The sequence below is a fragment of the Labrys sp. Lb11 genome (genome assembly GCF_057554225.1).
Genome location: NZ_BAAJOT010000006.1, coordinates 501,781 through 558,075, shown reverse-complemented (window position 1 = coordinate 558,075; position 56,295 = coordinate 501,781). Strand labels below are relative to the sequence as shown.

General features: G+C 68.5%; 53 protein-coding genes and 1 tRNA gene (1 of these 54 only partly in view). 27 read left to right on the top strand and 27 right to left on the bottom strand.

The window, feature by feature from the left end:
* The 4 genes from ssb to AC27L4_RS24680 all read right to left on the bottom strand — a co-directional run.
* Window positions 1-394: the 5' portion of a single-stranded DNA-binding protein gene (ssb, locus tag AC27L4_RS24695; RefSeq protein WP_487145152.1), read on the bottom strand. Its footprint begins 119 nt before the window's first position; the window shows 394 of its 513 coding nt (coding positions 1-394); it begins with the start codon at window positions 392-394; its stop codon lies beyond the left edge, outside the window.
* 219 nt (window positions 395-613) lie between these two features.
* The gene (locus tag AC27L4_RS24690; RefSeq protein WP_487145150.1) at window positions 614-1,675 is read right to left on the bottom strand and encodes a putative molybdenum carrier protein; all 1,062 of its coding nucleotides are present in this window, start codon (window positions 1,673-1,675) and stop codon (window positions 614-616) included.
* A gap of 238 nt (window positions 1,676-1,913) precedes the next feature.
* Window positions 1,914-2,549: a 4'-phosphopantetheinyl transferase family protein gene (locus tag AC27L4_RS24685; RefSeq protein WP_487145149.1), complete on the bottom strand. Its 636-nt coding sequence runs from the start codon at window positions 2,547-2,549 to the stop codon at window positions 1,914-1,916.
* Window positions 2,550-2,560: 11 nt separating this feature from the next.
* Window positions 2,561-6,655, bottom strand: coding sequence for a Pls/PosA family non-ribosomal peptide synthetase (locus AC27L4_RS24680; protein ID WP_487145148.1), 4,095 nt, complete (start codon window positions 6,653-6,655; stop codon window positions 2,561-2,563).
* A gap of 341 nt (window positions 6,656-6,996) precedes the next feature.
* Here AC27L4_RS24680 and AC27L4_RS24675 point away from each other — a divergent pair, with 341 nt between their 5' ends.
* Genes AC27L4_RS24675 through AC27L4_RS24665 form a run of 3 tightly spaced genes read left to right on the top strand, consistent with a single transcriptional unit; the run spans window position 6,997 to window position 9,354 of the window.
* Window positions 6,997-7,278, top strand: a complete 282-nt coding sequence (locus tag AC27L4_RS24675) for a hypothetical protein (RefSeq protein ID WP_487145249.1) — start codon at window positions 6,997-6,999, stop codon at window positions 7,276-7,278.
* Window positions 7,259-7,930, top strand: a complete 672-nt coding sequence (locus AC27L4_RS24670) for a response regulator transcription factor (protein ID WP_487145147.1) — start codon at window positions 7,259-7,261, stop codon at window positions 7,928-7,930. Before AC27L4_RS24675 ends, AC27L4_RS24670 begins: the two co-directional genes overlap by 20 nt.
* On the top strand, window positions 7,927-9,354 hold the full coding sequence (locus AC27L4_RS24665; RefSeq protein ID WP_487145146.1) for a sensor histidine kinase: 1,428 nt from the start codon (window positions 7,927-7,929) through the stop codon (window positions 9,352-9,354). Before AC27L4_RS24670 ends, AC27L4_RS24665 begins: the two co-directional genes overlap by 4 nt.
* Before the next feature lie 19 nt (window positions 9,355-9,373).
* On the opposite strand, the gene AC27L4_RS24660 is transcribed toward AC27L4_RS24665, so the two are convergent.
* On the bottom strand, window positions 9,374-10,273 hold the full coding sequence (locus AC27L4_RS24660) for a carbohydrate kinase family protein (protein WP_487145145.1): 900 nt from the start codon (window positions 10,271-10,273) through the stop codon (window positions 9,374-9,376).
* 174 nt (window positions 10,274-10,447) lie between these two features.
* Here AC27L4_RS24660 and AC27L4_RS24655 point away from each other — a divergent pair, with 174 nt between their 5' ends.
* From AC27L4_RS24655 to AC27L4_RS24630, 6 genes are all read left to right on the top strand, one after another.
* A complete protein-coding gene (locus tag AC27L4_RS24655) occupies window positions 10,448-11,425 on the top strand; it encodes a TerC/Alx family metal homeostasis membrane protein (protein WP_487145144.1) in 978 nt (325 codons plus the stop codon).
* Window positions 11,426-11,748: 323 nt separating this feature from the next.
* A complete protein-coding gene (rpsF, locus tag AC27L4_RS24650; protein WP_487145143.1) occupies window positions 11,749-12,225 on the top strand; it encodes a 30S ribosomal protein S6 in 477 nt (158 codons plus the stop codon).
* A gap of 3 nt (window positions 12,226-12,228) precedes the next feature.
* On the top strand, window positions 12,229-12,468 hold the full coding sequence (gene rpsR / locus AC27L4_RS24645) for a 30S ribosomal protein S18 (protein ID WP_487145141.1): 240 nt from the start codon (window positions 12,229-12,231) through the stop codon (window positions 12,466-12,468).
* Between the two features lie 225 nt (window positions 12,469-12,693).
* Window positions 12,694-13,680, top strand: coding sequence for a DUF2232 domain-containing protein (locus AC27L4_RS24640; protein ID WP_487145140.1), 987 nt, complete (start codon window positions 12,694-12,696; stop codon window positions 13,678-13,680).
* A 17-nt stretch (window positions 13,681-13,697) separates the two neighbouring features.
* Window positions 13,698-14,276, top strand: a complete 579-nt coding sequence (rplI, locus tag AC27L4_RS24635) for a 50S ribosomal protein L9 (RefSeq protein ID WP_487145139.1) — start codon at window positions 13,698-13,700, stop codon at window positions 14,274-14,276.
* 228 nt (window positions 14,277-14,504) lie between these two features.
* Entirely contained in the window at window positions 14,505-15,527 is a 1,023-nt protein-coding gene (locus AC27L4_RS24630; protein ID WP_487145138.1) for a patatin-like phospholipase family protein, read from the top strand.
* A 134-nt stretch (window positions 15,528-15,661) separates the two neighbouring features.
* On the opposite strand, the gene AC27L4_RS24625 is transcribed toward AC27L4_RS24630, so the two are convergent.
* On the bottom strand, window positions 15,662-16,093 hold the full coding sequence (locus tag AC27L4_RS24625; protein ID WP_487145137.1) for a CBS domain-containing protein: 432 nt from the start codon (window positions 16,091-16,093) through the stop codon (window positions 15,662-15,664).
* 463 nt (window positions 16,094-16,556) lie between these two features.
* On the opposite strand from AC27L4_RS24625, the gene AC27L4_RS24620 reads away from it, so the two are divergent.
* Together AC27L4_RS24620 and rpsU are read left to right on the top strand one after the other, a co-directional pair.
* A complete protein-coding gene (locus AC27L4_RS24620; RefSeq protein ID WP_487145136.1) occupies window positions 16,557-16,766 on the top strand; it encodes a cold-shock protein in 210 nt (69 codons plus the stop codon).
* 107 nt (window positions 16,767-16,873) lie between these two features.
* Entirely contained in the window at window positions 16,874-17,137 is a 264-nt protein-coding gene (gene rpsU / locus AC27L4_RS24615; protein WP_487145134.1) for a 30S ribosomal protein S21, read from the top strand.
* 101 nt (window positions 17,138-17,238) lie between these two features.
* Here the strand turns inward: rpsU and AC27L4_RS24610 are convergent, their stop codons facing one another.
* The gene (locus AC27L4_RS24610; protein ID WP_487145248.1) at window positions 17,239-18,036 is read right to left on the bottom strand and encodes a rhomboid family intramembrane serine protease; all 798 of its coding nucleotides are present in this window, start codon (window positions 18,034-18,036) and stop codon (window positions 17,239-17,241) included.
* 330 nt (window positions 18,037-18,366) lie between these two features.
* On the opposite strand from AC27L4_RS24610, the gene AC27L4_RS24605 reads away from it, so the two are divergent.
* The 3 genes from AC27L4_RS24605 to AC27L4_RS24595 all read left to right on the top strand — a co-directional run bounded on the left by AC27L4_RS24605 (window position 18,367) and on the right by AC27L4_RS24595 (window position 20,554).
* Window positions 18,367-19,029 carry a PAS domain-containing protein gene (locus tag AC27L4_RS24605; RefSeq protein WP_487145133.1) on the top strand — a complete coding sequence of 221 codons (663 nt, stop codon included), beginning with the start codon at window positions 18,367-18,369 and terminating at the stop codon, window positions 19,027-19,029.
* Between the two features lie 109 nt (window positions 19,030-19,138).
* Window positions 19,139-19,741, top strand: coding sequence for a PilZ domain-containing protein (locus AC27L4_RS24600; protein WP_487145132.1), 603 nt, complete (start codon window positions 19,139-19,141; stop codon window positions 19,739-19,741).
* A gap of 183 nt (window positions 19,742-19,924) precedes the next feature.
* Window positions 19,925-20,554 (top strand): transglutaminase-like cysteine peptidase, encoded by a 630-nt coding sequence (locus AC27L4_RS24595; RefSeq protein ID WP_487145131.1) that lies wholly within the window; start codon window positions 19,925-19,927, stop codon window positions 20,552-20,554.
* Between the two features lie 146 nt (window positions 20,555-20,700).
* Here AC27L4_RS24595 and AC27L4_RS24590 read toward each other — a convergent pair whose 3' ends face one another.
* From AC27L4_RS24590 to AC27L4_RS24565, 6 genes are all read right to left on the bottom strand, one after another.
* A complete protein-coding gene (locus tag AC27L4_RS24590) occupies window positions 20,701-21,237 on the bottom strand; it encodes a gamma carbonic anhydrase family protein (protein WP_487145130.1) in 537 nt (178 codons plus the stop codon).
* 145 nt (window positions 21,238-21,382) lie between these two features.
* The gene (locus AC27L4_RS24585; RefSeq protein WP_487145129.1) at window positions 21,383-21,703 is read right to left on the bottom strand and encodes a DUF6949 family protein; all 321 of its coding nucleotides are present in this window, start codon (window positions 21,701-21,703) and stop codon (window positions 21,383-21,385) included.
* A 114-nt stretch (window positions 21,704-21,817) separates the two neighbouring features.
* The gene (locus tag AC27L4_RS24580) at window positions 21,818-22,027 is read right to left on the bottom strand and encodes a DUF3126 family protein (RefSeq protein ID WP_487145128.1); all 210 of its coding nucleotides are present in this window, start codon (window positions 22,025-22,027) and stop codon (window positions 21,818-21,820) included.
* A gap of 402 nt (window positions 22,028-22,429) precedes the next feature.
* Window positions 22,430-23,284 (bottom strand): serine O-acetyltransferase, encoded by an 855-nt coding sequence (cysE, locus tag AC27L4_RS24575; RefSeq protein WP_487145127.1) that lies wholly within the window; start codon window positions 23,282-23,284, stop codon window positions 22,430-22,432.
* A 113-nt stretch (window positions 23,285-23,397) separates the two neighbouring features.
* Entirely contained in the window at window positions 23,398-23,541 is a 144-nt protein-coding gene (locus AC27L4_RS24570) for a hypothetical protein (protein WP_487145125.1), read from the bottom strand.
* A gap of 13 nt (window positions 23,542-23,554) precedes the next feature.
* Window positions 23,555-24,211 (bottom strand): GNAT family N-acetyltransferase, encoded by a 657-nt coding sequence (locus tag AC27L4_RS24565; RefSeq protein ID WP_487145124.1) that lies wholly within the window; start codon window positions 24,209-24,211, stop codon window positions 23,555-23,557.
* A 141-nt stretch (window positions 24,212-24,352) separates the two neighbouring features.
* On the opposite strand from AC27L4_RS24565, the gene AC27L4_RS24560 reads away from it, so the two are divergent.
* A complete protein-coding gene (locus tag AC27L4_RS24560) occupies window positions 24,353-25,843 on the top strand; it encodes a winged helix-turn-helix domain-containing tetratricopeptide repeat protein (protein WP_487145123.1) in 1,491 nt (496 codons plus the stop codon).
* 123 nt (window positions 25,844-25,966) lie between these two features.
* Here the strand turns inward: AC27L4_RS24560 and AC27L4_RS24555 are convergent, their stop codons facing one another.
* Window positions 25,967-26,722, bottom strand: coding sequence for an alpha/beta fold hydrolase (locus AC27L4_RS24555; protein WP_487145122.1), 756 nt, complete (start codon window positions 26,720-26,722; stop codon window positions 25,967-25,969).
* A gap of 124 nt (window positions 26,723-26,846) precedes the next feature.
* Between AC27L4_RS24555 and AC27L4_RS24550 the strand changes: the two genes are divergently transcribed.
* The 3 genes from AC27L4_RS24550 to AC27L4_RS24540 all read left to right on the top strand — a co-directional run bounded on the left by AC27L4_RS24550 (window position 26,847) and on the right by AC27L4_RS24540 (window position 29,331).
* Window positions 26,847-27,083 (top strand): zinc-finger domain-containing protein, encoded by a 237-nt coding sequence (locus tag AC27L4_RS24550; RefSeq protein WP_487145120.1) that lies wholly within the window; start codon window positions 26,847-26,849, stop codon window positions 27,081-27,083.
* A gap of 4 nt (window positions 27,084-27,087) precedes the next feature.
* Window positions 27,088-28,272 (top strand): FAD-dependent monooxygenase, encoded by a 1,185-nt coding sequence (locus tag AC27L4_RS24545; RefSeq protein ID WP_487145119.1) that lies wholly within the window; start codon window positions 27,088-27,090, stop codon window positions 28,270-28,272.
* Window positions 28,273-28,554: 282 nt separating this feature from the next.
* The gene (locus AC27L4_RS24540) at window positions 28,555-29,331 is read left to right on the top strand and encodes a helix-turn-helix transcriptional regulator (protein WP_487145118.1); all 777 of its coding nucleotides are present in this window, start codon (window positions 28,555-28,557) and stop codon (window positions 29,329-29,331) included.
* Between the two features lie 171 nt (window positions 29,332-29,502).
* Here AC27L4_RS24540 and AC27L4_RS24535 read toward each other — a convergent pair whose 3' ends face one another.
* Both AC27L4_RS24535 and AC27L4_RS24530 read right to left on the bottom strand, forming a co-directional pair.
* Window positions 29,503-30,849 (bottom strand): protoglobin domain-containing protein, encoded by a 1,347-nt coding sequence (locus AC27L4_RS24535; protein WP_487145117.1) that lies wholly within the window; start codon window positions 30,847-30,849, stop codon window positions 29,503-29,505.
* A 561-nt stretch (window positions 30,850-31,410) separates the two neighbouring features.
* Complete coding sequence (locus AC27L4_RS24530; protein WP_487145116.1) at window positions 31,411-32,484, bottom strand: DUF3616 domain-containing protein; 1,074 nt, start codon at window positions 32,482-32,484, stop codon at window positions 31,411-31,413.
* A gap of 271 nt (window positions 32,485-32,755) precedes the next feature.
* On the opposite strand from AC27L4_RS24530, the gene AC27L4_RS24525 reads away from it, so the two are divergent.
* A tRNA-Leu gene (locus AC27L4_RS24525) sits at window positions 32,756-32,840 on the top strand.
* Window positions 32,841-32,988: 148 nt separating this feature from the next.
* On the opposite strand, the gene AC27L4_RS24520 is transcribed toward AC27L4_RS24525, so the two are convergent.
* Window positions 32,989-34,191: an AraC family transcriptional regulator gene (locus AC27L4_RS24520; RefSeq protein ID WP_487145115.1), complete on the bottom strand. Its 1,203-nt coding sequence runs from the start codon at window positions 34,189-34,191 to the stop codon at window positions 32,989-32,991.
* Between the two features lie 381 nt (window positions 34,192-34,572).
* Here AC27L4_RS24520 and AC27L4_RS24515 point away from each other — a divergent pair, with 381 nt between their 5' ends.
* The 5 genes from AC27L4_RS24515 to AC27L4_RS24495 all read left to right on the top strand — a co-directional run bounded on the left by AC27L4_RS24515 (window position 34,573) and on the right by AC27L4_RS24495 (window position 39,713).
* Entirely contained in the window at window positions 34,573-36,027 is a 1,455-nt protein-coding gene (locus AC27L4_RS24515; RefSeq protein ID WP_487145114.1) for a GMC family oxidoreductase, read from the top strand.
* Window positions 36,028-36,064: 37 nt separating this feature from the next.
* A complete protein-coding gene (locus AC27L4_RS24510) occupies window positions 36,065-36,394 on the top strand; it encodes a Rieske (2Fe-2S) protein (protein WP_487145113.1) in 330 nt (109 codons plus the stop codon).
* Window positions 36,395-36,442: 48 nt separating this feature from the next.
* Window positions 36,443-38,053, top strand: a complete 1,611-nt coding sequence (locus tag AC27L4_RS24505) for a DUF1254 domain-containing protein (protein WP_487145112.1) — start codon at window positions 36,443-36,445, stop codon at window positions 38,051-38,053.
* A 61-nt stretch (window positions 38,054-38,114) separates the two neighbouring features.
* Window positions 38,115-38,753, top strand: coding sequence for a cytochrome d ubiquinol oxidase subunit II (locus AC27L4_RS24500; RefSeq protein WP_487145111.1), 639 nt, complete (start codon window positions 38,115-38,117; stop codon window positions 38,751-38,753).
* A gap of 399 nt (window positions 38,754-39,152) precedes the next feature.
* Window positions 39,153-39,713, top strand: coding sequence for a M10 family metallopeptidase C-terminal domain-containing protein (locus tag AC27L4_RS24495; protein WP_487145110.1), 561 nt, complete (start codon window positions 39,153-39,155; stop codon window positions 39,711-39,713).
* On the opposite strand, the gene AC27L4_RS24490 is transcribed toward AC27L4_RS24495, so the two are convergent.
* The 9 genes from AC27L4_RS24490 to AC27L4_RS24450 form a co-directional block, all read right to left on the bottom strand.
* Entirely contained in the window at window positions 39,605-40,540 is a 936-nt protein-coding gene (locus tag AC27L4_RS24490) for an ABC transporter permease (protein ID WP_487145108.1), read from the bottom strand. The genes AC27L4_RS24495 and AC27L4_RS24490 overlap by 109 nt on opposite strands.
* An 8-nt stretch (window positions 40,541-40,548) precedes the next feature.
* Entirely contained in the window at window positions 40,549-41,652 is a 1,104-nt protein-coding gene (locus AC27L4_RS24485; RefSeq protein ID WP_487145107.1) for an ABC transporter permease, read from the bottom strand.
* A gap of 16 nt (window positions 41,653-41,668) precedes the next feature.
* Window positions 41,669-43,171 (bottom strand): ABC transporter ATP-binding protein, encoded by a 1,503-nt coding sequence (locus AC27L4_RS24480; RefSeq protein WP_487145106.1) that lies wholly within the window; start codon window positions 43,169-43,171, stop codon window positions 41,669-41,671.
* A gap of 232 nt (window positions 43,172-43,403) precedes the next feature.
* Window positions 43,404-44,492, bottom strand: a complete 1,089-nt coding sequence (locus AC27L4_RS24475) for a BMP family ABC transporter substrate-binding protein (protein WP_487145105.1) — start codon at window positions 44,490-44,492, stop codon at window positions 43,404-43,406.
* A gap of 121 nt (window positions 44,493-44,613) precedes the next feature.
* On the bottom strand, window positions 44,614-47,001 hold the full coding sequence (gene cutA, locus AC27L4_RS24470; protein WP_487145104.1) for an aerobic carbon-monoxide dehydrogenase large subunit: 2,388 nt from the start codon (window positions 46,999-47,001) through the stop codon (window positions 44,614-44,616).
* Window positions 47,002-47,012: 11 nt separating this feature from the next.
* Complete coding sequence (locus AC27L4_RS24465; protein WP_487145103.1) at window positions 47,013-47,543, bottom strand: (2Fe-2S)-binding protein; 531 nt, start codon at window positions 47,541-47,543, stop codon at window positions 47,013-47,015.
* Window positions 47,544-47,557: 14 nt separating this feature from the next.
* Window positions 47,558-48,415 (bottom strand): FAD binding domain-containing protein, encoded by an 858-nt coding sequence (locus tag AC27L4_RS24460; RefSeq protein WP_487145102.1) that lies wholly within the window; start codon window positions 48,413-48,415, stop codon window positions 47,558-47,560.
* A gap of 257 nt (window positions 48,416-48,672) precedes the next feature.
* On the bottom strand, window positions 48,673-49,584 hold the full coding sequence (locus AC27L4_RS24455; protein ID WP_487145101.1) for a DMT family transporter: 912 nt from the start codon (window positions 49,582-49,584) through the stop codon (window positions 48,673-48,675).
* The gene (locus AC27L4_RS24450; protein WP_487145100.1) at window positions 49,581-51,020 is read right to left on the bottom strand and encodes an amidase; all 1,440 of its coding nucleotides are present in this window, start codon (window positions 51,018-51,020) and stop codon (window positions 49,581-49,583) included. The genes AC27L4_RS24455 and AC27L4_RS24450 overlap by 4 nt, the downstream gene beginning before the upstream one ends.
* Window positions 51,021-51,102: 82 nt before the next feature.
* On the opposite strand from AC27L4_RS24450, the gene AC27L4_RS24445 reads away from it, so the two are divergent.
* Complete coding sequence (locus AC27L4_RS24445; protein WP_487145099.1) at window positions 51,103-51,999, top strand: IclR family transcriptional regulator; 897 nt, start codon at window positions 51,103-51,105, stop codon at window positions 51,997-51,999.
* 25 nt (window positions 52,000-52,024) lie between these two features.
* Here AC27L4_RS24445 and AC27L4_RS24440 read toward each other — a convergent pair whose 3' ends face one another.
* Window positions 52,025-52,792, bottom strand: a complete 768-nt coding sequence (locus tag AC27L4_RS24440; protein ID WP_487145097.1) for a creatininase family protein — start codon at window positions 52,790-52,792, stop codon at window positions 52,025-52,027.
* 176 nt (window positions 52,793-52,968) lie between these two features.
* On the opposite strand from AC27L4_RS24440, the gene AC27L4_RS24435 reads away from it, so the two are divergent.
* Both AC27L4_RS24435 and AC27L4_RS24430 read left to right on the top strand, forming a co-directional pair.
* Window positions 52,969-54,408, top strand: a complete 1,440-nt coding sequence (locus tag AC27L4_RS24435; protein ID WP_487145096.1) for a malonyl-CoA decarboxylase — start codon at window positions 52,969-52,971, stop codon at window positions 54,406-54,408.
* A gap of 46 nt (window positions 54,409-54,454) precedes the next feature.
* Entirely contained in the window at window positions 54,455-55,996 is a 1,542-nt protein-coding gene (locus AC27L4_RS24430) for a malonate--CoA ligase (protein WP_487145095.1), read from the top strand.
* Window positions 55,997-56,295 lie beyond the last annotated feature (299 nt).

Genomic DNA, 56,295 nt, shown 5'->3' with positions numbered 1-56,295 from the left:
AGTCGCGGTCGCGGTCGCCGTCACCGGAGCCCTGGCCCTGGCTGCGGCCGCCGAGCAGCGTCATCTCGCCGCGATAGCGCTGCAGCACCACTTCGGTGGAGTATTTCTCCTGGCCGCTCTGGTCGGTGTATTTGCGGGTCTGCAGCTGGCCTTCGATGTAAACCGTCGAGCCCTTCTTCAGATACTGCTCGGCGATCTTGGCCAGCGCCTCGTTGAAGATCACGACATTGTGCCATTCGGTGCGCTCCTTGCGCTCGCCCGTGGCCTTGTCGCGCCAGCTTTCCGTGGTGGCCAGCCGAAGGTTGACCACCGGCTCGCCGGAGTTCAGCCGCCGCACCTCGGGATCCCGGCCGAGATTGCCCACCAGAATGACCTTGTTCACGGAACCCGACATCCCAAATCCTTTCCTTCGCCAAGGCGGAAACGCCCGGCCTCACGCCGCGACGCCCTCCCCGCCACTCCTCGCCTGTCCTATCACGCCGCGCTGCGGGCGGCCGGGCTTATCCCCAGCAATGTTTGTTCCATATTTGTTCCGGAAACGCAACCCCGGACGCCGAGGCCCGCCGCGTCGATCGGCGAAGGATACGGCCGAGTTTCTCCGAAAGGCGCGCCGTCACGGCCTTGGGCCGTGGGACGCTCCCAGAAACTTCCGCCACCCGCGCCCGGCATGAGCGGCTTGTCGCTGCCCATGCCCATGGGAAGCCCTCTGTAACTTCCGCCCCTCGCGCAGGCTCAGGACATTCACGGAACCGAGCAGCTTGCGGGTCAGGTGATAAATGCCCGGCCGCTTGCTTTCGCGTGGGCCGGCCACGTTGAGGATATGGATGGGATACCTGCGGAGCCACGCCATGACCGCGGTGCAAATTCCAGCAGAGATGCCGGAGTCGAGCTGCACGACAAGGTGGGGCTTGCCGATCTTGCGGGCAAAGGCCTCGGTGGCGAGGGTACCACCGTCGATGTCCCCCAGGTTGACGATCAGCGTGCCGTCGCTGTCCTGGACGTTCAGTCTCGTCCGATGCCGATAGCCACCCGTGTCGGCTTCACGGAGCGGATAGCGCGCATCGATCACGCCATCTTCCGCGATCCTGCCCTTCGGACACCATCCGCCCACGCCGAATTTCTGCTGCATCGCCCAGTCGAGCGCGGCTCGATCGGCACCGGTCTGGCCACCTGAAACGACGCGGGTGATGAGGCAGCGCAGTGGATCACGGCACAGCTCGGCGCGGGACGGAAGAAGGACGACGGAGCCGTCATCGATCACTTCGCGGCGCTCTGCGCGACCATGTGTGGGGTCTTCCATGGGACTGTCGTAAACAACACGGAACCCGGAACCCACCTCAGCCTTCAGCCGCTTGGCGAGCTCGAAACCGCGCGCGTTGAAATCGTCCCAGTCCAAGATCAATTGCGGCTGCTCGACATAACCGCTTTCCGGATCGGCGGGGTCGACCAGTGTCCCCTTGCTCCAAGGCGCAGTTTCGTAATCGTCAACCCAGGCTCGGAATGCCTCCAGCAATTCCTCAGACATGGGATGCCTGCCGCAGCACCAGACGGAGTCACAGCAGTTTCCGCCGACTCCGGCCCGGTCGTCGCCGCTGCGATTGTGCCACAAGAAGGGTCCCAGGCCGAACTCGGCCATGACGGTGAGGATGGGACGGGCTTTCCCCTTGTTGGTCATGACAGGGATGGGAGTCAGGATGCTTTCGTCAGGGGCGTTCCCACCCGTCGTATCGAAAGCCGTGGGCCAATTCCAGATACGGCGCCTCGATCACCCTATCTCGTATTGCCGACAGCACCGTCATCTGGCGTCGCTGTACGGCAACGCTCCATTCGCCATCGTCGGCTCGGTTCAGGATGCCCTTGCCCCGCCCGCCCCCGGAACCCGACAGGGGCTTCTCCCCGCCGCCCTCGCCGGTTCATTCCGCCAGGGGAGCGCAGGCCAAGGCGCAATAGACCCGTCCGGCCAGCGGGCGCTCCAGCAGACGGACGCCGATGCGCAGCGGGGGCAGGCGCCGGCACGCCGGCAAGGCCGCCACGCCGCCCTGCCGCAGCGTGTCGAGACAGGTCGTAAAGTCCGGTTCGGCCAGGCCGTCATAAATGCCGCGGCCGGAGACCTTCAGCGCCGCCTCCTTGGCCACCCAGAGCCGGTGGCAGAGGTCGCGAGCCTCCGTCCGGTCGAGACGCCGCATCGCCGCGGCTTCGCCTGCGGCGTAGTGATCCCGGGCAAAACGCAGGGGATCGGCAAGGCTGCCGGTGCCTTCGATCTCCAGGTCGACGCCCACCGGACCATCCGGCGCGAAGGCGACGATCAGCATGCTGCCGCGATGCGACAGCGATACCCCGAGCTCGGGATAAGGCGGCTCCAGGCGCGGACGCCCGCTGGCCCGCCTGCCGATGACGATGTCGCCGCGTCCCGTCGCCTGGCGCAACGCCGCCGCTGCCGCCGCGATGCGCTCCGCCGCCGTGGCCGGGCCTGTCCCGCCCGCCCGATACGCCAGGACGGCGACGGCCCCGCCGATCCGCAGGATCTCCTCGACATTTGGCCGGCACATGGCATGCCGCCTCACTCGGCCGCGTGGGAGAGATCCAGGGCCTGCGGCCGGACGTCGGCGGGGGCCGGGGCCAGCGCGCGCGCCGTCTCGCCGGCGACCAGCTGCGCCGGGATGCCGACCCAGGCCGTGCTCGCCGGGATGGCCTCGCCCTTCATGATCAGGGTCAGGGGCTTCACCTCGGCGAAGGCGCCGACCTCGGTGTCGTAGAGCACGGTGGCGGCGGTGCCGACCGTGGCGCCGCGGCCGATGCGGATGCGGCCGACCTTCATGATCCGGTCCTCGTAGAGGTGGGTCTGGGGGCAGGCGCCCATGTTGATCACGGCATGGTCGCCGATCTCGGTGCAGTCGAACTCGCAGATGTCGGTGCTGTTGATCCAGGTTCCCTTGCCGATCCTGGTGCCGAAGGGGCGCAGCAGCCAGGGCAGGAACGGCGTGCCGCGCAGATAGTCGAGCAGCATCTTGCTGGCGAGGCCGCCATAGATCACCGCCACCGCCTCGGTGCGCATCGCCCACCAGGACCACATCGGCCGCATGGTCGGGCGGCAGGTGCCGATCAGCAGCCATTTGCACGCCACCGCCATCAGGTACATCGCCAGCGACGTCACCAGGCCGGCCGCCATGAACAGGCCGAGCACCGTCCAGGCACCCTGGTCGAGCCTCGCCGCCAGAATGTCGGCGGTGAAATAGGCCGTCATGATCAGCACGGCCGTCGGCAGGGAGGTGTGCAGCGTCTCGAACGCGACGCGCAGCAGCCACATCCGGAACGGCGGCTCGTAGGTCGCCGCCGCGGCGGCCTCCACCCGCTGGCGGGTCGGCAGGCTGATCGGCGGGCTGCCGCAATAGGACTGGCCGGCCTCGACCCGGAGCGACGCGGGCAGCCGCGTCTTGATGCCGATCAGCGCGCCGTCCTCGATCACGGAGCCCTGGGCGATCACGGCCGAGTTGCCGAAGAAGCAGCGGTCGCCGGTCTTCATGCGCTTGAGGACCATCCGGCCGTTGACGATCTCCTCGTCGCCGAACACCGCCTCGTCGCCGATGAAATTGTTGGCGCCCATCTCGATCAGGTCGTAGCGACCGGCGAAGCTGGCCGAGATCTCGGTGCCGCGGCCGATCCTCGCGCCCATCAGACGATACCAGTTGCGCATGAACACGGTGGCATAGAGCGAGTTCAGCGTCTCCAGGATCGATTCGGTGGAGAGGCCGATGACCCATTTGCGGAAGTAGAAGCCGCTGAAGATCGAGTAGGCGCCCGGCTGGACGCGCCGCGGCTGCAAGAGCCAGCGCAGCATCACCGCCGCGGCCATCGACACCACGATCAGCACCAGGGCGGCCGGCCAGGATAAGGCGGCCACCAGCCCCCAGGACATCGACGCGTCGGGATCGCCGGAGGTGAGGCGATGCACAGCGTCCAGCACGAAGAAGGCCGGGAAGATCGGCAGCAGGCCGACGATGAGGCTGAGATTGTAGGCGACGAAATAGCCCACGCCCTGCGCCAGCCGGCCGGCGGTGCCGAGCGTGGGATGATCGGCCGGATCCGCCGCCGCGACCAGGCCCGTCCGGCGTGCCGGCGAGCCCTCCCAATGCGTGCCGGCGGGAATGGCCGCGCCGGCCGGAATGGCCGTGAGGTCGCCGATGACCGCGCCGGCACCGATTACGGCGTCGCCGCCGATGACGCAGCCATTGCCGACCTGGACGCCGGCGCCGATTTCGATGCGCCCGACATGCACCTGGTTGCCGATCACCTCGACATTGGCCAGCTTCAGCTTGGTGCCCAGGCTCGCCCGCTCGCCGATCGAGACCAGGTCGACGGCGCCCTCCTCGAACTCGTCGATCATCGCGTCGCGGCCGACGCCGGCGCCGAGGGCGCGCAGATAGACCCGCATCAGCGGCGAGCCCTTGAGGAACTTGTGCGAGGTGAGCTGGACGATGCGCTGCATCAGCCAGATGCGGAAGTAATAGGCGCCCCACAGCGGATAGACACCGGGCCGGGTGCGCCCGATCACCAGCCATTTCAGGGCGACGACCAGCAGCTTCACGCCGAGGTTGAGGCTGAGATAGATCCCGGAAAGGACGAGCACGTCCTGCCAGAGCGGGGCGTCCTCGCCGATCAGCAGCATCGACGACAGGAGCAGGCCGATCCACTCGGCCGTGACGATGCCGATGATGAAGGGCAGCGCCGCTGCCTGGGCGAGGCCGCACAGCACGCGGCGGCGCAGCGGCACCGGCTCGAAGGACAGGTCCGCCGGCCCCATGGCGCCGGCGGCGCCCGCGTCGAGCGCTGCAGCCATCGCCCGCAGGCTGCGGTGGGCATAGACGTCGCGGATCGCCATCCCGGCCAGGGCCGGCACGCGCCGCACCTCGGAGACGAACTGGGCGGCGAGCATGGAATGGCCGCCGAGTTCGGTGAAGAAGTCGGCCTCGAGATCGACGACCGGGGTACGGAACACCTCCTGAGCCGCCTTGAGCAGCCGGGCCTCGGTCCAGGAGCCCGGCGGCGGCTGCGTCTCGGCCGTGCGCTCGGCCTGCAGCGGCAGCGCGGCCAGCGCCTTGCGGTCGACCTTGCCGGAGGACAGGCGCGGCAGCGCCGCATGGGTCTGCCAGGCGGCCGGCACCATGTAGGGCGGCACCTTGGCCGCGACGGCCCGCTTCGCGGCCTGGGGGTCGAAGCCCTCGCCGACGGGCACGACATGGGCGGCCAGCATGTCTCCGCCGCCCCCCTGCTGCACCACCACGGCGGCGGCCTGCACGCCCGGCAGGGCCGCGATCAGCGTCTCGATCTCGCCGAGCTCGATGCGGTAGCCGCGGATCTTCACCTGGTCGTCGATGCGGCCGTGAAAGGCGAGCGTCCCGTCGACGCCGAGGCTGACGGCATCGCCGGTGCGGTAGAGCACCGGATCGCCTCCCTGCCGGAACGGGTTGGCGATGAACTTGCGTGCGGTCAGGTCGGGCAGGTTGAGATAGCCCGGCGCCACGCCCGGGCCGCCGACCAGCAGTTCGCCCACCGTGCCCGGTGCCACCAGGTCGAGGTTTTCATCGACGACATAGGCGGTGGCGTTGGCGATCGGCCGGCCGATCGTCACGGCCTCGCCCGGCGAGAGCTCGGCGAAGGTCGCCACCACGGTGGTCTCGGTCGGCCCGTAGGTGTTGAGGATGCGCCGGCCCGGCCGCGCGAAGCGCTGCAGCAGCGCCGGCGGGCAGGCTTCGCCGCCGAGGATGATGGTGGAGAGCCCCGCGACATCGCGGCCGAACATAGCCAGCAGGGTCGGCACGGTGTCGATGACGGTGATGCCCTCGGCCTCGAGCATGTCCGGCAGGCGGTCCATGTCCTGGAGGACGGCCGAGGTCGCGACCTTCAGAGTCGCCCCGGCGAGGTAGGGCACGAAGATCTCTTCGAGCGAGAGATCGAAGGCGATCGAAGCCTGCTGCAGCACGACGTCGGCGGGGCCGATGCCCAGAAACGCGTTGCCGGCCCGCAGATAATGACAGATGTTGCGATGCGTGACGACAATGCCCTTGGGCGTGCCGGTCGAGCCCGAGGTGTAGATGGCGTAGGCCGCTCCCGCGCCGCCCGGCGAGGCGGCGATGGGTTCGGGGGCGCCCGAGAGGAGGTCGCGGAGATGGGCGATGTCGGCCGGCAGGCCGGCGGCCTTGTCGGCAAGGCCGTCATGGGTGAGCAGCAGCCGCGCCCCGGCATCGCGCAGGCTGGCGGCCACCCGTTCCGCCGGCGCATCGGCGTCGAACGGCACGAAGGCCGCGCCCGCCTTGAGGATGCCGAGCAGGGCGACGTGCAGGTCGAGCGAGCGGCGGAACCACAGGCCGACGAAATCGCCGATGCGCACGCCGCGCTCGGCCAGGGCGGAGGCGACCCGGTCCGACCGGCGGTCGAGCTCGGCATAGGTCAAGGCCTCGTCCGTGCCGATCAGGCCGAGCGCGACCTTGCCGGGCCAGGCGGCGGCCGTGGCGCGGAAGATGTCCGCCAGCGTCTCCTCGCGCAGGAACTCGGGCCGGCTCTCGCCCTCGAGGCAGGCCCCCGCGGGTGCGGCGGCCGCAGCCGCGAGCCCGGCCGGTTCCGCGAAGCCGCCGTGCCGGCCCGGTTCGGACGTCATGCCGGGAGCCGCGCAAGCGCGCGCGCCCTGCACGGAGGAAAGATGGAGTGTCACGCCGCTACCCTTCTGCCGCGGTGCGGCAAGTCGGAATCAATCGGCGAAACACTACTGCGGAGGGCGTTTCACCCCTCTGACAACGATTGCAAGCCAATTGTAAGCCCGCATCGGTAAGATGTGCGGCGAACATGCCGCGACGCCCTGGGGAGCCCTGCGAAGCCATGATGCATCGTCCGAGCAGACAGTCGCGAACGGGGGCCGTGTTCCGATCCGGCACGGTCCGGTGGGGCCCGTCCGCCGGCCTGCGACATCTTGCCGGGGCGCTGCTGGCCGCCTTGCTGGTGATGCTGCCGGTCGGGCCGGCCGCGCCGGGGGTCGCCGGCCGCGTGGATGCGGACGACCGCTCCTCCTCCCGGAACGGACCGCGCTCCTACCAGGAGATCGCGGCGGCCGTGGCGCACGAGACCCCCGGCCGCATCCTGCGCATCCGCCTCATCCGCCGCGGCGGGCGGGCCTTCTACCTCGTCCGGGTGTTGCGACCGGACGGCAAGCGGCGCGATATCGTGTTCGACAGCGTGACGCTCGCGGTATCGAGAAGCAAGCCCAATGAGAATCCTGATCGCTGAGGACGAGCGCGCCATCGTCGCGGATATTCGCCGCAGCCTGGAGGCCCAGCAATACGTCGTCTCTACCGTCTCCGACGGCGAAGAGGCGCTGTTCGCCGGCGAGACCGAGAATTTCGACCTCGTCATCCTCGATCTCGGCCTGCCCAAGCTCGACGGGCTGACCGTGCTGCGGCGCTGGCGCTCGGCCGGCCGGGGCATGCCGGTGATCATCCTCACCGCGCGGGACGACTGGCGCGACAAGGTCGACGGCATGGATTCGGGCGCCGACGATTATCTGACCAAGCCCTTCCGCATGGAGGAACTGCTCGCCCGGGTGCGGGCCCTGGTCCGCCGGGCCGCCGGCCAGTCCTCGCCGGTTCTGTCCAACGGCGTGCTGGAGATCGACACGCGCCAGCGCAGCGTCTCGTTCCGCGGCTCCCCCGCCCAGGTGACGCCGCTGGAGTACCGGCTGCTGGCCTATCTCATGCACAATGCCGGGCGCGTCGTCTCGCAGGCCCAGATCACCGAGAGCATCTATGACGAGGAGACCGAGCACGGCTCCAACGCGCTGGAAGTGGTGGTGGCGCGCCTGCGCCGCAAGCTCGACGGCTCGGTGATCGAGACCCGCCGCGGCCAGGGCTACATCATCCCGAACGAGCCGACGTCGCCGTGACTCTGTTCTCGCTCAGGCAGCGGCTGCTGCTGGGGTCGTTCGTCGCCATCGTCATCGCGACGATCCTCGCCGGCATCGGCATCGACGCCATCTCCGGCCTGGCGATCCGCGCCCTGGCGCTCTCGGAGATCGACGACGAGATGCGCCTGCTGCTCGCCAGCATCGAGATCAGCCCGTCCAACGAGATCTCGATCGACGATGGCCCGCAGGATCCGCGCTTCGACCTGCCCAATGGCGGCTTCTACTGGCAGGTCGGGCGCAACGGCACGGTCGAGCTGCAGTCCCAGTCGCTGTGGGACCAGAAGCTCCCCTGGCTGAACCCGGAACCGCGCGACCTCGGCCGCGCCACCGACATGGTGGGGCCGAACGGCGTCCAGCTCCTGGCGGTGGAGCGTTCGATCGTCATCTCCACCGCCAGCGGCGACCAGTCCGTCACCGCGCTGATCGCCCTGGACAACACCGAGCTCGCCCCGGCGCGCTGGCGCTTCTTCTATGCCATGGTGCCTTCGCTGGCGGTGCTGATGACCGCCCTGCTCGGCGCCGTCGTCCTGTTCCTGCGCTACGGCCTCAGGCCGCTCGACGACCTGCGCGTGGCGCTCGGCGCCGTGCGCGAGCGATCGGCGCGGCGGATCGACGGGCGCTTCCCCGTCGAGATCCAGCCGCTGGTCGACGATCTCAACGAACTCATCGCCTCGCGCGAGGCGCAGCTCACCCAGGCGCGGGCTCGGGCCGGCGATCTCGCCCATGGGCTGAAGACGCCGCTGGCGGTGCTGGAGGCGACGGCCCGGACCCTGGCCGAAGCCGGGCAAGGCGCGGCGGCGGCGGCGATCCGCGACGAAGTCCGGCGCGTCGACACCCAGGTCAGGCGCACGCTGGCCCAGGCCCGGGCCAGCCTGGCGGCGGCGCAGATGTCCGGCCGTGTCGATGCCGTGCCCGGCCTGGCGCGGATCGTCTCGGTGATGCAGCGGCTGTCGCGCGACCGGGCCCTCGACTTCACCCTCGACGCGCCGGAGGAGGTGAAGATCGGCATGGACGAGAGCGACTTCACCAACATCGTCGGCAACCTGCTCGACAACGCCCGCAAATGGGCGGCGTCCCGGGTGGTGGCCCGACTGTCGGCCGACGCCGCGGCCGGCGCCGCCGTGCTGACGATCGAGGATGACGGCCCCGGCCTGCCGCAGGACACCGAGCACCCCTTCATCGAGCGCGGCAAGCGCCTGGACGAGTCGGTCAGCGGGACAGGATTCGGCCTCGCCATCGCCAAGGACATCGTCGAGGCCTATGGCGGCACGCTCGCGCTCGGCCGCTCCGACCTCGGCGGTCTGGCGGTGGTCGCCCGCCTGCCCGGCCGCCTCATCGCTCCAGGGGCGGGACCGGTTGGGGAAAAAGCCGCCGGCCGCGCGCCGCCGGCGGCCGGATCATAGACGCGCATGCCGGTGCGGCTCAGCCGGGCCGCCCGCCCGGCGAGGCGACGGCCCGGGCGCCGGCGGCGTTGCCGCGGGCGAGGCAGGCTTCGATGCCGGCGCCGCCGAGATGGCCGGCCAGGAAGGCGGCGAGGAACGCGTCCCCGGCGCCGGTGGTGTCGACGGCCGTGACCGCCGGGGCGCCGGCCCGCCAGCGGTCCTCGCCACGGGCGGCGACCGCGCCGCGGGCGCCGCGCTTCAGGACGACGAGGTCGAACAACGCCGCCAGCCGCCGCAGTTGCGCCGCCTCCTCGGCCACCCCGGTCAGCGCCTCGGCCTCGTCCGCATTCGGGAACAGCATGGCGGCGCCGGCGATCCAGGACAGGAACGCCGCCGCGCCGATCTCGGCGATGAAGGCGGCCGAGCCGGGGTCGACGGAGACCGGAACACCGCGGCCGCGCGCCGCCAGGACGAAATCGAGCACGGCGGCGCGCGGACCGGGCGAGACCAGCGCATAGCCCGACAGGTGCAGCAGCGCGGCGCCGTCGAGCAGCGCGTCCGGCAGGTCGGCGCGGCAGAGCGCGTCGTTGGCGCCCCTGTCGGTCAGGAAGCTGCGCTCGCCGTCCGGCGCGACGATCGTCACCAGCCGCCCGGACTCCCGGCTGTCGTCGACCGCGAGCCGGGGCTCGACGCCGTGGCGGCGGAGCGCGGCGACATGGGCCTGCGCATCGCCGCGCCCGACCCGGCCGGCCAGCAGCACGGGCACGCCGAGATGCGCCAGCCACGCCGCCTGGTTCGATCCCGAGCCGCCGGGCAGCACGGCGATCGCCGCGCGCCGGTCCGAGCCGCGCACGATCGGTCCCTCGGGGCGGACGATGATGTCGGTCATGATGTCGCCGACGACGATGACATGTCCGGCCGGCGGCCTGATGGACGGCATCCCGTGCTCCTGTCTGTCCCGCCTCTCTACATCGCGCCGACGGCGGATGCAGCGGTCCGGCGCCGCCTTTTTTTCCCGCTCGCCGCCGGTTCCCGCTGCGACCGCGTTGCCGGTTGACATCCCCTGCCCGGCCCGGCCATCACAGCGCGACAGGGCAATGCGAGACTGAGCGGGATGTATCCGTCCGCCGGCGACATATTCGGCGCCCCGCTCTGGTTCTGGGCGGCGTTCGCGGCGGTCATCCTCGCGGTCCTGGTGTTCGACCTCGGCTACCTCAACCAGCGCGTGCGGGTGCTGTCGCTCGGCCAATCCCTGCTGCTCACCTCCGGCTATTCGCTGCTGGCGGTGCTGTTCGGGGCCTGCGTCTGGGGCTGGTTCGGGGCCGAGAAGGGCTCGCTGTTCTTCACCGCCTACGTGCTGGAGCAGTCGCTGTCGATCGACAACGTCTTCGTGATGTCGGTGATCTTCGGCTTCTTCGCCGTGCCGCGCGAGCACCAGCACCGGGTGCTGTTCTGGGGCATCCTCGTCGCGATGGTGCTGCGCGCGCTCTTCGTCGGCCTCGGCGCGGCGATGATCGCCCATTTCGACTGGCTGCTCTACCTCTTCGGCGCCTTCCTGATCGTCAGCGGCATCCGCATGCTGTTCGCCCAGGACGCCGCGCCGGATCTGGGCAACAACCGCGCCGTGCAATGGCTGATGCGCCATCTGCGCATCACCACCGACATCGAGGGCGAGCATTTCTTCCTGACGCGCATCGCCCGCGACAGCGGCCGGCCGGCGGCACATGCCACGCCGCTGTTCCTGGCCTTCATGGTGATCAACGTCGCCGACATCGTCTTCGCCGTCGACAGCGTGCCGGCGGTGCTGTCGATGACCCAGGACCCGTTCATCGTCTACACGTCCAACATCTTCGCGATCCTGGGCCTGCGGGCACTCTATTTCGTCATCGACGCACTGATCGTCAAATTCTTCTACCTCAAGACGGCGCTGTCCGTGCTGCTGACCTTCATCGGCGCGACCATCTTCTACGAGCGCCTGGTCGGCGAATTCGACAACGTCCTGACCATGGTGATCACCTTCGTCGTGCTGCTGACGGCGATCATCGCCTCCCTCCTCAGGCCGTCCCAGGCCAGGCCGCATGTGGACGGCTAGCCATGTCCCGCGATATCGTCGTCCACGGCCTGCCGGTCATGGTTCATGGCGAGGATGCCGCCGATACCGGCGGCCGCACCGGTTCGCCCCTCTGCCTGCGGTGACGAACCGTTTCGGGCCTTGCATCCGGCAACCAAAGCCTGTATGGGACCGCCTTCGCTTCGGCCGGAGGCTGAACGGACGGCTGTGCCCGCACAGCAGGGATCACTCCGATCCCGGCGTCCCGTGTCTCCGCTCTCTGGGACAATCCTCCAAGGCCTGCAGGGCCCGCGAGGGGCTTCGCGCCGGGGCGATGGACGCAACGTTTAGGGACAGGCCTATCTATGCCGAATTACGAGCATGTTTTCATGGCTCGCCAGGACGTCACCTCGCAGCAGGTCGAGGCGCTGACGGCCCAGTACAAGGGCGTCATCGAGGCGCATGGCGGCTCGGTCACCAAGGCCGAATATTGGGGCGTGAAGTCGCTCCAGTATCGCATCCGCAAGAACCGCAAGGCGCATTTCTCGCTGTTCAACATCGTGGCTCCGCCGGCGGCGATCGCCGAGATGGAGCGGCAGATGTCGATCTCCGAGGACGTCATCCGTTTCGCCACCTTCAAGATGGACGAACTGGAGGAAGGCCCCTCGGCCATGCTGCGCAAGAGCGATCGCGACGAGCGTCGCGACGATGACCGCGGCTTCGGCTTCGGCGGTGGACGCGGCGGCTTCGGCGGCGGACGCGGCGGCTTCGGCGGCGATCGCGACCGCGGGCCGCGCCGCGATCGGTCCGAAGGCGACGCTTCTCAGGCTGCGGGAGAGTAAATCATGGCCATGGCACCCGGACGCCGTCCGTTCTTCCGTCGTCGCAAGTCCTGCCCGTTCTCCGGCGCGAACGCCCCGAAGATCGACTACAAGGACGTCAAGCTGCTGCAGCGCTACATTTCCGAGCGTGGCAAGATCGTCCCCTCGCGCATCACGGCGGTCTCCGCCAAGAAGCAGCGCGAGCTGGCCCAGGCCATCAAGCGTGCCCGCTTCCTCGGGCTGCTGCCCTACGTGATCGGCTGAGTCCCGATCCGGGACGCCGCTTTCCGGTTCCCGCATGGCCGGCCTCGTCCGGCCATGGCATTTTCAGGCTTCGGCCCTCTCGCGGGCCGGAGCAAGACCGTCACAAGCCGGTTCTCGAATCGGTGGATGTTATGGGTCAGCCGGCTGACATGCCGGCCATGGTTGGGGTGATGGCGCCGATCGGCGGCGCCTGCCTCTAACCGCGCAAGCGGGACAGCTCGACGGATGATGCAGAACGCCCTCACAGGACTGGTCGCCGGCATCGCTTCGGCGTTGCTGTTCGCGTCGACGCTGTCGGGCTCGCCGCTGTCGCTGCTGCTGTGCCTGATGGCGCCGCTGCCGATCATGATCGTCGCCCTGGGCTGGACCCACCGGGCCGGGCTGATCGCCGCCGTGGTGACCTCGGTGCTGCTCGGCATCGGCTTCAGCGGCGAGGCCGGGATCGATCTGAGCCTCACCCTGGCCTTCCTCGCCTCCACCGCGCTGCCGGCCTGGCTCCTCTCCTACCTCGCCCTGCTCGGCCGCTCCGACAGCTCCGGCAAGGTCGCCGAATGGTATCCGCTCGGCGCGATCGTCGCCGCGACGGCGCTGCTGAGCGCCGGCATCACCATGCTGGTCGCCCTGTCCTTCGGCTTCACCTACGAGACCTACAGCGCCGCGCTCGGCGAGTACATCGAGCTGGTGCTGCGCGCCGTCACCGGCACGCCGGAGGGCGCGCCGATCGCCCTTCCGGATGCCGACGCCTTCATCCGCTTGCTCAAGGCGGTCTTGCTGCCGGTCTCGGCGCTGCTCTGGGTGTTCGCCATCCTGTTCAATCTCTGGCTGGCGGCGCGGGTCGTGCGGGCCTCCAACCGCCTGCCGCGCCCCTGGCCCGACGTCGCGGCGCTGCAGCTGCCGCGCTGGTCGCTGTCGGCCTGCGGCCTGGGCGTTCTCCTCACCTTCGCACCCGGCATGATCGGGCTCGCCGGCACGTTTCTCGTCGCCGGCCTGATCGGCGCCTTCGCCATGGCCGGCTACGCGACGCTGCATTTCGTCACCCGCGGCGTCGCCGCCCGGCCGCTGGTCCTCGGCGCCTGCTACGCCTTCACCCTGGTGCTGAACTGGATCGCCGTCCTGGTCGTGGCGATCGTCGGCTTCGCCGACCACATCCTCCATCTTCGCGCCCGCGCGGAAATACGGCGCAAGTCCCGCCCTGCCAACGACAATTCCTGACACGAAGGAGAACGACAATGGAAGTCATCCTGCTTGAACGCGTGCCGAAGCTCGGCCAGATGGGCCAGACGGTGAAGGTGAAGGACGGCTATGCCCGCAACTTCCTGCTGCCGCTCGGCAAGGCGCTGCGCGCCACCAAGGGCAACCTGGAGCGTTTCGAGAAGGAGCGCACCCAGCTCGAAGCCCGCAATCTGGAGCTGAAGAGCGAGGCCGAGGCCGTCGCCGAGAAGCTGGCCGGCCAGAGCTTCATCCTCATCCGCCAGGCCGGCGAGACCGGCCAGCTCTACGGCTCCGTCTCGGCACGCGACCTGTCGGACGCCGCGACCGCGGGCGGCTTCACGGTGGAACGCTCGCAGTTCGTGCTCAACACGCCGATCAAGACGCTCGGCCTGCACTCGGTGGTGGTCCAGCTCCACCCCGAGGTCGAGGTCAAGGTCACGGCCAACATCGCCCGCTCGCCCGACGAGGCGCAGCGCCAGGCCCGCGGCGAGGACGTCACCGCCCGCCACGACGATGACGAGGACACCTACGAGAACCCCGAGGACGTGGCGATCCCCGGCGTCGACGACGCCCAGGACGAGCAGCCGACGGCCTGACGCAGGCCCCCGATCCCGTTCCGTCTTCCGCCGCCCGGGCAGCCGCCGCTGCCCGGGCGGTTTTGGTTTGGCCGACCGATCCCCCCATATCTCCCAAAGGTTCGAGGAATGGAGGAGCCCGCCTTTCACCACCACGGCGCGGGCAAGCCGCACCGGCCCTCTGGCCTCGCGACGCAATTTCGCCAAGACTGCAGGGTTGAGAAGACCCTCGATCATTGAGGTGACAGCGTGAAGTTCCAGTCGATTGCGTGGATCGGATTTGGCGGCGACCCCGAGCTCCTGCCGCCGGCGGAGACCCCGGCGCCGGCAAGGCCGCCCAGGCCCTCGATCGGCCTGGCCCTCGGCGGCGGCGCGGCACGCGGCTTTGCCCATATCGGCGTGATCCGGACCCTGCTGCAGGCCGGCTACCAGGTCGACGTCATCGCCGGCGCCTCGATCGGCGCTGTGGTCGGCGGCTGCTTCCTGGCGGGCAAGCTCGACGAGCTGGAAAGCTGGGCCCGCGGGCTGACCAAGCGCCGCGTGCTCGGCCTGCTCGACATCAGCCTCGGCGGCGGCGGCCTGATCGCCGGCTCGCGCCTCGCGCACCTCCTGGCGCGCGACCTCGGATCGACGCAGATCGAGGCGCTGCCCCTTCCCTTCGCCGCGGTCGCCACCGAGATCGGCCCGGGCCACGAGGTCTGGCTGACCCGCGGCAGCCTGGTGAAGGCGATCCGCGCCTCCTATGCCCTGCCCGGCATCTTCGAGCCGGTAAAGATCGGCGGCCGCTGGCTGATGGACGGCGCGCTGGTCAATCCCGTCCCGGTGTCGACGGCGCGGGCTCTCGGCGCCCGCATGGTGATCGCCGTCAACCTCAACGGTGAGCTGACCGGCCGCGGCGCCGTGGTGCCGGCCTACGGCTCCAGCGACGAGGACGAGCCGACGCCGCTCGAGCAGCAGCTGCGCACCACGGCGATCGGCGCCGCCACCGCCCTGATCAAGCGCCAGCTCGGCTTCGCCCCGAAGCGGGTGGCGCCGCGCGGACCGCGCACGCCCGGGATCTCGACGGTGATCGTCGACGCCTTCAACATCACCCAGGATCGCATTTCGCGCTCGCGCCTCGCCGGCGACCCGCCCGACGTGATGATCGGCCCGCGGCTCGGGCGAATCGGCCTGTTCGACTTCCACCGTGCCGACGAGATCATCGAGCTTGGCGCGGAGGCGACGGTGAAGGCGCTCGATGCCATCGGCGAGATGGCCGACGCTCTGGCGTGAAGGCGGCCCGTGCGTCTCTTTGCGACGGGCTGCCGCGAAACGCGACGCACGCCGGGACGCATCACCGCCGGCCACGGACCCGACGCGACGCCTGCCGGCCTCTCCTGTTGGGACGGCAGGCCCCGCGCAGCGGGTCAGGCGGAAATATAGTCCCGCATCGCCTGCGTCTCCGCTTCGATCTCGGCCAGGCGATACTTCACCACGTCGCCGATCGAGACGATTCCGACCAGCCGGCCCTGCTCGACGATCGGCAGGTGGCGGAACTTGCCGGTGGTCATGCGCGCCATGATATCGCCGAGCGTATCGCTCTCGCGGCCGGTGGCGACCTTGGCCGTCATGTGCCGGGACAGGGGATGATCGAGGGCGGAGGCTCCCGACTGCGCCAGGGCGCGAACCACGTCGCGCTCCGACAGGATGCCGGCGATCGCTCCGTCCGAGCCGGTGATGATCACCGCGCCGATACGCTTCTCGGCAAGCAGGCTGGCGGCTTCAGCCATGCTTCGATGTGGCGGCAGCGTGACGATGTCCCGCCCCTTGCTCTTCAGAATCTGTGCAACAACGGTCATGGCCCATCCTCCTCGACAAGCAACCGCGCCTTCGGCGTCTTGTTCCCGGAATCAGTCAGGCCCTGGGGCCAGCCAACCCCGCACGATCAAGATGAGGCGTCGGCCGCAGGAGTGCAAGAGCTTCAGTGCCTTGGCGGGGCTTTCGGACAAGGCAGATTGAAGAAACCGGTTTTATCAGGAAGTCCCTCGAGCTGTCCGTACAGGATGCAGCAAGCCCTGGACCATCCGGCGGAGAGCAGCGAATAGAGCCCAAGCTATTGCGGTCCGCCGCAAGGAAACATCACGATTCCGGGGCCCGAACTCGGAGCCGGCGACTTGATACTTGACGAACGCCCAGAGTTGCCGCATTGATCCCGCCATCGATCTCGGCCGGACGACTTGGCCCCGCGCATTTGGCAGTGCGCAAGCTAATGACCTTCCCTCGAATATCGACACTGTCTTTCACTTCCAAATAGGGTTCGTCATGAGCACGGGCACCGTCAAGTGGTTCAACTCCCAGAAGGGTTACGGGTTCATCCAGCCGGATGACGGCAGCAAGGATGTCTTCGTCCATATCAGCGCCGTCGAGCGGGCAGGCCTGTACGACCTTCGCGAAGGCCAGAAGGTCAGCTATGAGCTGGTCCAGGACCGTCGGTCCGGCAAGCTGGCTGCCGACAAGCTTCAGGCCGCCTGAGAGCTTTTCCTGTCGCGCCGCGTGGCGCATGCGACTATAAAGGCTGAAAGGGGTCGGGCCTCGGTCTGGCCCTTTTCGCATTCGCAACAATTGAAGGAGGACGTGCATTGCAGGTCTTGGTCCGCGACAACAACGTCGAACAGGCAATGAAGGCGCTGAAGCGCAAGCTGCAGCGGGAAGGCGTGTTCCGGGAGATGAAGCTCCGGAACGCTTATGAGAAGCCGTCGGAGCGCAAGGTGCGCGAGAAGGCGGAAGCGATCCGCCGCGCCCGCAAGCTTGCCCGCAAGCAGGCGCAGAAGGAAGGCCTGCTGCCGGCCCCGAAGCCGAAGGTGCCGCGCGGCGCCGCCGGGGCTCGTCCGGCCCCGCGTTGAACCGTCGGTAAAGTCCGCAGAGAACGGGCGCCCCTGGGCGCCCTTTCCTTTTGCGGAGGCCAGCGGCTCGCCACCAGCGCCTTCCGGAAGCCCTCCGAGAGTCAGGGCTCCTGCGGGGCGCCGGTCCGGTCGTCCGCCGATGGCCGCACGCTGTCGCCGGGTCGCACTGGGTCGAACAGCGGGAACAGCAGCACGCCGGCGACGAAGCCGCCGATATGCGCCTGCCAGGCGATGCTCTGATCCTCTCCCGCCAGGGACAGGGTGCCGACGCCGGCGATCAGGTTCGCGACGAACCACAGAGCGACGAACATGAGCACCCGCCGGTCGCGCAGAACGTCGCCGAGCGGCAGGGCCGGCACGCGGAACGCGGTGGCGCCGCGGACGCGGAACAGGCCGAGCGGCGCTCCGGGCTGGAACATGAAGCGGGTGGCGGCGGCCATGTGGCCGGATATGGCGGCGGACGCGCCGATGACCGGCATCGTATCGCCCCAGTGGAAGGCGAGATGCAGCGCCACGCCGGCGATGGCCGTGATCGCCGAGAAGGCCAGGAACCGCACGACGCCGAAGCGCCAGGCCACCGCCGAGCCGAAGGCCAGCATCCAGATGCCGTTGAAGATCAGGTGCGCCCAGTCGCCGTGCAGAAAGGCATAGGTCAGGAAGGTCCACAGGTCCGCCCCGGTTCCGCCCGGCAACACGAAACCCTGCAGCACCGACGCGTCGTAGCGCACCGGCAGGAAGGCGAACAGCAGCAGGATCCGCTCGTCGGTGGCGTCGGAGACGAAGGAGCGGACGAGGTGGATCAGCGTGAAGATCGCCAGGAGCGCAACGATCACGCCCGGCGCATTGATCGCCGGCTCGCGCGCGGCAGGCTCGACCGGAGGGCGCACCATTTCATTCATGATGCTCACTTAGGACCTGCCCGGCAGCTCCGCAACGCGAAAAAGAAGGGAGGGCCTGAGCCCTCCCCCACTGGCGATCCAGCGGCGCTTCGCGCCTGTCACGTCCCGCCTCCCCGGAGATCCGGAAAGTCTGCCGTGCCCGCGGACGCATCACCTGCCGAGGCCACGAAAGCTTGGAGCCCCGCCTTTGTGGCGCATTTGGCCGCCCGGCGCCACGTCAACCTTTCATTAACCTTAAGGATCTGCAAAGCTGTGGACGCTACCGGGCTCCGGCCTGTGGTGGCACGCCCGATGCTACGGTTACCGGACAGCAATGCGCTGGATCGAACAGTGTCCCGTTTTCGTACTGTTCATGACGGGAGCGTTGATCCTGGCAGACCTGGAAGCATGGTGACCATGACAATGAAGCACGCGGCAACGCGCGATCTCTACTGCTACTGGGACAATCTGCGCGGAGCGCGGATGGCCCCTGAGCGGGTAGACATCGACCCTGGCGCCATTCGCCGTGTCTTGGGCGATACCTTCATCATCGAAGTCGATGACCAGCGCAACTATCCCTATCGGCTTGCCGGAACACGGCTCTGCGCCTTGATGGGCCATGAGCTGCGCGGCCTGTCCATGCTCGGCATGTGGCGGGATGCGGACGCGGTGGAAATGACGCGCCTGCTCGCCGCGGTGTCCGACGATTCGGCCGCGGTCGTCGCCGGCATCGAGGCCGTCTCGAATCAGGGCCATACGCTGGAGCTGGAGCTGCTGCTGCTGCCGCTGCGCCATCATGGCAAGACCCATTCGCGCATTCTCGGCAGCCTGACGCCGGGCGATGTCCCATATTGGATCGGTGTGTGCCCGATCGAGCGCCTGGCCATCCACTCGATCCGCATCCTCTGGCCGTCGGCGCGCGGGCCGATCGCGGCCGCGCCGATCCCTCCGCCCCTGCCGCCGGGCATGCGCCGCTTCGGCCACCTGACCGTCGTCGACGGCGGACGGAGCTGAAAGCCGCGGCCCCGGCGTCCGGCTCGTCGATCAAGAGGTCATTAACCCTACCTTGCTAATGTCCCTGCGCTCTTCGGCCGCGAGGGGCCTTGGCCCAGGGCTTTGACTGATGATCGTGCAGCCGTTGTCCCTCGCCGAGGACCGTCGCAGATTCCAGCGGGTGAAGATCTCGCTGCTCGGCCGGTACATGCTCGAGAGCCGCCGCGAATATCCCTGCCAAGCCATCAACATGTCGCCCGGCGGCGTGGCGCTGGTGGCGCCGGTGGTCGGCAACCCCGGCGAGCGGGTGGTGTGCTACCTCGACCATGTCGGCCGGCTCGAGGGGCAGATCGTCCGCCACCTGACCAACGGCTTCGCCATGACCATCGCGGCCACGGCGCGCAAGCGTGAAAAATTCGCGGCGCAGCTCACCTGGCTCGCCAACCGCCATGTGCTCAATCTGCCGGAAGACCGCCGGCACGACCGCATCGTGCCGAAAAATCCGCGCACGACCCTGACCTTGTCCAGCGGCGTCGTGCATCCCTGCCGCGTCATCGACATGTCCCTCTCCGGCGCCGCTGTCGCCACCGAGCTCAAGCTCGAGATCGGCAGCGCCGTGATGCTCGGCCGGATGCAGTCCAATGTCGTGCGCCACTTCGAGGGCGGCATCGGCATCGAGTTCCGCACCCAGCAATTGCCGAGCGTCCTCGAAGCCGAATTCGGCGGGCTCTGAGTCGACGGGCCGGCCCTCGCCGGCTATCGTGCGCGAGCCTGCCGCCCGACTCGTGGTTAACGCGCCATCTCTATTGTCTTACCAGACACTTGCGTTCATCGCTCAAAACTCCGCATCGACCTTTCTGCGGCATCAAAACATTCGTGTCATAACTGTGGCCATCGAGAACAGGGGACGTTTCCGATGGTTGAGTTGCGTACCAGCGTCGTGGTGGGGATCGCGATGCTGCTCATGGGTCTGTGCGGCGCGGTTGCGCCGGCGGCCGCCGCCGGCAAGGCGACGCCGGTCTATGCGCCGGTCGGCGAGGTGACGTCGACGCCCTCTGGATATGCGCAGTTCTGCCAGATCAACCCGCAGGATTGCCGGCCGGAGGAGCAGGAGGCCCGCGACGTGGTGCTGTCGAAGGCGGCGTGGCGCGACCTCAATGCGGTGAACGACCAGGTCAACCGGGCCGTCGAGCCGGTGACCGATCAGGACAATTACGGCCGCGAGGAATGGTGGGCCTATCCCACCAACGGCAAGGGCGACTGCGAGGACTATGTCCTGCTCAAGCGCAAGCTGCTGGTCGACGCCGGCTGGCCGCGCTCGGCCCTGCTGATCGCGGTGGTGCGCGACAAGAAGGGCGCCGGCCATGCCGTGCTCATGGTCAAGACCGACAAGGGCGAGTTCGTGCTCGACAACCAGGAAAACCGCATCCTGGCCTGGCAGGATACCGGCTACCGCTATGTGAAGCGCCAGTCGCAGACGAACCAGAACGTCTGGGTCTCGCTCGGCGACACGCAGACGACCGCGATGGTGGCGGCCGGCCAGTAGGACCATCCTCCGGCGGCGGGCTTCGCTCCCCCGCCGCGCCCGAGACATGGCGGATCCGGTCACGTCCCCATCCCCGTCCCCAAGGACCGGATTTTGCCAGGCCGGCGTCTCCCCAGACGCCGGCTTCTTCGTTTCGCCGCCGCGCTTCAGCCGGCCGCGACCTCGACCAGCCCCTTCGCGTAGCGCTTCCAGTTCTCGGCATAACCTGCTGCCGAACGCAGAAGTTTGGCCACCGCCTCCTCGTCCAGCGGCCGGATCAGCCGGGCCGGCGCGCCGACGATGAGCGAGTGGTCGGGGAAGGTCTTGCCCTCGGTCACCAGCGCATTGGCGCCGACGAGGCAGCCCTTGCCGATGACGGCGCCGTTCAGCACGGTCGCGCCCATGCCGATCAGCGTGCCGTCGCCGATGGTGCAGCCGTGCAGGATGGCCTTGTGGCCGACCGTACAATCCTGGCCGATGGTCAGGGGGAAGCCCCAGTCGGAATGCAGCACCGCGCAATCCTGGATGTTGGTGCGGTCGCCGATGCGGATGACCTCGTTGTCGCCACGCGCCACGGCATTGAACCAGAAGCTGACGTCGCGCCCGACGGCAACGTCGCCGATCAACTGCGCGCCCGGCGCCAGCCAGAACTCGCCCGGCGCCGGCAGGACCGGCGCCCGCCCGTCAAGTGCATAAACCGGCATGATCTCTCCCCTCGCCGCTTCGCGGGCCCGGCGCTATGGCCGCTCCCGGACGTCATGACCGATGTCGCGGCGCCGCCAGCCGGCGGGCGCGTACACCATCCGTCATCCATAGGCTCAAATTTCCGCGAGGCAACCGTGCCGGCGGCTACCAGGGCAGGTTGCGCATGACCGACACGACCACCGTGCCGGACATCAGGCTCCAGAAGCAGGCCAGGACGGTGGCGACCATTGCATATTCGAAGCGACGACGCTCGATCATCCGGCCGCGGATGGTGTTGCGCATGATCACGAACGGCGCGCCGAACGTGAGGAGCGGCACCGAGACCAGGGCCGAGCCCGTCTGCTCGCTCAGGAGGCGGAAGCTGAGCGGCTTGCTCGCCCAGGCCTGGTAGGCGCTCGCCAGCAAGCCGGCGACCGCGAACCCGAGCAGAACGGCGTAGATGTTGGCGGCGGCTTCGGGCGGCATTGGGCGCGATCCCCGGTCGGACGGTTCGGTGAACGAACCGTTACCCGGCGAGGCGCCGCCCGCGCAATGAAAGCGTTAAGAAAGGGTTAACAGCGAATGCCGCCTTTGAATCGATTATTCCAGATCGATGTCGAGGATGGCCATGTGGAAATCATAGGAGGTTTCGCCATCCTCCTTGTCCTCGGAGATGATGCCGATGGCCTCCTCGCCGATATAGACCTCGGCGCTGTCGGTCTTGCGGGCGCGCGGCACCACGCGGATCGTCGCATTGCCGAAGGTGCGCCGCAGGTAGCCCTCGACGCGCTGCATGTCTTTCTTGTCCATGGCCCGGCCCTTGTCCGCTTGAAGGCCGGAGAACCCCTCCGGCGGGGGCCGAGCGTTTGCCATGCCCAGCGCCGCGCCGCAAGGCTGCGGGGGCACGCAGCGGCGCTTTTGCACGCCGGCATGACGGCGGCCGGCGCGCCGCGACGGCGGCGTCAGCCCGCGGGCCCGTCGAGCAGCCGGCGGAAAGCCCGCCGCATCTCGGCGGTCCCGTCCCTGTCGTACCAGCGGCCATGCGGGTCGGAAACGGCATCTTCGGCCACGGCATGCCGAAGCGGACCAGCGGCCCGTCGACACCCCGGACATCGCCGGCGACGGGCTTCGGCGTGTCGAGCGGACAGCAGCTGCCGCCCGGCTCGTGTGCCCATGGCCCGGCTCCGACGGGAGAGCCCGCCGGACGCGCCGTCAGAGCCCCACGTCGTGCCAGAACGGGTCGTTCAGCAGCGGCTCGTGCAGGATCTGGTCCATGGAGCGCGACGGCTCGGCACACCCCGCCTCGCCCACCACCCGGGCCGGCACGCCGGCGACCGTGGTGTTGCGCGGCACGGGCTTGAGCACCACCGAGCCCGCCGCGACGCGCGCGCACCGGCCGACCTCGATATTGCCGAGCACCTTGGCGCCGGCGCCTATCAGCACGCCGCGCCGGATCTTGGGATGCCGGTCGCCGCTCTCCTTGCCGGTGCCGCCGAGCGTCACGCCCTGCAGGATCGAGACATCGTCCTCGATCACCGCGGTCTGGCCGATGACGATGCCGGTGGCGTGGTCGAAGAAGACGCCGCGGCCCATCGGCACGGCCGGGTGGATGTCGACCTGGAACACCGCGGAGCCGCGGCTCTGCAGGTAGAGGGCGAAGTCCCGTCGCCCGGCGTTCCACAGCCAATGGGCCAGGCGATGCGTCTGGATGGCGTGGAAGCCCTTGAAATAGAGGATGGGCTCGATGAAGCGCGTCGCCGCCGGGTCGCGATCGACCACCGCGCCGATATCGATACGGAAGGCGGCGCCGATGTCCGGATCGGCCTCGAGCGCCTGGGCGTAGGCCTGGGCGATCAGCGTCGCCGGCACGTCGGCATGGTCGAGGCGGGAGGCGACGCGCTGCACCACCGCCGCCTCCAGCGAGCCCAGTTGCAGGATGTTGGCGAACATGAAGCTGGAGATCTGGGGCTCGGCATGGGTGGCCGCATCGGCCTCATCGCGCACCCGGCTCCAGACAGGGTCGACCACGTCCAGGCGATGGTTGGTGATGCGCTTGGCTTGGTTCATGAAACACCTCCCGCAGGCTGTGCGGATCGCAAGGGGCGTTGTCTAGCATAGGTCGAAGGCGGCTGGAACAGCGTTGACGCATCGCACAATCCAGCCGCATGCCGGCCTTGCGCTCAACGCCGGCGAGCGCCGAGGGCAGCGATCGCCGCCTGGACCGTCGCCACCACGTGGTCGCGCTCCTCGCCGACCAGGGGCAGGCGCGGCACCCGGGTCCATTCCGGCGCTCCGCAGCCGACGCGCTTGAACGGCGACCGCATGGGCGACGCCGGGCTAGCGGGGCTCGCGCAGCATCGGGAACAAAGGCGGTGAATCGCCTGATCGAATTTCTCCCAACACCCGAAAGCCGTGGCGCTCATAGAGGGACCGATTGGCCGGGCTGGTTGCTTCCAGATAGGCGGGGTGATGATCGCGGTCGCAGGCAGTCAGCGCGTGCCGCAGCAACCGCGATCCCAATCCCCTGCCCTGAAAGATTGGATCAACCCCGATCAAAGGAAGGTACCAATGGGGTTCGCGAGGATGGAAACCGGCCATCTGCTCGAACAGAGACAGCACTTCGCCGAGCCTGGGCTCGACCATGTTTTGCTTGAAGAGTTCGCCGATCTGCTCATCGTCGGGTTGAACTCCGGGAGGCAGCCACTGCGCGACACCGAGGAAGTCGCCGATGACATAGGCCGTGCCGTGGTCATGGGACTTGCCGCCAAGCAGCGTCACCAATGGCATGAACGTATTGACGTACTGAAGCGCGTCGGGCCAGGCCCATCGTGCCGCCGGATCGGTGCTGAAGGCCATCGTCATGACAGCTTCACACCGATCCTCGCCCGACCTGGCAACAGCGCGAACGTCCGGAGCGCCTGTCGCTGGCGGGTCACGCCGATCGGGATGCGGGATCGACGGTGATCGGGTCGTGGCAATGGAAACATGGGTCATGGCGTCCTCCTTCAGGGAGAGAATGACACCGCCGCCCGCTCAGGTCCTTCGCGCAACCTGAAGTGTCCTGAAGTCTGCCTGAAGTTCGCCTTCACGACCGTTTGCGGTTATCCTGCCCCGGTCTCCCCGGAGGCGGACCGGATGGACTTGGAGTTCGGGAACTATCGGCTGAAGCGTGCCGGCCGGTCGCTGATCGGGCCTGATGGCCCGGTGGAGCTTTCGGCGCGATCCTTCGACATTCTCGACACGCTGCTGGGCAAGCCGGACGAGGTGGTCGACAAGGCGCATCTGTTCAACGCCGTCTGGCCCGGCATGGTGGTGGAGGAAAACACCCTGCAGGTCCACGTCTCGGCGCTGCGCAGGGCGCTTCCCCCCGGCATGATCACGACGGTGCACGGCCGCGGCTACAAATATGCCGGCCCCAGGCCCTCGCCGGCTGCCGCACAACCCCAGGAGAAGCGCAGGCCGTCGATCGCCGTTCTGCCCTTCGACAATATGAGCGGCGACCCGGAGCAGGACTATTTCAGCGATGGCATCACCGAAGACATCATTGCGGAGCTCAGCAAGTTCAAGGATTTCCTGGTTATTGCCCGAAACTCCTCCTTCCGGTTCCGCGGCAAGGCGAATGACCTGGCCGAGGTGGCGAAGAAGCTCGGCGTCGAGTATGTCGTCGAAGGCAGCGTACGGAAGGCCGCCAACCGGATCCGGGTGAGCGTACGGCTCATCGACGCGTCTTCGACGGCGCACGTCTGGGCGGAGCACTACGATCGCGAGCTCGACGATATCTTCGCCATCCAGGACGAAATCACCCAGATGATTTCGGCGCGCCTGGCCCGGCAGGCCAGGGCCGCGATCGCCTCGCGCACCAGGGTTCGCCCGACCGGCAACCTGTCTGCCTATGAAAGTTACCTCCGGGCCCTGCAGCTTGCCGGCCAATATGACACGGTGATCCAGGCGGAACCCTTTTTGCAGAGAGCCGTCGAACTGGACCCTGAATTTGCCGGCGCGCGCGCCGTGCTGAGCTTCGTCGAGTCGATCAAATTCTGGTGGTCGTACGACCCCCGGCATCTGGAATCCGGATTGCGGATCGCAAAAGCCGCGCTGCAGCTTGATCCCGAGGAGGCCTACGGGCACCTCGCCACCGGCTTTGCTCTGACGTTCATGCGCCGGTTCCGGGAAGCCGAAACAGGCCTTGACCGCGCCGTCGCCTTGAACCCGAATGACCCGTTCATCCTCAGCTTCCGCGCGCTCCTGCTCAACTATGTCGGCAGGTACGACGCCGCGCTCGATGAACTGGAACAGGCGCGGCGACGCGACCCGTTCGCCGTGGGATGGTTCGAGGATTTCCTCGGCATCATCCTGACGAACGCCGGACGCTATCGTGAGGCGCTCGCCAGCTTCGCCAAACTGTCGACGGCGACATCCTGGTCGCTTGTCTATTTCACGATCTGCAATGCCGAGTTGGGCGAAACGAGACTGGCCGAAGCCACCCTTGAAAAAATCAAGTCATCCTACCCCCAATTTCCCGGCATTACGCTCGACGATATCCTGAAGGAGGAAGTCGTTCACGAAGATCCCGCCGTCCTCGCTCGCTATCGCGCGATCCTGAGGCGCATCGACAAGGAAGAATGAACCTCGCCTCGGCTGCGGCCCTGCCGCCATGTCCGCCTCCCCTCGACCGCCCTTCTGCGAATATGCCGGCCCGGCCGATCCGGCGGGGCGACGCCGCGGCGTCCGGTCCGGAGGGTCGTTTCGTCAGAGGCCGCGCTCGGCCAGGAATGCCAGCACGCCTTGCTTGTAGACCTTGTCGCCGACCGCCGGATTGTGGTCGCGCCCGGGGATGTCGAGCACAGAGGCGTCCGGCATCAGCGCCGCCAGCGGCCGGGCCTCGCCGGCGATGCGGTCGCGGGTGCCGATGGCGACCAGCACGGGCTGGTCGATGCGCCCGACCTCCTCGGCCGTCAGCGTCTGGCGCGAGCCGCGGATGCAGGCGGCCAGGGCCCGCCGGTCGGCCCTGGTCTGGTCGGCGAAGGCGCGGAACATCCGCCCCATCTCGTCGCCGACATCGGCGAGCGACGGCGCCTCCATGGCATCGGCGATCGTCGTCGGCAGGCCGACGCCCTCGACGAGGTGGATGCCGAGGCCGCCGAGGATCACCGCATCGACCAGTTCCGGCCGCGCCAGCGCCAGGAAGGCCGAGATGCGCGCGCCCATCGAATAGCCCATCACCGGCGTGCGGGCGACGCCGAGATGGTCGAGCAGGGCGGCCGCGTCGCCGGCCATGCGGGCGGTGTGGTAGTCGGCGGGATCATAGAGCTTGGTCGAAGCGCCGTGGCCGCGATTGTCGAGGGCGATCACCCGCCGGCCGGCCCGCTTCAGCGTCTCGACCCAGCCGGTGCCGACCCAGTTGACCGACAGGCTGGAGCCGAAGCCGTGCACCAGCAGGATCGGCGCGCCCTCGCCCTCGTCGATATAGGCCAGTTCCACGGCCCCGTTGGCGAACACCGGCATCGCACCATCCCCGCGACTGTCTGCGGCGGGGCTGCGGCCCCGTCGACGAAATCCCGACTAGGCCCTACCCTATCCGCCTCCGCCCCGCTATGGTCGCCGCGCAAACCAGACTGCGGAACCACACATGGCCGATCACGCGATCCCCCATTTCCAGAACGACCCCGGCGTGCCGAGCATCCGGGTCGGCGCGCGCGAATTCATGTGCATGGGCGCCAGCCCCCCGTTCGACCATCCGCACATCTTCCTCGACATGGGCTCGGACGACGAGATCATCTGCTCCTACTGCTCGACGCTGTACAAGCACGACCCGAAGCTCGGCGGCCACGAGGCCGACCCGCCGTCCTGCGCCGTCGCCGCCTGATCCGGTGACGCGTCCGCGCATCGTCCTGGCCGGTGCCGGGATCGGCGGACTGACGGCGGCGCTGGCGCTGGCACGTCGTGGCTTTCCCGTCGCGGTCTACGAGCAGGCGCAGGCCCTCGAGGAGGCCGGCGCCGGCATCCAGCTTTCTCCGAACGCCACGCGCGTCCTGATCGGGCTCGGCCTCGGCCCGGCCCTCGCCGACCATATGGTCGAGCCCGAGGCGGTGGTGGTGCGGCGCGGCACCGACGCCGAGCCGATCGTGCACATACCGCTCGGCGACATGCGCCGCCGCTGGGGCGCCCCCTATGGCGTGATCCACCGCGCCGACCTGCAGGCCACGCTGCTGGCCGCCGTCCGCCGAGAACCGGGCATCGCCCTCACCCTGGGCGCCAGGGCCGCGTCGGTGACACAGACAGCCGGCAGCGTGCGGGTGGGCATCGAACGCGGCGAGGACCGCTCCAGCGTGGAGGCCGCGGTTCTGGTCGGCGCCGATGGCCTGTGGTCGAGGGTTCGGGCCGGACTCGGCTGGGGAACGCCCCCCGTCTTCTCCGGCAAGCGGGCCTGGCGTGCCGTGCTGCCGCGGCACGACCTGCCGGACTGGCTGGCCGCCCCGGTCACCACGCTCTGCCTGGGCGCCGAAGCCCATCTCGTCTTCTATCCCGTGCGCGGCGGCGCTGCGCTCAACGTCGTGGCGGTGCTGCATGACGGCGACGCCAGCCCCGGCTGGTCGGAGCCGCGGACCGGCGCCGTGCTGGCCGACCGGCTCGCCGGCTGGTCGGCCGGGATCCGCAAGGTGCTGGAGGGATGCGAAGCCTGGCGCAGCTGGCCGCTGTTCGAGCGCCCACCCGATCCGGCCATGGCGCAGGGGCGCATCGCCCTGCTCGGCGACGCGTCGCACCCGATGCTGCCCTTCATCGCCCAGGGCGGCGGCATGGCGATCGAGGATGCCGCCGAGCTCGCCGTCCGGCTCGACGGGAGCGAGGGCGACATGCCGGCCCGCCTCGCCGCCTATTCCCGGAGCCGTGCCCCGCGCGTCGCCCGCGTCCAGCGCGAGGCCCGGACCAACGGGATGCGCTACCATTGGCGCGGGCCGCTTGCCCGGGCCCGCGACCTCGGCCTGCGCCTGGCCGGCGGACGGGCGCTGCTGCGCCGCTACGACTGGCTCTACGGCTGGACACCGCCGGCCTGAGGGCGGAAGCCGGCTGCCCCGCCGGGCGATACACCGGCGCCAGGCTTCGTTCCCCGAAGACGAGCCCGAGACGAGAGGCCTCGCCCCCGTCTCACGCAGGGATGGAATCGGCGGCTTGCGGGATCGACGGCCCCGCCCCCGGAGGACCCTCCCCCTTCCCTCTGGGAGCGTATGCGGTGACTGCCCTGCCTTGTTAGACAGTTATCAATCATTTAAAAATATTATACATTGGAAGCATAATCGACTCTGCGCAGAAGCATCTCCGCATTGAGAGGTCCGACCTTGGATGCAAGAATTCTGGAGATCGTCTCTGACACCACGGTGTCGATCTGCAGGACGCAGACGAAGGATGAGCTTGTACGGGCAGTCGGCTCCGGATTTTGTGCCCTTGGCTTCGGCAGCTTCAGCCTCAGTTGTCACAAGGCGAACAAGCACGAACTTGCCCTGGACCCGACGCTCAGCACCTGGCCTGCGTCATTCGTAGCCGAATATGAACGTCGGAACTGGGCCGACTGGAATCCCAACCTCGCACGCGCAGCCGCCGTCGACGAGACCTTCAGCTGGAATATCGAAGAACGGCACGGCAATCCGAAAGAGCAAAGCTATATCGACTTCCTCATGAGCACGCCGTTGCAAGGCGGCCTTTCCATCCCGCTTGCCCACAGGCCGGGCAGGCTCAGCTCGGTCTCGGTGGAGTCGCACAAGGCGCGGCATTTCAGCCCGGCCATCGTCAGTGCCGCCACCGTCCTTGCCAATGCGACACAGATGAAGGCGGAAGCGCTGGGTCTTTGCCCGGAGATCTCCACCGACGAGAGCCTGCATTTGCGTGCCCTCTCCCCGGCACAGGCGGAAATCCTGAAATGGGTATCCGAGGGCAAGTCGAACACCGACATCGCGACGATCACCGGTCTTTCGGAACGAGCCGTGAAGTATCATCTCGGCGAGATTCTCCGCAAACTCGGCGTCGCCACGCGCGCGCAAGCCGCCGCCCTCCACGTCAACCGCCGTTGGAGCGAGAAAGGCGAAGGACCATTCATGCCTTCGGCCGCAGCTTCATAGGTCGGCCAGCCGCGGCCCCGCGCCGACGAACCACTCCCTTGCCCGCCCCCGCATGCGATCTCGACGCCTGCCCTGCGTCCGAACGCTCATGCGCGCGACGCGGGCGTCTCGAAGGGGCACCGCGGAAATGACGTGGAGAGGCGCCCCCCCGTCCGTTCAGGGCACGGACCGCTAGGCGACGCGGATCTGCGTGAAGAAGCCGCTGACCTGCTGCTGCAGGCGCAGCGCCTGGTCCGACAGCTCGTTGGCGGCGCTGAGGACGGTCGACGAGGTCTTGCCGGTCTCGGCCGCCGACGCGCTGACGCCACCGATGTTGGAGGACACATCGAGGGCCCCGCGAGCCGCCTCCTGAACGCTGCGAGCGATTTCCGCGATGGCCGTCTGCTGTTGCTGCACCGAAGCCGCGACGGTTCCGGAGATGGCGCTGATCTCCTCGATGGTCGCGCCGATCTCGCTGATCGCCGTGACCGACTGCCTGGTCGCCGTCTGAACCGCCCCGATCTGCTGGCCGATCTCCTCCGTGGCCCGGGCAGTCTGGCTGGCGAGCGTCTTGACTTCCGAGGCCACCACGGCAAAGCCGCGTCCGGCCTCCCCGGCCCGGGCCGCCTCGATCGTGGCGTTGAGCGCCAGCAGGTTGGTCTGTGATGCGATGTTGGCAATCAGGCCCACGACCTCGCCGATCTTCTGCGCGGTTTCCGCCAGGCTGTGCATCGTGGCACTCGACTGGGCGGCCTGGGCCACCGCCCTCGCCGCGACATGCGCCGACTGTGTGACCTGCCGGCCGATCTCCTCCACGGACGAGGCCAGCTCCTCGGTCGCCGCGGCGATGGTCTGGACGTTCGCCGAGGATTCCTCGGACGCGGCCGTGACGGCCGTCGCCCGGCTCATCGTCTGCTGCGCGTTGGCCTCCAGTCCGTTCGCCGTCCCCTGCAGATCGGCGGCGGATGTCTTGACGGTCTGGAGGACCGCGTCGATCGCCGCGTCGAAATCGGCGATCGCCGTCGCCACCTTGTCCTGCCGGTCCTGGCGTTCGGCCAGCATCTCGTCCTGGTAGACCGAAATGGCGAGCTCCATGTCGAGCATCACCGCCGTGTTCGTCGCGGCGAGGACGGCGGTCAGCTTGCCGGCATTCCAGCGATATGTCCGGACGGCGAGGGCCGTGAGCTGGGCAAGGGCGAAATTGTAGCCGGCAATGTACCATCGCGGCTGGAGCCCGATCCTGTTGTGGACGCGCCCTATCGCGTGGACCCCGGCAAAATAAGCCTCGTCGAAGCGCCCGCCGAAGAGCTTGGCCCAGTGCCCGCTCTGCGCCGCCTTGAGCCGCGGGATGTTCGGCCCGATCAGCTTCGCAAGCTGGGGCTCCGAGGTGACGTGAACGTAGAATCCGTCGAGTATCGTCGCGAGGTTGGGCTCCACGACCTTCCAGAACTCTCGCAGCCTCTCGGCCGTCCGGTCGTCCACGCCCATGAACTTCAAGCGTTCGGCGCGTGCGATTTGAACGTCTCTCGGCGAGGTCATCGCGTTCATCCGTATTGCAGGTCGAAGACGCGCCGGCGCTTTTCACAGCGCCGACATTGCCTTCGTGCATACCGATTCACGGTGAAGGAATGGTGAGCGCCCCACCCCCGGGGCGGCCTGTCCGGCCAGGCTGTTATCAACCATTCCGAATGAGAGTACCGTTACCGCCCCTGCGTCACCTTGCATGATGCGGTTGCGTTCCGGCCAGGGTGCGAAGCCGGGCAAGAGGGGCAAAACCCCGGGCACACACTCAAGGCATCGGGTCACACCGAAAATTGTGCCGTTGAAAGCACAGAGTTTTTTGGCCGTACTGCCTTCTCAATACCCGTTTCGCCGACACCAGCCCGGGGTTTTACCCCTCTTACGAAGCCGAGGCCGCGACGGCCGATGCATGATGCGGCGCCTGGGCCATCGCCCCATGAAGGGCATTGCGGTCGCGGGAAGCATCGAACCTGGCCGGCCATCGCCTCTCTCGACGAACGTCCGCCTTGCGTCCTGCCGAATGCGGCCAGGCCCCTTCGCCCGGCTCCGGCGCTCGGCGGGCGCTGTCCCTCCTCCCCCTTAGCGCAACCGCACCTCCACCGGCCGCGGCGCGCCGTCCTTCGGTCCATCGAAGGCGATGAGCGCACGCAGCTTGCCGTCGGCACCGTCGAGCGGCAGCAGCACTTCGGGCTTGGTCTTCTGGCCGTAGACGTCGAGGTCGAGCAGCCTGGTCGCAGTCGAGCCGTCATAGCGGAACACCGCGTAGTCGCCCGGCTCGACGCCACCCGGCATCGCCGGATCGTGTTCCGGGCCGGCGAGGACGAGGAAGCCGCCGTCGAAGGCGGCGAGATCGCGGATGCCGCGCGGCTTGCCGAGGCTGTCCTTGCCGAGGTCGACCCGGTGCAGCGTCGCCGCGCCGGCCTTGCCGTCGAACACCGCGCCGAGCGGCACCGACAGGATGACCGCGCTGCCGTCGGCGAGCACCGGGCCGCGCATCCCGACATGCAGGGCCTGCCCGTCGGCGGCCAGCCCTTCCACGGTGACGCCGTTGTCCTCGAGCGGCTTGTCGTACCACGGCGCGAGATCGGGCTGCGCCTCGATGATGCCGGCCAGAGCCGAGGAGTCCTTGACGTCCGGCCGTCCCGCCAGCCTGCCGGTCTTCAGATCGACGGCGCCGAGGTCGAAACGGATGCGGAAGGCATGACGGCTTGCCGCGGCCTTGGCGTCGTTATGGGCCTCGTCGCCGCTCTCGTGGCGCGGGCGGCCATGCGAGCCGACGACGTAGAAGGCGCCGTCGGCGAAGGCCGCCCCCTCGGCGTCGAGCTCCAGCGGCTTGCCGCCGTCGGCATCCGTGATCAGGCGGATGTAGTCGCCGGCGATCAGCCGGCCCTCGTCGAGGACGACGATCTGCGCCCCTTGCGACTCGTCGTCGACGAGGAGGCACACGCGCGGAAAGCCGCTCGCGGTCGCGCAGGCAAGGCCGCTGACGTCCTCGGACGTCTTGAACTCCGTGGCGGCATCGTTCTTCGGCTTGCCGACAAGCTTGCCCTCGACCGGCCATGGCGCGGCCTGTTGCGCAGAGGCCGCGGCGGCTATGGCCAGGGGCGAAGCCGCGAGCACGCCAAGGATCAAACGCCGGATCGACTTGCGCATGGAGCCCGCTCCCGTCTCGACCGTTCGGCTTCGCCGGACCGGCACGAGATCGTGCGCGCAGACGTCGAACTCGACAAGAGCCTTGTCGCCGATAGCTTGACCGGATGCCGCTCTATTTCCCGCGCGGCGGCGAGGACCAGCCCGTGGCCGGGATCGAAGGCATGCTTATGGAAGACCGGCAATGCGGCGCCGGATCCCGCCATGTCCTTCCGAGGCTACGCAGCCCCACCGGCTTGATCGCATCCTCCGCAGCGTCTATCCACGAAGCGGCGCGGGCGTGGCGGAACTGGTAGACGCAAGGGACTTAAAATCCCTCGGCCTCGGCCGTGCGGGTTCGATCCCCGCCGCCCGCACCACTTTGAAATACCCTGGTTTTTCGTGTGCTGAAAAGAGACAGGCGCGTTTGTCCGGCCAAAGGTCGAGCTGGCCATAGTCGGCGAGTGTCGAGACGTCGGCCTCTGCGAGCGGTACGCAGGAGCGTAGAGGAAACGCCGTCGACGGCCGCTACGCTGCGTCCTGCTCGATATCTTCCGGAGCAGAGCCACGCAGACTACCCCACTCCCGCTTGCGGTACTCACGCGGTCCAAGGCCGGTGGCCTTCCGAAAGGCGCGCGAGAAGCCGGCCGGAGAGGCATATCCGAGATCTTCGGAAATGCTGGTGATTGACACGCTCGTATCGTGCAAAAGCTCGGTCGCACGTTCGATTCTCACGGTGCTTGTCAAAGTGCGAAAGTCCGTGCCGGCCCGATTGAGCTCGCGCTGCAGCGACCGCACGCTGGTTTCCATCGAACGCGCGACTTCCTCGATTGACACATCACCCGTGTGGAGCTGAGCGCGGATCTGCGCAAACGCGACCTCCATCAAGCCTTGCGGCGCTCCTCCGGAATGGTCGCGGGCGACGTCCTCGATTGTGAAAATGGATCGCGACATGCGTTTCGACGCAGCCATCATGCGGTGCCGTTCGGTGACAATCGTCACGGCTGGTGCGCCGAAGATGACAGGGCATTGAAATACATCTTCAAAGTCAGACGTTCGCGTCGGCCTGGGAATGTCCAGTTCGATGCGGATGGGCCGCCAATTCTCGGGCAAATAGGCCCTGAAAATGCTGATCAGCTCGCCTGCGGCAGCGCTTGCGACAGGACCATATCCTTGAGAACCGGCCAACGCGAACGCATAACTGTATCTGAGTTCGTCGCCATACGTCGTCAGCGACAGCGTGTCGAAGGTGCTGTGGTAGCGCAACGCCGCGATGCTGCGCTTGATCGCCTGGCCCAGTGTTTCCGCGGCGAAAATGTAGCGCCCGAACGTCCCATAGTCGGCGACATTCATCGACGGAGCGAGGAGCAGCCCAAGATCATGAACGCCGGCTGACCGCGCTACCACACCGACGAAATCCAGCACGGAGCGTTGGGAAATATAGCAGTTCCGATTTTCTATCAGCTCGGCATCAAAGCCTGCCGCGGAGTTGGCGCGCTGCAGCGCCCGTTCGCCGATTTCATCACGTATGAATGCTGGCAAACCCTGCAGAACATGGCTGGAAATGACGGGAACTGCGGCTATTGGAAGGCGCTCCAGGATCGCGCTTGTCGCAAAATGGATGGTTTTGATTAGCCCCTGCCGCCGGGCGTGACAAGCGGGGATTCTGGGAACCTCCGGCGCAGCTGCGTCATACCACGCGCCGATTGTCAGATACGTGTCGTCCGACAAGATTATTCGGTAGGCGTCGCGTTGTGGGGCCGCGGTATGGCTGCCCCTTCGCCAGGCGGCGATCCTGTCGAAAAGCCGTGGTCGTGCTGAAATGGCCCGTCGATGGCCTGGCGTGAAATGATAAGACCGCCGGGAGCCCCGCCGCTATAGGTCTGGCTTGAGTGAGTGAGCGGGTGTCGCGGCGGCTTCGGCAACGATCGGCGGATGCGGGCGGGGAGGTCAACAAGGTCCTCGCCGACTATCCCTGCGATGAGGGGCGGGCGTAACGGGTCGCGATTTCGCTCTGAGGTCCGTGACTATGTGCCGTCTCGATCAGCCATGCCGACGCGATCGAGACGCCATTCAAGCCAATGCGCGATGTTGCGCTTCGCCGGGGGAAAAATGGCGCGCTTCGACTACGACGTGGTCATTGTCGGCTTCGGCGGAAGCGTTGCGGCGCTCAGAGCCGTCGAGAAGGGCTACTCCGTCGCGGTGCTCGAGGCCGGCCGGCGCTGGAGCGACGCCGATCTTCCCAAGACCAGCTGGAATGTGCCGAAATTCGCCTGGCAGCCGGAGCTTGAGCTCTTCGGCATCCAGCGCATCCGCTACCTCGACGACGTCATCGTCCTTTCCGGGGCCGGCGGCGGCGGCGGATCGCTGGTCTACGCCAACACCCTCTACGTGCCGGCGAAGACGTTCTTCGACTATCCGACATGGTCGCACATCACCGACTGGGGGCAGGAACTCGCGCCCTATTACGACCAGTGCAACCGAATGTTCGGCGTCCAGGTCTCGCCTTACATGGAGACGGACTCCGATCGCATCCTGCGCGAGGTGGCGGCCGACATGAAGCGGCCGTACCTCAGGGCGCCGCTCGGCATCTATTTCGGCACGCCCGGCGTCGAGGCTGAGGACCCCTATTTCGGCGGCGCGGGCCCCGCGCGCGCTGGCTGCATCAGTTGCAACGACTGCATGATCGGCTGCCCGCACGGCGCCAAGAACAAGACGACGACGAACTATCTCTACCTCGCCGAGAAGGGCGGCGCGGTCGTGCACGACATGCATGAGGTGCACACCCTGCGGCCGCTCGACGGCGGCGGCTTCGAGGTGATCGCGCGGCATCCCGGTCCGCTCGGCTTCACGCGCCAGCACCATCGCTACAAGGCAGCGCAGGTGATCCTCTCGGCGCATGCCTTCGGCACGGCGCAGCTTCTGTTGTCGATGAAGCACGACGGCATCCTCGACAAGCTTTCGGACGAGGCCGGCAAGCGGGCGCGCACCAATTCCGAGGCGCTGGTCTCGGTGCAGCGCAGCGAGACGGACTACAGGAAGGATCCCGACAAGGTCGTCATCACGCCTGGCCGCCGCCTCGGTCACCGCCGCGTTGCAGATCGACGCCGAGGCGACGATCGGTCCGGTGCGCTACGGCGTCGGCAGCAACGCCATGTCGCTGCTCTACACCGCCCAGCCCGACGGCAGCGAGGACCATCACTTCCGAAAATGGCTCATGCAGTTGCTCGAGCACCCGATCGACACGATCAGCGTCGACTATCCCAGGGAATGGTCGCAGCGCGGTTTCAACCTTCTGTGCATGCGCGATCACGACGACTGGCTCGACCTCTCGTGGAAGCACGGCATGCTGCGCAGCAAGCCGGGGTCGGACACGGCGCCGCCGGCCATCGTCGAGGCGGCGGTCAATGTCGTTCTGGCCGCACAAGGGCGATGCGGATCCGCGCCCGCCGCTGGGATCGGGTTACGAACAGCTACGGCCGGTCATGCCACGGAACCCCGTGGTGCCGGCCGGCGCGCCGGGCGAATACCGGCTCGGCCACGACCTTTCGATCACCGACGTGGTGATCGGCGATCAGCCGCAGGACCGCTGAGGGAGAGCGCGATGAGCGAGGCCGGATTCCGCACCCTGGGCAAGTCCGCGGATGTATCCGAGGGCTACGTGATGCCCTACTACCTTGAAGACCGGAAGCGGCGCGTCTCGGTCGCCCGGACGGGCGGCCGGCTCTACGCCTTCGATGATCTCTCCACCAGCGACGGCGCGCCGCTCTCTTCGGGATTGCTGATCGGGACCGTCATCATGTCCCAGCGCGACGCGGCGCGCTTCGACATAACCACCGGCAAGCCCGCCGGCGGTCCGGCGATCAAGCCCCTCGCCACCTACGCCGTGCGCGAGCGCGATGGGCTGATCGAAGCCGCTGTCGGCGGCGGGTAAAGCTTGCCGAGAACGCCCTCAAACTTGAACTCAGGAAAGGACTGAACGATGATCCGCCGAACTTTGATCAGCAGCTTTGTCTTTGCTCTCGCGGCAAGTCCCGCGTTTGCCGACGTATCCGCCAAGACGGTGCAATCCCTGTCGGCGCCCGACTCCATCGAGACGCGGGCCGGCAAGCTCGATTTCCGCGACGGCGCGCCGACCGAGGAAACCGCTCGGAAAGTCTACGACACCCTCGACTTCACAAACGCGCTCAACGTCTACAACAACAGCTTCCGGGGGGCCTCGGCCCTGGCTCTTCTCAAGGGCTTCGCAAGCATCGGCGCCAATCCCGGCGATGTCGTCATCTTCTCCGATTTGATGGATGCGAATTCACTGTTCCTGACCGCCAATGCGGACACTATCTACTACGTGGCCGGGCTCGACCTGAGCAAAGGCCCGGTGGTCATCGAGCAGCCGTCGGACGCGGTCGGCACGATCAACGACATGTGGTTCTCGTGGATTATCGACATCGGCGGGCCGGGGCCGGATCGCGGGCTCGGCGGAAAGTATCTGATCGTCGGCCCCGACTATGACGGCCCGCTGCCCGAGGGGGGCTATTTCGTCGCCCGCGCGAAGACCAATTTCGCACTTTATGCCGCACGCGCCTATCTCGTCGACAACGATCCGAAGCCGGCCGTCGAGAACATCAAGCGCACCATGAAGATCTATCCTTACGAGCCCGGCTCGTTCGGCTCCAGCATCGCGCAGGCGCTCGACGGAACCGTGCGGATTGCCGGAGAGCCGAAGATTCCCGAGACGAAGTTCATCGAAGCGTCCGGACTTTCGTTCAACACGATCCCGCCCAGCGATTTCGGCTTCTTCGAGATGATCAACGAGAACGTCCAGAACGAGCCCGCCACCAGCTACGACATAGAACTCGCCGGCCAACTCGCCGCGATCGGCATCGTGCACGGCAAGGAGTTCAAGCCGGACGCTCGGATGAAGAAAATCCTCTCCGATGCGGCGGCGGTCGGACAGGCGACGGGCCGGGCGCTCAATTGGCGCCCCCTGATCAAGCATCCGGACTGGGCCTACTACGAAGGATCGCAGTGGGCCAACATGCTGTGGGAAGGCGGCGCCTTCTTCGAGACGCCGCCGCCGCTGTTCGAGAAGGGCGTGTTCAAGCCCCTGCCGCCGACCGGCGCCCGCACCCTCGATTCGCGCACGGCCTTCTACTACGGCTACACGCTCGATTCACCGGGCATGATCATGCGCGTCCCCGGCGTCGGCTCGCAATATCTGATGGGTTTCCTCGATGCCGACGGCAAATCGTTCGACGGCGCGAAGACCTACAAGGTGACCCTGCCCAAGGATATTCCGGCGGAGGCGTTCTGGTCCTTCACGCTCTACGACAACCAGACGCGCTCGATGCTGCAAACGCCGCAGAAGTACCCGCGTGCCGGCAGCCAGAGCTACCCGTCTCCCGCAGCGGAAGCGGCCAAGGACGGTTCCACCACGGTCTATTTCGGCCCCACCCAGCCCGAGGGCGTGGCGCGCGGCAACTGGATCCAGACCGACCCGAAGAAGGGCTGGTTCACGCTCCTGCGCCTCTACAGCCCGCTTCCGTCCTTCTTCGACAAGAGCTGGCGTCCGAGCGAGATCGAGCTGGTCAAGTAAGCCGGACAGCGGACAGCGCCTCGCAGCCGCGGGGCGCTGTTCGCGACAGAAGCGTCCGCATGTGCAAGGCGCGGCGGTCGGGGCGATGATGCGCGGCATCCTGGTCGAGAACGGACAGTTCGCCGGGAGCAGCCTCGATTGGCTGCATCCGTTCCCGATCCTGACCGGCATCGGTCTTGTTTTCGGCTATGCCCTGCTCGGTGCAGGGTGGCTGGTCCTCAAGACGGAGGGTGGACTGCGCGACTGGGCGTACGCCCGCATCCGCGGGCTTGTCGCCTGCGTCGTCGTGGTGCTCGGCCTGGCCTTCGCGGTCGCGGTGACCGTCGATCTCACCGGCACTTTGCGGCGCGGCGCCCAGGACCTGTCCGCCTGGCCTCTCGCAGCCCCGACCGGCGCCGCGGCCGCGCTGGCAAGCGTCTGGCTCGCTGCCAAAGCCCGATGGGACTGCCTCCCTTTCACGTTGACCGCGGTGTTCTTCGTTGCCGCCTTCGCCACACTGGTCCTGACGATGTGGCCCTATATGATCCCCTACGCGCTCACCGTCGCCGACGCGGCCGCGCCGGAGGCCTCGCTGCGCTTCTTCTTCTACGCCGGTATCGCCGTGCTCCCGGTCATCGCCATCTATACGATCTGCGTCTATTGGGTTTTCCGCGGCAAAACAGCCCGTGCAGGCACCTACGGTGGCACGTCAAGGCGCTAATCGCGCGGGCACGCTAGGCCGTTCGAGGCCCCACGGCACCGCTCGGGATCGAAGCCCGCAGCGATCGGAAGCATTCTGGCTCTTGGCGCAAAATGGCAAGTTTTAAACTCCGAAAGCTGCTTTGTGCAGTACGGAATGAGCGTCATGCATGCGAGAGGCACGGGACGGCTTTCGAGGGGCGGATTAAACTTGCGTCTATCTCGACAGTTGCAACCGACCTCGAAACAATCAACACCATGACCGGCTCCTGCTGAGACAGATCCGCAACGAAGACGGAGTATCGCGAATGTTGACGAAGCGGGACCTACTTCGCTCGGCCGCAGCGATCGCCGCCGGCGCCGCCGTTGCGCGGCCCAGCCTGCTGATGGCGCAGGGCTACCTGGCTGGGGTGGGAATGACATGCTGGACGGCGGCGCCGGCGGCGACGACAAGCTGACGGGCGGGGCCGGAGCCGACAAGCTGAAAGGCGGTACGGGAGCCGACACCTTCATCTTCAACAAGATCGCCGAGAGCAACGAGTCGGGCTCAGGCCGCGACACGATCCTCGACTTCAGTTCCGCCGAGCACGACCAGATCGATCTTCGGCCCACCGACGCACAGGCCAATGTGTCGGGCAGACGCGATCGTGGCGGCCCTCGCCCTGGACGAAGCCCTGAGCCGGATCGGCGCTCCCATCCGCGTCGGCAGCTCGGCGCGCCCGGCCTGCCGGGCCGATCCTGGACCGCCCCGCCGAAACAGACCCGCCCGGCCGTCCGAGCCCGGCTGTCCTCGGAGACCGCGCCGGCCGAGACGAGCTCGGTCGGCATGTGCCGTCGGGAATTCCCGCCCGGGCGACCACCGGCCCCGTCCCCTCAATGCCGCTCCTCGCGCAGATGCGGCTGGCCGAGCGCCCGCGGCTCCTGGAAGCGGCCCTGCTGGTGCAGGCTGGTCCAGACCATCACCGCCAGCGTGGCGAGATAGGGCACCATCAGCACGAAATATTGCGGCACCTCGATCCCGACCGCGGCGATGCGCGGGATCAACGCCTCCAGGCCGCCGAACAGCAGGGCGCCGGCCAGGGCCCGCCAGGGCTGCCAGCGCGAGAAGATCACCAGGGCGACGGCGATCCAGCCGCGGCCGCCGGCCATGCCGTCGACCCAGATCTTGGCGACGCCGACCGACAGATAGCCGCCGGCGAGGCCGACCAGGGCCGCGCCCGCCGCGATCGCGCCGTAGCGATAGAGCGCCACGCCGACGCCGGCGGCATCGGCCGCATCCGGACCGTCGCCGACGGCGCGCAGCCTGAGCCCGACCATGCTGCGGGTCAGGATCCAGCCGACCAGCGCGAAGATCGGCACGGTGAGATAGACCATCGCATCCTGGCCGAACAGGATGCGCCCGAGGCCGGGGATGTCGGCCAGCGGCCCGAAGGGCACCGGCTGCAGGCCGGCGAGCGGCCGGTTGGTCCAGCCCTGCTGGGCGGCGATCAGGCCGGTCAGGCCCTGGGCCAGGAAGACGATGGCGAGACCCGCGATCACCTGGTTGACCCGCAGGGTGACGACCATGACCGCGAAGACGAGCGACAGCGCCGCCGCGGCCAGCCCCGCCGCCAGCAGCGCCGCGAGCGGATGGCTGCCGAAGGAGAGGATCATGCCGGCGCCGGCCATGGCGCCCATCAGCATGAAGCCCTCGGCGCCCAGCGACAGCACGCCGGACTTCTCGGTGACGATCAGCCCCAGCGCCGCCAGGGCGAAGGGCACGGCGAAGGCCGGCGTGTTGGCGATCCAGTTGATCAGGAAATCGACCATGGCGGCCCCTATCGAACCCAGCGCAGGCGGTGCCGGATGAAGAATTCTGACGCGGCGACGCAGATGACGATGATCGCCTGGATCAGCTGCACCATCGAGCCGGGGATCTGGTAGAACACCTGCAGGCTCTGGCCGACCACGAACAGCACGGCGACGAACAGCGCGACGACCACCGCGCCGAGCGGATTGCTGCGGGCGAGGAAGGCGATCAGGATGCCGGAAAAGCCGTAGCCGACGAAGAAGGACTGGGTCAGGCGATATTCGACCCCGGCGCTGATGGCGAAGCCGGCAATGCCCGACAGCGCCCCCGATGCCAGCGCCGAACCGAGCAGCACCGCCGTCACCGGCACGCCGACCGCGCCGGCCATGCGGGGATTGGCCTGGGCGAAGCGGGTGAAGAAGCCGAAGCGGCTGACATTGAGCAGCCACCAGCACCCCAGCGCCAGCACCAGCGCCAGGGGCAGCGCATAGGTGAGGTTCTCCCAGCCGATCAGGCCGAGCCGTTCCGCCGGATCATACTGCTGCGAGTTCGGAAAGCTGCTCTGCGGGTCGCGCCAGGAACCGTAGAGCAGGTGCAGCAGGAAATTGAACGCGACGTAGTTCAGGAGAAGCGTCGAGATGATCTCGTTGATGCCGAGGCGCAGGCGCAGCAGCGCCGGCACCAGGATCCAGGCCATGCCGGCGACGGCGGCCGCCAGCATCATCAGCGCCAGGCGCAGCGGCGCCGGCCCGACATCGCCGATCGCCACCGCCGTGGCGGCGATGGAGCCGAAGATCATCTGGCCCTCGATGCCGATGTTCCAGAAGCGCACCCGGAAGGCCACCGCGGCGCTGAGGCCGACGATCAGGAGAGGCGCGGCCTGCATCAGCACGGCCGAGAGGTTCTGCGGGCTGCCGAACAGCGCCCCGGCGAACTCGGCGGCGAGGTCGGCGAGGCCGACCCCGGCCGCAGCCAGGATGACGATCGCCACGATGCATCCGGCGGCGAGCCCGCCGGCCAGCACCAGCGCCTGCTGCCAGGAAGGCATGGACTGGCGCACCTCGAGGGCGAGGCGTCCGAGCCCGCGCCGGGGCGCCGGGCGCTCGGCCGGCAGCGGCGCGATCGGGGACATTGCGGGGCGCTGGACGTCAAGCATGGTGCACCATGGCGGCGCCGATGGCCTGGCGGTCGGCGGGGGCTGAAAACTCACGGACGATGCGGCCGCGGCTCATCACACCGATCCGATCGGCGAGGAGCAGGATCTCGTCGAGATCCTCGCTGATCAGCAGCACGCCGGCGCCGGCGTCGCGGGCCTCGCGCAGCCGACGATGGACGTCGCCCGAGGCGCGGACGTCGAGGCCGCGGCTGGGACTGTGGGCCAGGACGATGCGCGGCGGCTCGGCGAACTCGCGGGCGACCACCAGCTTCTGCGCGTTGCCGCCGGAGAGCAGCGCCGCCTTTTGCCACGGGCCGCGCACGCCCTGGACGTCGAAGGCGCGCACGGCCGCCTCGGTCCGCTCGCGCAAGCGGCGGGTGTCGACGCGCAGCCAGCCGCCGAAGCGCCCGGCGCGGACGCCGCCGATCGCATAATTCTCGGCCACGGAGAGGTCGCCGGCCAAGCCATAGGCGTGGCGGTCGGCCGGGATCGACACCAGCCCGAGCTCGCGCCGGCGCGCGGCGCCGGCGGCGGTGATGTCGCCGGCCTCCGCCAGGGTGATGCGGCCGGCCAGCGGCTTGCGCACCCCCATGAGGATCTCCGCCAGCTCGGTCTGGCCGTTGCCGCCGACCCCGGCGATGCCGAAGATCTCGCCTCTGCGCAATTCGAAGCCGGCATCGGCGAGGCTGCGATGGCCATCGGCCCGGCAGCCGGCGACGCCGGTCACGGTCAGGATGGGGCCGCCCACCGCGGTCGCCCGACGCGCGGTCTCGCCGACGCCGGCGCCGACCACCATGGTCGTCAGGTCGGCAATCGACAGGCCGGCCGGATCGGCGGTGGCGACGGTGCGGCCGCCGCGCATCACGGTGACGCGGTCGGCGTGGTTCTTCACCTCGCCGAGCTTGTGGGTGACCAGGACCACGGCCGCCCCCTGGCGCGCCAGTTGCCGCATGGTGGCGAGCAGCCCCTCGGCCTCCCGGTCGGTGAGCACGGCCGTCGGCTCGTCGAGCACCAGGATCCCAGCCCCCTCCACCAGCACCTTCAGGATCTCGATGCGCTGCTGCTCGGCCACCGACAGGCTACCGACCGGCCGCTTGAGGTCGACCTCGAAGCCGAGCGCCTCGCATTGGCGGCGGATCGCCGCCTCGACCTCGGCCAGTTGCCGGGCATAGCCGGCGCCGCCGCGCGCCAGCACGATGTTCTCGACCGCATTGAACGCCTTCACCAGCTTGTAGTGCTGGTGGACCATACCGATGCCGAGGCGTCGGGCCTCGAGCGGGCCTGCGAACGCCGCCTCGCGGCCCTGCACGCGCATGCGCCCTTCGTCCGGCCGATAGAGGCCGGCAGCCACGTTCATCAACGAGGACTTGCCGGCGCCGTTCTCGCCGAGGAGCGCATGCACCTCGCCGGCCTCCACGGCGAAGGAGGCGCCGGCGAGCGCCTGGAAGCCGTCGAAGGACTTCGAGACCGCGTCAAGTTCGAGCGCCGCCACCATCGGGATCCAACCTCGCCAAAGGGGGCCGCGGCGTCCGTCGCCGCGGCGTCAGGCATCGAGAAGAGTTGCGCCGATGGTCGTCATGGCCGGGCTTGTCCCGGCCATCCACGCGCACGCGACATCGGCTGGTGTTCGCGTGGGTGGCCGGGACAAGCCCGGCCATGACTGTTGAAAGGACGGGTCCGGAAGACAACCGCAACGAAGCGCCTGTTCCCGAACGACGCCCCGGACGCTATTTCTGGCTGATGACGCCGGGGACGTACCAGTCCATCTTCCACAGCTCGGCGTCGCCCAGCACCTGGCCGGCGGGCACGCGCTCCTTGCCCTCGCGGTCCTGCAGCGGGCCGGCATAGACTTGGCTCTTGCCGTCGAAGATGGCCTGGCGCTCGGCCATGATCTTGTCGACGGCCTCCTTCGGCACGGCGTCGCCGCAGCAGGCGATGTCGGTGCCGCCCTCTTTCATCGACAGGAAGGCGCCGTAGGGGCCGGGCTCCCAGGTGCCGGCTTCGATCTTCTTGATCTGGGGCACGAGGAAGCGGTCCCAGACCCAGACGGACGAACACTGCGTCGCCTTGGGGGCAAACTCGCGGAAGTCGCGGTGGTGGCCGGTGCCGTAGACGCCCTTCTCCTGCGCGACGATCTGGGTCGCCGGCGTGTCGACGTGCTGGCCGACCACGTCGATGCCCTGCTCGATCAGCGCCTCGGCGGCGGCGCGCTCCTTCACCGGGTCGTTCCAGGCGCCGGTGTAGACCACGGTCACCGTGGCGTTCGGATTGATCTGGCGGGCGCCGAGCGCATAGGCGTTCACCGTCCAGTTGACCAGGCCGAAGGGATTGGCGGCGACGAAGCCGAGCTTGCCGGTCTTGGAGGCCGCCCCCGCAGCCATGCCGCACAGGTACTGGCTCTCATAGGTGCGGCCGTAGAAGCTCTCGAGATTGGGGCCGTTGGTGGTGCCCGCCGGATTGAGGAAGGCGACGTTCGGATATTTCTCCGCCAGCTCCTTGAACGTGTCGGAGTAGCCGAAGGCCGAGCCGATGATGATGTTGAAGCCCTTCTGGATGAAGAGCTCGACCACCGGACGGATGGCGGTGGCGTTCTCCGGCACGTTCTCGACGACGGGAATCTTGATTCCCATCTCCTTCTCCATGCGCTGGCGCGCCTCGTCGAGGGACTGGGACCAGCCGCCGTCATTCTTCTGGGAGAAGATGATCAGGGCGATCTTGGGCGGCCCGTTGAGCTTGAAGGCCGCCGCAGCTGGCAGGCAGGCGAGCATCGCGGCGAAAAGCCCCGCGATCAGTGGCTTCACCAAGGTCCGGATCATGGTCTTACCCCTCCTGATGCCGGGCCGCCACTGCGGGCGGCTCCGGATATCTGTATCTGGTTCCCGACACTCTCCCCGACGCGGCGCGCCGGATCCTTATCGATCGCGAATGGGCCGCGCCTCAGGCGGCGGTCAGCGCCTGATGGATCATGCTCGGCGTGATCGGGGTGTGGCGGAACGGGCCGCCGCCGAGCGGGCGCAGGGCATCCTCGACGCCCGATGCGATGACGGCGCCGACCGGAATGCATCCGGCCTCGCCGACGCCCTTGACGCCGAGCGGGTTGAGCGGCGACGGCGTCTCCAGGTGCAGGATCTCGACCGGCGGGATCTCCGTGGCGTAGGGCACGAGGAAGTCGACGAAATTGGCGTTGACCAGGTTGCCGTCGGCGTCGAACTCGATCTTCTCGTACATCGCCCCGCCGAAGCCCTGGGCGATGCCGCCCATCACCTGCCCCTCGACGATCGTCGGGTTGATCATGTTGCCGCAGTCGTGGATGCAGACGTAGCGGCGCACCTTGACGGCGCAGAGTTCGGGATCGACCTCCAGGATGGCGCCGTGCACGCCATAGGCCCAGGTGGCACAGGCCGGGCTGTAATAGTCCGTCGCCTCCAGGCCGGGATGCTCGCCCTCGTCGAGGGCCGGGCCGTCATGGCGGCTGGCGGGCGCAAACTGGGTGGCGGCCTTCGCCGCCTCGTTGAAGGCGTAGCGCAGCGGGTTGGTCGCGGTGGCGACCGCCGCCAGCGGCACCTTGCGGTCGGTGCCCTTGACCCAGGCGGCGCCGTCGCGCAGCTCGACGTCGTCGACCGCGGCCTCCAGCATGTTGGCGGCCGCCTGCAGCGCCTTGCGGCGGACCAGCAGGGCCGACTTGTGGATGGCGTTGCCGGACACCACCGCCGCCCGGCTGGCGAAGGTGGCGACGCCCCAGTCGAAGGCCTTGGTGTCGCCCTCGACCAGGATGACGTCCTCGACCTTGACGCCGAGCTGGTCGGCGACGATCTGGGCGAACACCGTGTCGTGGCCCTGCCCCTGCGAGGTGAGGCCGGTGTTGACATAGACCTTGCCGGTGATCGGGTGGATCTTGACGTGCCCCCCCTCATAGGGACCGAGACCGGTGCCCTCGACGTAGAAGGCCATGCCGAGGCCGAGATGCCGCCCCGCCTGGCGCGCCTTCTCCTGCTCGGCCGGGAAATTCGCCACGTCGAGCGTCTCGGCCATCATCTCCAGCGCCTTGTGGTACTGGCCGCTGTCGAGACTGACGGCAAGGCCGTCGGCGAAGACGAGGCCGGGGCGCGGCAGCGGGAACTCGTGATCGGCCACGAGGTTGCGGCGCCGGACCTCGAAACGGTCGAGGCCGAGCTCGTCGGCGAGCTGGTCCATCGCCCGCTCGATGGCGAAGCAGGCCTGCGGCCGGCCGCAGCCGCGATAGGGCGTGACCGGCACGGTCGGCGTGTAGACGGCCTTGAACTCGACCCAGATGTTGGGGATGCGGTAGGGCCCGGCGATCGAGGTCGAGGCGACCTGCGCGACGGCGATGCCGTAGGGGATGTAGGCGCCGGTGTCGTGCAGGAAGCTGTCGCGAAGCGCCACCACCTCGCCGCTCCTGCGGGCATGGAGCTCGATGTAGTGGATCTGCGTCCGTTCCTGGCTGGAGCCGACGAAGTTCTCGCGCCGGTCCTCGATATATTTCACCGGCCGGCCCAGTTGCATGGCGGCCATCGGCACCAGCAGCTCGTCGGGATAGAACAGCAGCACTTTCTGGCCGAAGCCGCCGCCGACGTTCGGAGCGATGACCCGGACCTTGTCCTCATCGAGCTTGAATATCGAGGCGAGGCCGCCGCGCACCGAGATCGGCGCCTGGGTGCCGTCCCAGACGGTGAGCTCGCCCGACACGGCGTCGAAGACGGCGGCGACGGCCCGGCATTCCATCGGCGCGGCGGTGGAGCGATCGACCTGGACGCGGATGCGGGTGACGTGCTCGGCCCCGGCGATGGCCTCGTCCGGCTTGCCGCAGACCTGCACGAGATGCGCGGCGATGTTGTTGGGGTGGGTCTCGTGGACGCGCGGCGCCTCGTCGAGGATCGCCCGCTCCAGGTCGATCTCGACGCCGAGCGGGTCGTAGTCGACATCGACCAGAGCGGCCGCGTCCTCGGCGGTGTAGCGGTCGACGGCCACGACCATCGCCACGGTCTGGCCGACATAGTGCACGTCGCCGCGGGCGAGCGGCCGCTGGGTGCGCGCATCCGTCATCGAGGGATGCGGGATCAGCAGCGGCATGGCGATGTCGAGATCGCCGATGGTGTCGCAGGTGTAGACGGCGGCGACGCCGGGGTGGGCGGCGGCGGCCGAGACGTCGATCGAATTGATCCTGGCCCGGGCGAAGGGGCTGCGCACGAAGGCGACGTGCAGCGGGTTGACCAGCGGGATGTCGTCGACGAAGGCGCCTTCGCCACGCAGGAGCTGAGGGTCGATGTTGCGCTGGACGCGCGAGCCGAAGGCCCTGGTCGACATGGCGCGTCTCCTTAAGGTCGAGCCATCGCGTCCGCCGCCTGGCGGACGGCGGCGACGATGTTCTGATAACCGGTGCAGCGGCAGAGGTTGCCCGACAGCACGTCGCGGATCGCCTCCTCCGACAGGTCGATCGGCACGCCGGATTCGAAGTGGCTGAGGATGTTCATGATCATGCCGGGCGTGCAGTAGCCGCACTGCAGGGCATGGCAGTCGCGGAAGGCCTGCTGCAGCGGATGCAGGGTGCCGTCCTCGCCGGCGAGCGACTCGATGGTGCGGATCTGCGCGCCGTTCGCCTGCACGGCGAAGGTCAGGCAGGACCGGCCGGCGACGCCGTCGATCATCACGGTGCAGGCGCCGCAGACGCCGTGCTCGCAGCCGACATGGGTGCCCTTCAGGCCGACCTCATGACGCAGGAAATCCGACAGGAGCATGCGGACGCTGACCTCGCGCGAGACGCTCTCGCCGTTGATGGTCAGGGTGACCATCGCCTTCGGGTCGCAGGAGGTGTCGGGAAGCTTGGGCTTGATCTTTCCACGGGTCATCCCGGTCACTCCACTCACTGAGCCCGCACCAGGGCTCGTTCGACCGCCCGCCGCACCAGCGCCGCCGTGAGGTGGCGGCGATAGGCCGACGTGGCATGCATGTCGTCGGGCGCCGTGACGGCGGCCTTGGCCGCCTCGCCGGCCGCGGCGATGCGTTCGGGCGAGAAATCGGAACCCTCGAGCAGGGCCTCGGCCGCCTCCAGGCGCACCGGGCGCGATGCGATGCCGCAGGCGCCGAGCGCGACACGGGCACGGCCGCCGTCGCGGCGCAGGATCGCGCCGACGGCGGCGATGGCATAGTCGCCGTGCCGGCGCGTGAACTCCTCGAAGGCCCAGCCGGCGCCGGCGGGAAGAACGGGGAAGCGGGCCTCGACGATCACCTCGTCGGGCTGGCGGGCCGTGGTCATGTGGAACTGGAAGAAATCCTGCGCGGCGATCTCGCGCCGGCCGGACGATCCTTCGGCCACAAGGCTGCCGCCGGTGAGCAGCAGCAGTATCGGCATCTCGGCGGCCGCGTCGGCATGGCACAGGCTGCCGACGACGGTGCCGCGGTTGCGGATCGGCACATGCGCGACATGCGCCATGGTCTCGCGGATCAGCGGATTGGCTGAAAACGCGGCCTCGTCGAGCTCGAGCTCGCGATGACGCGTCATCGCCCGGACGACGATCTGCCCGCCCTCGACCACGATCCCGCGCAGGCCTTCGATATGCTGGATGTCGACCAGGCGGCTCGGGCTGGCCAGACGCAGGTTCATGGCCGGGATCAGGCTCTGGCCGCCGGCCAGGATGAGGGCCCCGGGGTCGCCTGCCAGGAGCGCGACGGCCTCCGGCACGGTGCGGGGGGCGGTGTATTCGAAGAGCGGCGGCTTCATGATCTCTCCCCATGGCCCGGACGCGCCGTGCGGCCGGACGATGACTGCGCGGAATCGGGCAACCGACGGTGCGCCCGATGCCTGTCCCTGGATGCGGCTTGCCCGTTTCTGCCCAATTTGCGGGCGGGCTCTGACTGTTTTCTGTATCCGTATATTGGATAGCATATTTAAAAAGAGGATACCGCCGCGAGTGACGATGTCAATATCGACGCTGTCCGGAACGGCTCAAAAACAGCCGTTGTCCGCCCGCGGCGCCGTCAGGCGGCCCGCGTCCGGTTGACCAGGGCGACCCCGACGAGGATGAGCGCGACGGCGAGCCAGACCCACGGCGACAGCCGCTCGCCGAAGAACAGCACGGCGAAAGCGACGCCGACGCCGGTGTTCACATAGCTGATCTGGCTGAGATAGACCGGCCCGCCGACCTGCTGCAGCCGGAAGAAGAAGGCATAGCCGATCCCCATCGCCAGGCTCTGGGCCGGGATGAGCGGCCAGCCCGACGCCAGGCCGGCGGCCGGGTTCGGCGCCTGGCCGACGAGGGCCAGGACCGCGATCAGCACGGCGATGCCGGCGGCCGCCGCGGCCAGTGTCAGCATCGCCAGCGGCAGCGGACCGCGTCCGGCCGGCCAATGGGTGGAGCGAAAGACATTGCCCGTCGCCAGGGACACGGGCGTCACCAGGGCCAGGAAATACCAGCCCAGGCCTGCGCCCTCCCCCTCCCCGCCGCCATTGCGGGCGAGCAGGATGATCAGCGCCCCCGCCATGCCGACCGCGAGCCCGAAGGCGCGCGCCCATTGCGGGCGCTCGAGGCCGAGCCCATAGGCGATGCCGATCGTGACGACAGGCGCCAGCGCCTGGATGATCGCCGGCACGCCGGAGCCGAGATGCACCATCACCAGCACCAGCGTGCCGAACGGGATGGCGAAGGTGATCTGGCCGGCGATGGCGGCGTAGCGCAGGGTCGCGGCGTCGACGGCGATCCGCTGGCCCGCCAGCCGGCAGGCCAGCGCCAGGACGAGGCTGGCGCCGGCGGCGCTTGCCCCGGCATAGACCAGCGGCGACAGCCCGTGCCCGGCGGCCAGCTTGCCGAGCGGGAAGATCAGGCCGATGCAAAATCCAGCCGCGAACAGCAGCAGCACAGGCTCCAGGCGGCGCAGGGCCGGCCGGCTCACGCGCTCCCCCTCGGATCGATCGGCGCCGCCAGGCCGCAGCCGAGTACCGATTCGCACCAGGCGGCCGTGCGCAGCAGTTCCGCCTCGCCATAGGGCTTGCCGATGAGCTGGATGCCGACCGGCAGGCCGGCGGCGCTAAGCCCGCAGGGAATGGAGATCGCCGGGCAGCCGGACACAGTGACGGCATAGCCGAGAATCAGCCAGTCGAGATAGGTCGCAAGCTTGCGGCCGCCGATCTCGGCGACGTAGCGCTCCTCCACCGGGAAGGGCTCGACCGGCGCGGTCGGCGCAATCAGCACGCCGTGCACGTCGAGGAAGGCGAGTATGGCCCGCCGCAGGGCGGCGCGCTCCGCCTCGGCCGCGGCGAGGCCGGCCGCGGCGAGCTTCAAGCCCTCCTCGATGTTCCACACGACCTCGGGCTTCAGCGCGGCGCGGTGCCGGCGCAGCGCCTCATGGCGCAGGGCGGCGAACTGGAAGGCCCGCAGCGGCAGGAAGGCCCGGCTCGCGCCGCCAAGGTCCGGATGGGCCTCCTCCAGCGCCAGCCCCTCCCTGGCCAGGCGCTCGACGGCGCGGCCCACGGACGTCCGCACCGGGGCGTCGACGACGGCGACGCCGAGATCCATGCTGAACGCGGCGCGGGGCGGGCGGCGCGGCGCCAGCGCGGCCGCGAGGTAGGAGGCCTCCCCGCGCGGGCGCGTCAGCGGGTCGCGCGGGTCGAAGCGCGCCATGCCGTCGAGGGCGAGGCCGGCATCGGCGACGTCGCGGGCGATCGGGCCGATGACGGACAGCGTCTGGAACGGCAAGGCATTCGGGCCCTGCGGCACCAGGCCGGGGCTCGGCCGGAGCCCGACCAAGTTGCAGAACGCGGCGGGATAGCGCAGCGAGCAGGCGAAGTCCGATCCCTGGGCCAGGAAGGCCATGCCGGTGGCGACCGCGACGGCCGCTCCGCCGGAGGAACCGCCCGCCGAGCGCGCGAGGTTCCAGGGATTGCGGGTGTGGCCGAACACGGCGTTGAAGGTGTTGGCGCCAGCCTCGAACTCCGGCGTGTTCGACTTGGCGTAGACGACGCCGCCCGCCGCCTCGATGGCCTCGACCGCATGGTCGGAATGGGCAGGCACATGGTCGGCATAGGCGAGCGATCCATAGGTTGTGCGCACGCCGGCGACCGCGTAGGAATCCTTGATCGGCCAGGGCAGGCCGGCAAACAGACCGCGCTGGCCGCGAGGCTTGGCTTCAAGCGCCGCAGCAGCCCGTCCGGCCCGGTCGAAGCAGAGGGTTGGCAGGGCATTGACCGCTGGATCGACCGCCTCGATGCGCGCATGCAGCGCCGACAGCAGTTCCCCCGGCGAGAACTCTCCACGCGACAGGCCAGCGACGGCAGCCCGCGCCGACAGCGTCCAGGCCGGCCCGCTCACGACCGCAACTCCCCCGCCCATAGCCTTATTGTTGCTATCATATCCATTGAGTGGATAGAAGTCCTGACCTAAGAATGGCTCGTCACCAGATGAAATGCGGCTCATGACATCCCAGAAGCGTTCTAGCGGATCGACACGACGGACGGCGCCGGCAGTCGCGGCGCCGGTGGCGGCAAGCGGCAAGGCGCCGGCCAAGAAGACCTCCCGCGGTGCGGCACCGGCCAAGGCCGGGGCGCTGCGGGGGATGGCCCGGTCCTTCGCAGTGCTCGACTTCCTCGCAGCCGCCCCGAGCCGGGTGGTGGAGGTGACGCGTGCCCTCGACCTGCCCTGGGCGACGGTGCACCGCACCATCATCCAGCTGGAGAAGGCGCAGTTCCTGCGACGCGATCCGGAGACCAACCGCTACGAGATCGGCCCGCGGCTGTGGTATGTCGGCTCGGCCTATCTTTCCAATCACCGGGTGCTCAAGGTGGCGATGCCCTACCTCGCCCGGCTGGAGGCGGTCGACGGCGTCGCCATGCAGGTGGTGGAGCGGGTGGGCTGGCAGTCGGTGGCGATCTACTCGCACCAGCGCGTCGACGAGGACATCACCAAGGCGCATTACGGCTATCACTTCCCGCTGCATTGCGGCTCCAAGGGCCATGTGCTGCTGGCCTATGAGGAGCCGGCCTTCATCGAGGCCTATCTCGCACGCGATCTCGAGCGGCTGACGACCGAGACCATCACCGATCCCGACGTCCTGCGCGAGGTGCTGGCCAGGGTGCGCGAGAGCGGCATCTCCCTGACCATCGCCGACGTGCAGCCCTTCACCGGCTCGATCTCCGCCCCGATCCGCGACGGCTCCGCCAGGGTCATCGCCTGCCTGTGCTTCGTCTTCCGCAAGGCCCTGGCGAAGAACGAGAAGAAGCGCGAGGAGCTGCAGGAGCAGTTGGTGCATGCCGCCCATTCCATCTCCATCGACCTGGGATGGAAGCCCGGGCAGCAGCGCCAGCACGGCTAGTTGCCCGCAGCCCCGCCCTTCCCGCTCAGCGCCGCTCCTCGTAGGAGCCGCGCAGGTTGCGGAAGGTCTCCTCCAGGGCATCGACCACGGTGGCGATGAAGACCTCGCCCGCCTCGGCGGTGGCGTGGGTGGGGTCGCCAAAGATCGCGGCATGGCCGGCCTCGGGGCGCGGGCGGCGCATATAGGTGCGGGTCGGCTCGGTCGGCGCGACCAGATCCCAGCCGACCGGGCCGTAGTGCGCGCCGGCAAGGCGCTCCATCTTGACAAGCTCCGGCCGGGTGGCGAGCTGGAAGGCGGTCTCGAACTCGCAGCCATGCCCCATGCCGCCCGGCACCGACTTGCGCAGCGCGTGCACCCTGGCCGCGCCCGGCTCCCAGTAGCTGACGGCCGACACCTTGAAGGTATGGGCCGTGTCGAGCTCGTCGACGAGATGGCGCGCCACCGCGTCGTTGGCGGTGCCGTTCGGCCGGTTGCCGTTGAGGATGATCAGGTGCTCGAAGCCCTGCTTGATCAGGGCCGAGCCGACCTCGAACAGCATGAGCTGATAGGTCGGAATCGACAGGGAGATCGTGCCGGGGAAGAACTCGAAGGTCTTGGAGATGCCGTAGGCCAGCGGCGGCGCCACCAGGGCACCGATGCGCTGGGCCAGCAGCCAGGCGATGTGTTCGGCCTGGTGCGTGTCGGTGTCGGTCGGCATGTGCGGCCCGTGCGCCTCGGTGGCGCCGGTCGGCAGGATCACCGCCCGCTTTGCGGCGATCGCCTCGGCGATTTCCATCTGCGTCATCGATGACATGCGGTGTTCCATGGCGGCTCCGTTCGGTTCGGGCTTGCGTGGGAGAGGCTTGAAAGCCATACTCAAAATATGGATACGATGTTTACAATATGAACATCAGATCGCCGCGCAGGCAACCGCCTTTTTGAGGGTTGGTGCGCCATCGCATATGATGGCGACGATTGACGGAGGGGAGCATGGGTGCGTTCGAGCGCGACACCGCCTTCATGACCGAGCTGTTCGGCAGCATCGCCGAGCGCAGCCGCCGGCTGCTCGGCCGCGGCGCCGCGGCGCCGGCATCGGCCAGCCCGATCACCGAGCTGGCGCGGCGGCTGATCTCCAGCCGCGGCGAAGCCTCGGGCGTCGCCCTGGCCATGCAGCTCCTGGCCGCCTGGGACGCCCTGACGCCGGAGGGCCGCCTCGCCTGGTTCGGCACGCTGGCGCGCGACTTCTGCGCCGACGAGCGGCGGCTGGAGGCGGCGGTCGAGGCCTGGCGTGCCGCGCGCACCCCGACGACGGCGCAGGACCTCTCCAGCGCGGCCGAGCCGCTGCGCCAGGAGCTGTTTCGACGCATCAACCTGGCCCCGGGCGGCACGGCCGCCCTGGTCGGCATGCGGGCGGCGCTGCTCGGCCAGCTGGGCGAGCACCCCGAATTCGACGCCGTCGACCGCGATTTCGTCCACCTCCTGAGCTCGTGGTTCAACCGCGGCTTCCTGCTGATGCAGCGCATCGACTGGTCGTCGCCCGCCCATATCCTGGAGAAGATCATCCGCTACGAGGCGGTGCACGCGATCCAGGACTGGGACGACCTGCGCCGCCGCGTGCAGCCGTGCGACCGGCGCTGCTTCGCCTTCGTCCACCCGCAAATGCCAAACGAGCCGCTGATCTTCGTCGAGGTGGCGCTGACATCGGGCATTCCCGGCCGTGTCGACCGCCTGCTCGCCGACACGCGCACGCCGATCGAGCCCGACCGGGCGGATACGGCGGTGTTCTATTCGATCTCCAACACCCAGGCCGGGCTGAAGGGCATCTCGTTCGGCAACTTCCTGATCAAGCAGGTTGTCGAGGATCTCGTGCGCGAGATGCCCAACCTGAAGACCTTCGTGACCCTGTCGCCCCTGCCCGGCTTCGCCGGCTGGCTGGCCGGGCGGCGGCGCGGCGAAGCGACGGCCGACGACGGCCTCGCCGCGCTGGACAAGCCGGACTGGCACGCCTCGTCCGAGACCCGCACCGCGCTGGAGCCGGCCCTGCTCAAGGCGGCGGCGGCCTATCTCGTCGAGGCCAAGAGCGCCAATCGCCGCCCGCTCGACCCGGTGGCGCGCTTCCACCTCGGCAACGGAGCCCGGCTGGAGAAGATCCATGCCGGCGCCGATCTCTCGGCCAAGGGCCTGCGGCAATCGCACGGCGTGATGGTGAACTACCTCTACGACCTGCCGACCATCGAAGCCAACCACGAAGCCTTCGCCAACAAGGGCGAGATCGCCTGCTCGACCGCGGTGCGCAAGCTCCTGGCCGTCGAGAAGCCGGGCCTCGGCCTCGGCCTGTCGCGGCTGACGGGGCGGGCTTCACCGGCCCCCGCCGCGACCACGCCCCCCGAGCAATCCCGCCAGTCGCGCGAAACCAGCCCCGGCGCCTGACGAACCTTTCCAAGCCCCCACCCAGAGAACCAGACGCGAGTCCGCCATGACGTGGTCCTATCCGGCCGATCCGACCGTCACCAGCCTCCCCGCCCTCGTCCGCGCCCGGATGACCGCGCCCGACAAGCCGTTCATCCGCAACGCCGACGGCCGCGACCTCAGCTTCGCGGATCTCTGGACCCTCGCCGGCCGGATGGCACAGGCCCTGGCGGGGCTCGGCGTCGTCAAGGGCGATCGCGTCGCGGTGCAGGTCGACAAGAGCCCGGAGGTGATCGGGCTGTTCCTGGCCTGCGCCCGGGCCGGCGCCGTCTTCCTGCCGCTCAACACCGCCTATACCCTGGCCGAGCTCGATTATTTCGTCGGCGACGCCCAGCCCCGCGTCATCGTCGCCATGCCCGAGCGCGTCGAGGCCCTGCGGAGCCTCGGCGAACGCCACGGCGTCGCTGCCACGGTCTCGCTCGGCACGGCCGGCGACGGCAGCCTGATGGACAGGGCCCTGGCCGAGGACGGCGCCTTCGCCGACGTGCCGCTCGGCTGGGACGACCTCGTCGCCATTCTCTACACCTCGGGCACGACCGGCCGCTCGAAGGGCGCCATGCTCACCCACGGCAACCTCGCCTCCAACGCCCTGGCGCTGGTCGAGACCTGGCGCTTCACCGCCGCCGACACGCTGCTGCACGCCCTGCCCGTCTATCACACGCACGGCCTGTTCACCGCGACCAACACGCTGCTGCTCGCCGGCGGCACCATGCTGTTCCGGCCGAAATTCGACGCCGACGAAGCGCTCGCCCTGCTGCCGCAGGCGACGACGATGATGGGCGTGCCGACCTTCTACACCCGCCTGCTGCAGCATCCCGGCCTGACCCGCGAGGCGACGGCGCATATGCGCCTGTTCGTCTCCGGCTCGGCGCCGCTGCTGGCCGAGACCCATGCCGAATTCTCAGCCCGCACCGGCCATGCCATCCTCGAGCGCTACGGCATGACCGAGACCAACATGAACACCTCCAACCCCTATGAGGGCGCGCGCCTGGCCGGCACCGTCGGGCTGCCGCTGCCCGGCACCTCGGTGCGCGTCGCCGACCCGGCGACGGGCGCACCGCTCGCCGCCGGCGAGATCGGCATGATCGAGGTCAAGGGGCCGAACGTGTTCAAGGGCTATTGGCGCATGCCGGAGAAGACGGCCGAGGAATTTCGTGCCGACGGCTTCTTCATCACCGGCGATCTCGGCCGGATCGACCCGAACGGCTATGTCTCGATCGTCGGCCGCGGCAAGGACCTGATCATCACCGGCGGCTTCAACGTCTATCCCAAGGAGGTCGAGAGCGAGATCGACCAGATCCCCGGCGTGGTCGAATCGGCGGTGATCGGGCTGCCGCACAAGGATTTCGGCGAGGGCGTCACCGCCGTGGTGGTGGGCGCCGCCGGCGCCGCGCCGAGCGAGGAGGAGATCCTGCGCCACCTCAAGGACCGGCTGGCGAAGTTCAAGCTGCCCAAGCGGGTGATCTTCGTCGACGACCTGCCGCGCAACGCCATGGGCAAGGTCCAGAAGGCCCTGATGCGCCAGACCTATGCGGGGTTGTACGGGTAGGAGCCGGCAACGAGCCGCAAGTGACTTTGGCTTCTCCGCCTTCAGTTATTGCAGATACACCTGATGCAAGCCTTCCTGGCCCGGCAAGGAGGCATTGCCATGGCCAACCAGGTTGTCCAGTTTGCCGGTCTGTCGGACCGTGATCGCAAGATGGCAGCGCCTTTGCCCAAACTGGCCGAAGCTGACCGCCTCAAGTTGCGTGTTCGGCGGCGCGACGGGCAGGAGCAGGCTCTGGCGCCGCCATCGGCAGCCATGGAGGCCGTCGAGACAATGAGGCCCTGCCGACGACTGGATCTGTC

Coding starts and splice junctions, on each gene's coding strand:
- AC27L4_RS24690 (WP_487145150.1), bottom strand. CDS start 1,675: ATGACCAACAAGGGGAAAGCCCGTCCCATCCTCACCGTCATGGCCGAG.
- AC27L4_RS24685 (WP_487145149.1), bottom strand. CDS start 2,549: ATGTGCCGGCCAAATGTCGAGGAGATCCTGCGGATCGGCGGGGCCGTC.
- AC27L4_RS24680 (WP_487145148.1), bottom strand. CDS start 6,655: ATGACGTCCGAACCGGGCCGGCACGGCGGCTTCGCGGAACCGGCCGGG.
- AC27L4_RS24675 (WP_487145249.1), top strand. CDS start 6,997: ATGCTGCCGGTCGGGCCGGCCGCGCCGGGGGTCGCCGGCCGCGTGGAT.
- AC27L4_RS24670 (WP_487145147.1), top strand. CDS start 7,259: ATGAGAATCCTGATCGCTGAGGACGAGCGCGCCATCGTCGCGGATATT.
- AC27L4_RS24660 (WP_487145145.1), bottom strand. CDS start 10,273: ATGCCGTCCATCAGGCCGCCGGCCGGACATGTCATCGTCGTCGGCGAC.
- AC27L4_RS24655 (WP_487145144.1), top strand. CDS start 10,448: ATGTATCCGTCCGCCGGCGACATATTCGGCGCCCCGCTCTGGTTCTGG.
- rpsF (WP_487145143.1), top strand. CDS start 11,749: ATGCCGAATTACGAGCATGTTTTCATGGCTCGCCAGGACGTCACCTCG.
- rpsR (WP_487145141.1), top strand. CDS start 12,229: ATGGCCATGGCACCCGGACGCCGTCCGTTCTTCCGTCGTCGCAAGTCC.
- AC27L4_RS24640 (WP_487145140.1), top strand. CDS start 12,694: ATGATGCAGAACGCCCTCACAGGACTGGTCGCCGGCATCGCTTCGGCG.
- rplI (WP_487145139.1), top strand. CDS start 13,698: ATGGAAGTCATCCTGCTTGAACGCGTGCCGAAGCTCGGCCAGATGGGC.
- AC27L4_RS24625 (WP_487145137.1), bottom strand. CDS start 16,093: ATGACCGTTGTTGCACAGATTCTGAAGAGCAAGGGGCGGGACATCGTC.
- AC27L4_RS24620 (WP_487145136.1), top strand. CDS start 16,557: ATGAGCACGGGCACCGTCAAGTGGTTCAACTCCCAGAAGGGTTACGGG.
- AC27L4_RS24610 (WP_487145248.1), bottom strand. CDS start 18,036: ATGAATGAAATGGTGCGCCCTCCGGTCGAGCCTGCCGCGCGCGAGCCG.
- AC27L4_RS24600 (WP_487145132.1), top strand. CDS start 19,139: ATGATCGTGCAGCCGTTGTCCCTCGCCGAGGACCGTCGCAGATTCCAG.
- AC27L4_RS24595 (WP_487145131.1), top strand. CDS start 19,925: ATGGTTGAGTTGCGTACCAGCGTCGTGGTGGGGATCGCGATGCTGCTC.
- AC27L4_RS24590 (WP_487145130.1), bottom strand. CDS start 21,237: ATGCCGGTTTATGCACTTGACGGGCGGGCGCCGGTCCTGCCGGCGCCG.
- AC27L4_RS24585 (WP_487145129.1), bottom strand. CDS start 21,703: ATGCCGCCCGAAGCCGCCGCCAACATCTACGCCGTTCTGCTCGGGTTC.
- AC27L4_RS24580 (WP_487145128.1), bottom strand. CDS start 22,027: ATGGACAAGAAAGACATGCAGCGCGTCGAGGGCTACCTGCGGCGCACC.
- cysE (WP_487145127.1), bottom strand. CDS start 23,284: ATGAACCAAGCCAAGCGCATCACCAACCATCGCCTGGACGTGGTCGAC.
- AC27L4_RS24570 (WP_487145125.1), bottom strand. CDS start 23,541: ATGCGGTCGCCGTTCAAGCGCGTCGGCTGCGGAGCGCCGGAATGGACC.
- AC27L4_RS24565 (WP_487145124.1), bottom strand. CDS start 24,211: ATGACCCATGTTTCCATTGCCACGACCCGATCACCGTCGATCCCGCAT.
- AC27L4_RS24560 (WP_487145123.1), top strand. CDS start 24,353: ATGGACTTGGAGTTCGGGAACTATCGGCTGAAGCGTGCCGGCCGGTCG.
- AC27L4_RS24555 (WP_487145122.1), bottom strand. CDS start 26,722: ATGCCGGTGTTCGCCAACGGGGCCGTGGAACTGGCCTATATCGACGAG.
- AC27L4_RS24550 (WP_487145120.1), top strand. CDS start 26,847: ATGGCCGATCACGCGATCCCCCATTTCCAGAACGACCCCGGCGTGCCG.
- AC27L4_RS24535 (WP_487145117.1), bottom strand. CDS start 30,849: ATGACCTCGCCGAGAGACGTTCAAATCGCACGCGCCGAACGCTTGAAG.
- AC27L4_RS24530 (WP_487145116.1), bottom strand. CDS start 32,484: ATGCGCAAGTCGATCCGGCGTTTGATCCTTGGCGTGCTCGCGGCTTCG.
- AC27L4_RS24515 (WP_487145114.1), top strand. CDS start 34,573: ATGGCGCGCTTCGACTACGACGTGGTCATTGTCGGCTTCGGCGGAAGC.
- AC27L4_RS24510 (WP_487145113.1), top strand. CDS start 36,065: ATGAGCGAGGCCGGATTCCGCACCCTGGGCAAGTCCGCGGATGTATCC.
- AC27L4_RS24505 (WP_487145112.1), top strand. CDS start 36,443: ATGATCCGCCGAACTTTGATCAGCAGCTTTGTCTTTGCTCTCGCGGCA.
- AC27L4_RS24495 (WP_487145110.1), top strand. CDS start 39,153: ATGCTGGACGGCGGCGCCGGCGGCGACGACAAGCTGACGGGCGGGGCC.
- AC27L4_RS24490 (WP_487145108.1), bottom strand. CDS start 40,540: ATGGTCGATTTCCTGATCAACTGGATCGCCAACACGCCGGCCTTCGCC.
- AC27L4_RS24485 (WP_487145107.1), bottom strand. CDS start 41,652: ATGTCCCCGATCGCGCCGCTGCCGGCCGAGCGCCCGGCGCCCCGGCGC.
- AC27L4_RS24480 (WP_487145106.1), bottom strand. CDS start 43,171: ATGGTGGCGGCGCTCGAACTTGACGCGGTCTCGAAGTCCTTCGACGGC.
- AC27L4_RS24475 (WP_487145105.1), bottom strand. CDS start 44,492: ATGATCCGGACCTTGGTGAAGCCACTGATCGCGGGGCTTTTCGCCGCG.
- cutA (WP_487145104.1), bottom strand. CDS start 47,001: ATGTCGACCAGGGCCTTCGGCTCGCGCGTCCAGCGCAACATCGACCCT.
- AC27L4_RS24465 (WP_487145103.1), bottom strand. CDS start 47,543: ATGACCCGTGGAAAGATCAAGCCCAAGCTTCCCGACACCTCCTGCGAC.
- AC27L4_RS24460 (WP_487145102.1), bottom strand. CDS start 48,415: ATGAAGCCGCCGCTCTTCGAATACACCGCCCCCCGCACCGTGCCGGAG.
- AC27L4_RS24450 (WP_487145100.1), bottom strand. CDS start 51,020: ATGGGCGGGGGAGTTGCGGTCGTGAGCGGGCCGGCCTGGACGCTGTCG.
- AC27L4_RS24445 (WP_487145099.1), top strand. CDS start 51,103: ATGACATCCCAGAAGCGTTCTAGCGGATCGACACGACGGACGGCGCCG.
- AC27L4_RS24440 (WP_487145097.1), bottom strand. CDS start 52,792: ATGTCATCGATGACGCAGATGGAAATCGCCGAGGCGATCGCCGCAAAG.
- AC27L4_RS24435 (WP_487145096.1), top strand. CDS start 52,969: ATGGGTGCGTTCGAGCGCGACACCGCCTTCATGACCGAGCTGTTCGGC.
- AC27L4_RS24430 (WP_487145095.1), top strand. CDS start 54,455: ATGACGTGGTCCTATCCGGCCGATCCGACCGTCACCAGCCTCCCCGCC.